We start from the raw sequence: 57471 nt of genomic DNA, 5'->3' as shown, positions 1-57471 counted from the left end.
AAATACATAACACAGAAAATATTCACCACAATGATAAACATCATCCAGTTTGACTACACAAAACCGTCCACTTTTGTTACATTTTTTTTCAAACATACCCTGCGTTGATACTTAAAATGGACTGTCTGCTCCGCTTTGCACGACCTGCAGACGAAAAGTATCTGTAACGATATCACTGGAGAAAAAATGGCTAAGCGTAAATTGCTGCTTCTGGGTGTATTACTGTCTCTGGCGGGATCCGCATTCGCTGCCCCGCAAACGGCCGCTGCGCCATCGGGCATCAAGGCCTATGAAGAACAAGAGTTCATCGCTGACTTTACGAAATTCAAGATTGGCGACACGGCGCCGGCGCAGTACCAAACGCCGGAGTACACCATCAAACAGTATCAGCTGCGTAACCTGCCGGCTCCGGATGCCGGAACCCACTGGACCTACATGGGTGAGAACTACGTACTGATCGGCGATGCTGATGGCAAGATCTACAAAGCCTACAATGGAGATATTTTCTATCACCGCTAACTCAATTCTGATTCGCCCCTGGCAGGAAAGCGACCGCCCTTTCCTGCGCACGCTCTACCTCCACGCCCGGCGTGAAGCCTGGCCATGGCTGGACAGCGCGGACTGGCAGCTTGAAGACTTTGACGCGGCAACCTGCGACGAAGTGATTTGGGTTGCTGTTCAGAACGGTCATCGCCTGGGTTTTGCCTCCGTCTGGACGAACGATAATTTCCTGCACAACCTGTTTGTCGATCCGCAGTATCAGAGCCTGGGCGTCGGGCATGAGTTGCTTGAACACGTACAGAAGACGTTTACCAGTACGGGTTCACTTAAGTGCCTGGTGAAGAATGCGCGGGCTATTGCGTTTTACCAGCGACACGGCTGGCACATAGAGGCGACGGGTAATTCTCCGGACGGAGAGTATTATTTGATGCACTATCGGTTGAGTTAAAGTCGGGTGGCGGCTTCGCCTTACCCGACCTACGTGATGGTGCCATTTGTAGGCCGGGTAAGCGAAGCGCCACCCGGCAATTAGGAGCTGAGGAATTACACCGCGCGGAACGCGATTTCCCCCGGGATGATTTCGCCCTGCCAGTAGAGCTGCGCCGCAACGCGTCCCGCCAGCTGGCGATACATTTCCGCAAATTCGCTGTCCGGACGGCTGACAACCGTGGGCTTTCCGCTGTCCAGATCTTCACGCAGGGTAATGTGCAGCGGCATCTGCCCCAGCAGCTGGGTGTGATACTTCGCGGCCAGTTTTTCTGCACCACCCGTACCGAAGATAGGTTCGTGGTGACCGCAGTTGCTGCAGATGTGCACGCTCATGTTCTCGACGATACCGAGCACCGGCACTTCCACCTTCTCGAACATCACGATGCCTTTTTTGGCGTCGATCAGCGCGATATCCTGCGGCGTAGTCACGACGACCGCCCCCGTGACCGGAATGTTCTGCGCCAGCGTCAGCTGAATGTCACCGGTGCCCGGCGGCATGTCCAGCACCAGATAATCCAGATCAGGCCACATCGTCTCCTGCAGCATCTGCAGCAGCGCCTTGCTGGCCATCGGGCCGCGCCAGACCATGGCGTTATCGTCAGTCACCAGGTAACCGATGGAGTTGGTCGCCAGACCGTGCGCCATAATTGGCGCCATGTGGGTCCCGTCCGGCGAGGTGGGGCGCTGGTTTTCCGCGCCCAGCATGTTCGGAATAGACGGACCGTAGATATCCGCATCCAGAATGCCGACCTTTGCCCCTTCCGCTGCCAGCGCGAGCGCCAGGTTAACGGCGGTAGAAGATTTCCCTACCCCGCCCTTGCCCGAGCTGACGGCAATGATATTTTTCACGCCGTTCACGCCAGGCTGGTTTTTCACGCGCTTCAGCGTGGCGATGCTGTGGCTCAGCTTCCAGTCGATCGCCTTCGCACCGGTAATACGCAGCAGCTCAGAGCTGGTCTGCTCTTTCAGCGCGTCAAAGGCGCTGGTCCAGACGAACGGCATCTGCAGCTCAATATGCAGGGTATCGTCCAGCCAGGCAACGTGGTGTAACGCTTTCAGCGTAGTGAGATTGTGCTTCAGGGTTGGATGCTGAAAGTTAGCCAGCGTCCCGGCGACCATTGCTCGTAAGGCTTCCGGTGATTTGGCCTGGGATTGAGAACTCATCCCGACTCCTTTGTTCTTGTGAATAAGACCTTAGATGAACAAGTTTACCTGAAAGGCCGTGGTTTGTGCTTACTTAATAATGCCCCTTTTGGTAATATCGAAAACCCTTTTCACAGTTAAAAGAAGTAATGCCTACTATGACTCAAGTCGCGAAGAAAATTCTGGTAACGTGCGCACTGCCGTACGCCAACGGCTCAATCCACCTCGGCCACATGCTGGAGCATATCCAGGCTGATGTCTGGGTCCGTTACCAGCGAATGCGCGGCCACGAGGTTAACTTCATCTGTGCGGACGATGCTCACGGCACGCCGATCATGCTGAAAGCGCAGCAGCTGGGGATCTCCCCGGAGCAGATGATTGCCGAAATGAGTCAGGAGCATCAGACTGATTTTGCTGGCTTTGACATCAGCTATGACAACTATCACTCCACGCACAGCGACGAAAACCGCGAGCTGTCGGAGCTGATCTACACCCGTCTGAAAGAGAACGGTTTTATCAAAAACCGCACCATCTCTCAGCTGTACGATCCGGAAAAAGGCATGTTCCTGCCGGACCGTTTCGTCAAAGGCACCTGCCCGAAATGTAAATCCCCGGACCAGTACGGCGATAACTGCGAAGTGTGCGGCGCGACCTACAGCCCGACCGAGCTTATCGAGCCGAAATCCGTGGTTTCCGGCGCAACGCCCGTCATGCGTGACTCCGAGCACTTCTTCTTCGACCTGCCGTCCTTCAGCGAAATGCTGCAGGCGTGGACCCGCAGCGGCGCGCTGCAGGAACAGGTGGCGAATAAAATGCAGGAGTGGTTCGAATCCGGCCTGCAGCAGTGGGATATCTCCCGCGATGCGCCGTACTTCGGCTTTGAAATCCCGAACGCGCCGGGCAAATACTTCTACGTCTGGCTAGACGCGCCAATCGGCTACATGGGCTCCTTCAAGAACCTGTGCGACAAGCGCGGCGACACCGTCAGCTTCGACGAATACTGGAAGAAAGATTCCACGGCCGAGCTGTATCACTTCATCGGTAAAGACATCGTTTACTTCCACAGCCTGTTCTGGCCGGCGATGCTGGAAGGCAGCAACTTCCGCAAGCCAACCAACCTGTTCGTTCACGGCTACGTGACGGTGAACGGCGCGAAGATGTCCAAGTCTCGCGGAACGTTCATTAAGGCCAGCACCTGGCTGAACCACTTCGACGCGGACAGCCTGCGCTACTACTACACCGCGAAGCTCTCTTCCCGCATCGACGATATCGACCTGAACCTGGAAGATTTCGTGCAGCGCGTGAACGCGGACATCGTCAACAAGGTGGTGAACCTGGCCTCCCGTAACGCGGGCTTTATCGCCAAGCGTTTTGACGGCGTGATGGCGGCTGAACTGGCTGACCCTGCCCTGTACAAAACCTTTACCGACGCGGCAGCCACCATTGGCGAAGCCTGGGAAACCCGTGAGTTCGGTAAAGCCGTGCGCGAAATCATGGCGCTGGCCGACCTGGCAAACCGCTATGTGGACGAACAGGCACCGTGGGTTGTCGCCAAACAGGAAGGTCGCGATGCCGATCTGCAGGCCATCTGCTCCATGGGCATCAACCTGTTCCGCGTGCTGATGACGTACCTGAAGCCGGTTCTGCCGCAGCTGGCATCCCGCGCTGAAGCGTTCCTGAACACCGAACTGACCTGGGATGCCATGGCGCAGCCGCTGCTCGGCCACAAGGTGAACACCTTCAAAGCGCTGTACAACCGCATCGAGATGAAGCAGGTTGAAGCCCTGGTTGAAGCGTCTAAAGAAGAGGTTAAAGCGGCTGCGGCACCGGTGACCGGCCCGCTGGCAGACGATCCGATTCAGGAGACCATTACCTTTGACGATTTCGCCAAAGTCGACCTGCGCGTGGCGCTGATCGAAAACGCGGAATTCGTGGAAGGTTCTGACAAGCTGCTGCGCCTGACGCTGGATCTGGGCGGCGAGAAGCGTAACGTCTTCTCCGGCATCCGTTCAGCCTACCCGGACCCGCAGGTGCTGATCGGTCGTCAGACCGTAATGGTGGCGAACCTGGCGCCGCGCAAAATGCGCTTCGGCATCTCTGAAGGGATGGTGATGGCCGCAGGCCCTGGCGGGAAAGATATCTTCCTGTTAAGCCCTGATGAAGGCGCGAAGCCTGGCCAGCAGGTGAAATAACAAAAAAGCCGGAGATAATCTCCGGCTTTTTTTTGCCCGGCGGCGCTACGCTTGCACGGGCTTACGGGTTTTGTAGGCCGGGTAAGGCGAAGCTGCCACCCGGCTAAATCACGCTTTCGGGTGATGCACCCGGTGGGTCAGCCCGCGCAGGAAATTACGTAGGAACTGGTCGCCGCACTCGCGGTAGTTTTTGTGGTCCGGCGCGCGCATCATGGCGGTCACTTCCGGCACGGATACGCGGTATTTTTGCTCGGTCATGATCGCCACAATATCGTCCGTTTTCAGCGAGAACGCGATGCGCAGTTTTTTCAGTACCGTGTTGTTGTTCACGCGACGCTCCAGCGCCAGCTCCGGCGCGGCCGGATCTTTGCCACGCTTATCGTAAATCAGGCCATTCAGGAAACCCGACAGAATGATGTCAGGGCAGCGAACGAAGCCCTCTTCGTCTTCTTTGGTCATCCAGGTATCGAAACCGGCAGACGTGGATTCCATGTCCGACAGCGCAAGAATGCGCACCATGTCGTTGTTGTTTGCTTTCAGGGTGTAGCGCAGGCTACGAAGAATGTCGTTACTTAGCATAGAGCCTTCGAATGTCGATGATGCAATGGCGCGCAGTGTACCAGTTTTACAGGCCAATCGCCTCTTTCAAACTCTTGAGATAGCGACGGCTGACGGGTACCGTTTGCCCGGCACGCAGCACCAGCTCGGCCTGGCCGTTATCTTCCAGGCGGATCTCCTTCAGGTGCGCCATGTTCACCAGATACTGGCGGTGGCAGCGGATCAGCGGCGTGCGGCTCTCCAGCGTGCGCAGGGTCAGCTCGGTAAACCCTTCGTTCCCTTCCGCGCTGGTGACAAACACCCCGCTCAGGCGGCTGCTGACAAACGCCACATCATCCATCTGCAGAAGATAAATCCGGCTGTGCCCGGTGCAGGGGATAAACTTCAGCGGCTGCTGGTTTTCCGGCAGCAGCGTGACGTCCTGTACGGTTCGCTCCTGGCGTAAACGGGTGAGCGTTTTTTCCAGACGCTTCTCTTCAATCGGCTTGAGCAAATAGTCAAACGCGTGCTCCTCAAAGGCCTTAACGGCATATTCGTCGAACGCCGTCAGAAACACGATATAGGGGCGATGCGCCGGGTCGAGCATGCCGACCATCTCCAGCCCGCTGATGCGGGGCATCTGAATATCGAGGAACAGCACGTCCGGGCGCAGCTTGTGCACCGCGCCGATGGCCTCAATGGCGTTCGCGCACTCCCCCACAATCTCAATATCGGGCTGCTCCTGCAGCAGAACGCGCAGATTTTCTCGTGCCAGCGGCTCGTCATCCACAATCAGCACTCTTAACATGCGTTTTCCTCCAGCGGCAGTCGTACGGTAATACGGGTAAATCGGTCTGGCTCACAGGCGACGGTAATGCCGCAGTCGTCGCCAAAATGGGCGCGCAGGCGTTTATCCACCAGGCTCATCCCTAAACCGCCCGAGGCGGAAGGCTGGTAAAGCCCGGCATTATCTTCAATATCCAGCACCAGATGGTGGTTGAAACGGCTGGCGGCAATGGTGATCTCCCCCGTTCCCAGAAGCTGAGACGTGCCGTGTTTAATGGCGTTTTCGACAATAGGCTGCAGGGTAAAGGCCGGGAGATGCTGATACGCCAGCTCGTCCGGAACGGAGAGCGACACCTGCAGGCGCGACTGGAAACGCGCCTGCTCGATCTGGAGATACGCATTCACGTGCTCAATCTCATCGGCGAGGGTCACGATCTCAGACGGCCGTTTCAGGTTCTTACGGAAAAAGGTCGACAGAAACTGCACCAGCTGCGCGGCCTGATCGCTGTCGCGGCGGATCACCGCTTTGAGCGTGTTGAGGGCATTAAACAGGAAATGCGGGTTGACCTGGGCATGCAGCAGCTTAATTTCAGACTGCGTCAGCAGGGCTTTCTGCCGTTCATACTGCCCGGCGAGGATTTGCGCGGACAGCAGCTGGGCTATCCCCTCCCCCAGCGTGCGGTTGATGGAGCTGAACAGACGGTTTTTGGCCTCATACAGCTTGATGGTCCCCATCACCCGCTGATTTTCCCCGCGCAGCGGAATCACCAGCGTGGAGCCCAACTTGCACTGCGGATGCAGCGAACAGCGGTAAGGCACTTCGTTACCGTCGGCATACACCACCTCACCGGTTTCAATGGCGCGCAGCGTATAGTCTGAGGAGATCGGTTTACCCGGCAGATGGTGATCGTCCCCGGTGCCGGTAAAGGCCAGCAGCCGCTCGCGGTCGGTTATGGCCACCGCGCCGATATCCAGCTCCTTGTAGAGCACCTGCGCGACCTTCATGCTGTTCTCTTCGTTAAACCCCTGGCGCAGGATCCCTTCGGTCGAGGCGGCAACCTTCAGCGCCGTGGCGGAAAACGCCGAGGTGTACTTCTCAAACATGGCGCGCTTGTCGAGCAGAATGCGCATAAACAGCGCCGCACCCACGGTGTTGGTGACCATCATCGGAGCGGCAATGCTGCTGACCAGGTGCAGCGCATCTTCAAACGGACGGGCAATGAGCAGAATGATCGCCATCTGCGCCACTTCGGCCACAAAGGTAATGGCACCGGCGGTAAGCGGGCTAAAGACTTTATCCGGGCGGCCGCGTTTAATCATGTAGCTGTGCACCAGCCCGCCGAGCAGCCCTTCCACGATCGTTGAGATCATACAGCTCAGCGCCGTCATCCCGCCCATGGAATAGCGATGCAGCCCCCCGGTTAAGCCGACAAGCCCACCGACGACGGGACCGCCCAGCAGCCCGCCCATCACCGCGCCGATAGCGCGCGTGTTGGCAATAGAGTCTTCGATATGGAGGCCAAAATAGGTCCCCATAATGCAGAAAATAGAGAAGGTAACGTAGCAGAGCAGCTTATGCGGCAGACGTACGGTAACCTGCATCAGCGGGATAAACAGGCGCGTTTTGCTCATCAGCCAGGCAATGACAAGAAACACGCACATCTGCTGAAGCAACAGCAGCACCAGATTAAACTCGTACATACTCAAAACCGCACACGCTAAAAACGCGTAACATACACTGATGCGGGTTTACTTTCTTTGAAGCATCCCAAAAAAGCGCAAAATCGTGTCCGTTATCACACCTTTTTCTGAATATCGCGCATGCTTCGCATTGTTTGTTCAAAAATCAATCAATCCTTCCTGGTTCGCCAAAGTGGGTCTACAGTTAAGCTGGGAACGCGTAAGCCAGGGGGCGAATATGGCGCTTTACACGATAGGTGAAGTGGCACTCCTTTGTGATATCAATCCCGTTACCCTACGGGCGTGGCAGCGACGGTATGGATTGCTTAAACCGCAGAGGACCGACGGTGGGCATCGCCTTTTCAATGAGGCCGATATCGACCGCATCCGCGAAATTAAAAGCTGGATCGACAACGGAGTGCAGGTCGGCAAAGTGAAGTCCCTGCTGAGCCATGATGACCCGGACACGCAACACCTCTGGCGCGAACAACAGGAAACCCTGCTGCGGCTTCTGCAGGCGGGGAATCTTCAGCGCCTGCGCGCATGGATAAAAGAGCAGGGCCGCGACTATCCGGCACAGACGCTGATCTCCCATCTTTTCATTCCGCTCCGTCGACGTCTGCAATGCCAGCAGTCCACCCTGCAGGCGCTGCTCAGCATGCTCGACGGGGTGCTGATCAACTATATTGCCGTCTGCCTTGCCTCAGCGAAGAACAAAGCCGGAAAAGATGCGCTGGTGGTCGGCTGGAACGTGCACGATACCACCCGCCTGTGGCTGGAAGCGTGGATTGCGACCCAGAAGGGCTGGCGCGTGGATGTCCTGGCGCACTCGCTGGCGCAGCTTAAGCCCGAGTTTTTCGACGGTCAGACCCTGCTGGTCTGGTGTGGAGAAGTGCCGTCCGCCACGCAGCAACAGCTGCTGACGGAATGGCGAGAGAATGGTTACCCGGTTTATTCCCTTGGCCCGGATGAGCCATAACGGCATTTAATGGTTCATTAACAGCTGCGCTTCACCGTATAATTGTTCCGTTAACAACAGGAGCACATGATGAAGGCAACCAAACTGGCCATTATTACCCTTTTTGTCCTGATGGCCGTGAGCGGTATCGGCGGCGTGATGCTGGCAGGATACTCGTTTATTGTTCGCGGCGGTGTCGGCTGAGGTACAGCGCCAGCCGCTCAAAAAGGCGATCGACGACGATTGCCGCCAGCGCGACCAGCACCGCCCCCTGCACGATATAAGCCGTATTAAACCCGCTCAGGCCGATAATAATCGGCGTTCCCAGCGTATTGGCACCGACCGTTGACGCAATGGTCGCCGTCCCGATGTTAATAATCACCGACGTGCGGATCCCGGCAATGATAACCGGCGCCGCAAGCGGCAGTTCAACCTTGCGCAGCCGCTGGCCGCGACTCATCCCCATCCCTTCTGCCACGCTCAGCACCGACGCCGGTACCGCCGCGAGGCCCGCCAGCGTGCCCTGCAGCACCGGCAATACGCCGTATAAAATCAGCGCAATAATGGCGGGTTGCTGACCAAAACCCATCACCGGCACCGCTATCGCCAGCACCGCCACCGGGGGAAACGTCTGGCCAATCGCCGCTATCGTCTCCACCAGCGGACGAAATTCTTTGCCCGCAGGTCGCGTGACCGCGATGCCTGCCCCAACCCCCAACACAACCGCGATGGCGCTTGAGAGCGCCACCAGCCAGAGATGCGCCAGAGCGAGATTAATAAAGCTCTCCTGCTGATAAACCGGCCGCGGCAGCCCCGGGAAAAGAGCGTTAAACAGCGCCGCGCTGTGGGGCATCAGAAACAGTAAGGCGACAAAGAGCGCTACCAGCCAGAGGAGCGGATCACGCAGTGCCTTCACGCGTCACCTCCCCGGCCAGCAGATCGCGAAAATGTAAGGTTCCGCACGGCGTACCGCGGGAGTCCGAGACGGGCAATACCTCGCACTGGCGCGCGACAAACGCCGAGAGGGCATCCCGCAGGCTCATCTGCGCCTGTAGAGGTTCGCCGCTCACCGGTACCTCCTCCCGACGCATATAGTCGCTGACCGTCCGCAGGGAGAGCAGCCTCACGCCCAGCTCGCTGCGGCCAAAAAACTCGCGCACAAAGTCGTTCTTAGGCCATGTTAATAGCTCAAGCGGCGAGCCCTGCTGCACCACTTCGCCATGATCCATCAGCACCAGATGGTCGGCCAGGCGCAGAGCTTCATCAATATCGTGCGTCACGAGAACGATCGTGCGTCCGAGAATGCGGTGAATGCGGGTCATCTCCGCCTGCAGCGCCCCGCGCGTGACCGGATCCAGCGCGCCGAAGGGTTCATCCATCAGCAGTACCTGCGGGTTAGCCGCCAGCGCGCGCGCCACGCCCACGCGCTGCTGCTGGCCTCCGGAAAGCTGGTGCGGATAGCGATCGCGCAGCGCGGGCTCCAGCCCCAGGAGCGACATGAGTTCATCCACCCGGTCGGCGATTTTCACCCGCGACCATTTCTCCAGCTGCAGCACGGTGGCGATGTTCTGCGCCACCGTCCAGTGCGGAAACAGGCCGATAGACTGAATGGCATAGCCCATCCGGCGGCGCAGCTCCAGCACCGGCAGACTGCGGATCTCTTCCCCGGCAAAGCGGATCAGCCCGCTGTCGTGCTCAACCAGGCGGTTGATCATCTTCAGGGTGGTGGATTTTCCCGAGCCCGAGGTGCCAATCAGCACGGAAAACGCTCCCTCGGCAAAGTTCAGATTCAGGTGGCTCGCCGCCGGGCGACCGGCAAAGGTTTTACTGACATCATGAAATTCAATCATTGGCTCTTCTCCTGAGCAGCGCGAGCCATAAGGCAAACAGCGCGTCGACGACAACCGCCAGCGCAATCGTGGGCACCACGCCCAGTAACACCAGATCGAGGGCACTGCTGAGCAGCCCCTGAAACACCAGCGCGCCAAAGCCGCCCGCACCAATCAGCGCCGCTATCACCGCCATGCCGACGGTTTGTACCGCCACCACCCGCAGGCTGCGCAGCAGCAGGGGCAGCGCCAGCGGCAGCTGAATTTTCCAGAAACACTGCCGCGCGCTCATCCCCATCGCATGGGCGCTTTCAAGCACATCCGGCGCGACCTGACCCAGCCCCGCGACCACGCCGCGCACCAGCGGCAGCAGCGCATACAGCACCAGCGCGATAAGCGCGGGCGTTAACCCCGTTCCGGCTATGCCGAGCGTACCCAGCACCGGAAATGACTTCACCAGCCCCGCCAGCGGGGCAATCAGCAGGCCAAACAGCGCGACGGAAGGTATGGTCTGGATCACGTTGAGCACGGCAAACACCCCACCCTGGCGTGAAGGATGGCGATAGCACCACATGCCGAGCGGTATCCCGACCAGCAGAGCCGGGATCAGCGTGCCAAAAAGGATCGTCAGGTGTTGCGCCAGGGCATCATCAAACACCTCCTGACGGTTGGCGTACTCTTTCAGCAGCGAGAGATTGTTCAGCTCACCGCTGAACAGCAGGAACAAGGGAATGCACCATATCTGCGCGTTGAGCACCCAGCGCCAGACGGCGCTGGAGATGAGTCGACGAATGGCGTCGCTGCTGGCCAGCAGACACAGCGCCAGCCACAGCCAGAGGCCGCTGCCCACCGTGGTTCTCGCCAGCGGACTTTCCGCTGACGCCATATGCGTCGCCGCCTGCCCGGCCCCCCAGAACAGGATGATAAACAGCCCTTCAGCGAGGAGCAGCGTCAGCCACTGCGCCGTGCGGCCTTGCCAGAGCGATAGCGTAACCCACGCGCCCAGCGCCGCCGCCAGCCACCACGGCGTGAAGGACCAGATGTCCCAGAGAGAGCGCCCCTCCCCTGACATCAGGCGGTTAGGGGCGACATTCACAAACGGCAGCGCGACTGCCGCGATGGCCACGCAGGCCAACAGCAGCAGTACGCGGTTATGACATTTTATTGGCACAGCCCTTTCCCGTTACTTCACAAGCCCTTGTTGTTTCAGGAAGTCGGCGGCCACTTTTTTGGCATCCAGCCCCTCGACGGCAATGCTGGCATTCAGCTGTTGCAGCGTTTTTTCATCCAGTTTTTCGAAGACGGGCTTGAGCCATTCTGCAATATCCGGATAGGCTTTCAGCACCGCCTCACGCACGACCGGGGTCGGGGCGTAAATCGGCTGTACGCCTTTAGGATCGGTCAGGGTTTGCAGGCCGAGCGCCGCCACCGGGCCGTCGGTGCCGTAGGCCATTGCCGCGTTAACGCCGGAAGTTTGCTGCGCCGCCGCCTTAATGGTTACCGCCGTATCCCCGCCCGCCAGCGAGAGCAGCTGCGCCTGGTCAAGCTTGAAGTCGTAGGCTTTTTCGAACGCCGGGAGCGCGTCAGGACGCTCGATAAACTCCGCGGACGCTGCCAGCTTAAAGTCGCCCTTCTCTTTCAGATAGCGGCTGAGATCCGCAAGCGTAGTCAGCTTACCTTTCTCCGCCACGTCCTTGCGCACGGCGATAGTCCAGGTGTTGTTGGCCGGGGCCGGCGTCAGCCAGACCAGCTTGTTCTGTTCTGCATCCAGTTTTTTGACTTTCTCATACCCGGCTTTGGCGTTTTTCCATGCCGGATCGTTTTCATCTTTGAAGAAGAATGCCCCGTTGCCGGTGTATTCCGGATAGATATCCAGCTCGCCGGAGGTGATCGCCCCGCGCACGACGGGCGTGGTGCCCAGCTGAACTTTATTGACGGTTTTCACGCCGTGGCTTTCCAGCACCTGCAAAATAATATTGCCGAGCAGCGCGCCTTCGGTATCGATCTTTGAGCCCACTTTTACCGGCTCCGCCGCCTGTAACGGCAGGCTTAGCGCCGCCAGCAGCACCGCAGATCCCAACATCCCCTTTGCAATCGTCATTCCGCTATCCTCATTTTTTTATCGCCTTTTTCAGAGGCTTGAGAGAAAAGCGTAGCTTAAAACAGCGGATTTACCCGGCAAAATGCCTTTTTAGCATAACGTAAGACGCATCCCCCGGAAGCCGGGGGATGCAAAGAAGGGAAGGTTACAGCAGCTCGAACTCGCCTTTATTCACGCGGGCAGAATCCACCCCGATAAAGACGTTAAACTTGCCCGGTTCCGCATCGTATTTCATCTGCTGGTTCCAGAACTTCAGCGCCTCCACGTCAATCGGGAAGCTGATGGTTTGGGTTTCGCCAGGCTTCAGATTGACCTTCTCGAAGCCGCGCAGCTGCTTAACAGGACGGCTCATCGAGGCGGTGACATCCTGCACGTACATCTGGATCACCGTTGCCCCTTCGCGCTTGCCGGTGTTGGTCACTTCGACGCTGGCGGTAACTTTGCCGTCACGCTTCAGGGTCGGCGCCGACATTTTCACGTCAGAAACCTTGAAGCTGGTGTAGCTCAGACCGTAACCAAACGGATACAGCGGGCCGTTAGCTTCGTCGAAGTAACGGGACGTGTACTTGTTCGGCTTGTCGGCGTTATACGGGCGACCGGTGTTCAGGTGGCTGTAGTAGACCGGGATCTGCCCGACGGAGCGCGGGAAGGACATCGGCAGCTTGCCCGACGGGTTGTAATCACCAAACAGCACGTCGGCGATGGCGTTACCGCCTTCGGTACCGGCGAACCAGGTTTCCAGAATGGCGTCAGCCTGCTGGTCCTCTTTCACCAGCGCCAGCGGACGACCGTTCATCAGCACCAGCACCAGCGGCTTGCCGGTGGCTTTCAGGGCGGCGATCAGATCGCGCTGGCTCTGCGGAATGGTGATGTCGGTACGGCTGGAGGCCTCGTGCGCCATACCCTGCGCTTCGCCCACGACCGCGACAACCACGTCAGACTGTTTCGCGGTATTCACCGCCTCGTCGATCATCTCCTTCGGCGTGCGCGGATCGACCTTCACCGCTTCCTCGTACTGGTTGAGGAAGGTGACGATGTCTTTATCGTTAGTGACGTTCGCCCCTTTGGCGTACACCACTTTCGCGTTATCACCCACGGCACTCTTAATCCCGGTCAGCACGGTCACGGACTGGTCGGCCACGCCTGCGGCAGACCAGCTGCCCATCACGTCGCGCTTGCTGTCGGCCAGCGGGCCCACCACGGCAATGGTGCCGGATTTTTTCAGCGGCAGCGTGTCGAGGCGGTTTTTCAGCAGCACCAGGCTTTCGCGCGCCACGTCACGCGCTTCTTTGCGGTGCAGACGGCTTTCAGCGTTGGTATCTGCCGGGTCAGAATCCTTCGGCCCCAGATGGCTGTACGGATCGTTAAACAGCCCCATGTCGTATTTCACGTTCAGCACGTGGCGCGCGGCATCGTCCAGCTCCGCCATCGTGACCTTGCCGCTCTTCACCAGCCCCGGCAGGTATTTGCTGTAGTACTCGTCGCTCATGCTCATGTTGATGCCCGACTTGAGCGCCACGCGCACCGCGTCTTCCGGATCGGAGGCGGTACCGTGCTTAATCAGCTCTTTAATCGCGCCGTGGTCGGAAACGGTGATGCCCTTAAAGCCCCACTGGTCGCGCAGCACGTCTTTCAGCAGCCATGAATCGGACGTCGCAGGCGTACCGTTCAGCGAGTTCAGCGCCACCATCACCGCGCCGCTGCCCGCATCCAGCCCTGCCTTGTACGGCGGCATGTAGTCGTTGAACAGGCGCTGCGGGCTCATGTCGACGGTGTTGTACTCTTTCCCGCCTTCAACCGCGCCATAGGCCGCGAAGTGTTTGACGCTGGTCATCACCGAGTAGCGATCCGCCGGGCTTTTGCCCTGCATCGCTTCCACCATGGTTTTCCCCATCGTGGAGGTTAAATACGTATCTTCACCAAAGCCTTCCGAGCCGCGGCCCCAGCGCGGATCGCGCGAGACGTCCACCATTGGCGCCCAGGTCATGTTCAGGCCGTCGTCCGCCGCTTCATAAGCCGACACGCGCCCGACGGTTTTCACCGCGTCGAGGTTAAAGGAAGAGGCTAAACCGAGGCTAATCGGGAAAACGGTACGCTGACCGTGCACCACGTCATAGGCAAAGAACAGCGGAATTTTCAGGCGGCTGAGATCCATCACCTGATCCTGCATCTTGCGGATATCCTGGCGGGTGACGGTATTAAAGATGGCTCCAACCTGCCCGTCTTTGATCATCTCGCGGATGGCCTCTTTCGGGTTATCCGGACCGACGCTGATAAGACGCAGCTGGCCGATTTTCTCATCAACCGTCATTTTCTTGAGCAATTCCGTGACAAACGCGTCCCGTGCTTCAGGCGTGAGCGGGTGATTACCAAACAAATCCTCTGCCAGCGCAGGTTGCAGCGCCAGGCTGACGGCGACACCTACAGAACATAGCCATTTCATGTCGTTTTACTCTCTCATCAATAACCGCCGGACGATCTCGGCCATACCGTGCGAAAAGCGCAGTGTGCCACAAACCCTCGAAACGTTGCAGGGTTATTCTCTGATTTTTCTCGTGAATACTCGACCGCTTAACAGTTAATCGCGCTATGCTTTACAGCGAGAAATTTGCCCCACCACAAGGAGTGGAAGATGACTTCTGTTCGAACAAACGATAACACGACTTTTATTAACGAACTGTCGCGCCTGGTTGGCTCCTCTCACCTGCTTACCGACCCGGCCAAAACCGCCCGCTACCGCAAAGGTTTCCGCTCCGGTCAGGGCGAGGCGCTGGCGGTGGTCTTCCCCGGCACGCTGCTGGAGCTGTGGCGCGTGCTGAGCGCATGCGTCGCCGCCGACAAGATTATTTTAATGCAGGCCGCCAATACCGGCCTGACCGAAGGCTCCACGCCGAACGGCAACGATTACGATCGCGACATCGTGATTATCAGCACCCTGCGCCTCGACAAACTGCACCTGCTGGATAAAGGCGAGCAGGTGCTCGCGTTCCCCGGCACGACGCTCTACTCCCTGGAAAAAGCGCTTAAGCCGCTGGGCCGTGAGCCGCACTCGGTGATTGGCTCCTCCTGCATTGGCGCCTCGGTGGTCGGTGGGATCTGCAACAACTCCGGCGGTTCGCTGGTGCAGCGCGGCCCGGCCTACACCGAGATGTCGCTGTTTGCCCGTATTGACGAAAACGGCAAGCTGACGCTGGTGAACCATCTGGGTATCGATCTCGGCGTAACGCCGGAACAGATCCTCAGCAAGCTCGACGACGATCGCGTGAAGGACGAAGACGTGCAGCACGACGGTCGTCATGCGCACGATCACGACTACGTGACCCGCGTGCGGGATATCGACGCCGATACGCCGGCGCGCTACAACGCCGACCCCGACCGCCTGTTTGAATCCTCCGGCTGCGCCGGGAAGCTGGCCGTTTTTGCCGTGCGTCTGGATACTTTCCCGGCGGAGAAAAAGCAGCAGGTGTTTTACATTGGCACCAATCAGCCCGAGGTTCTGACCGAAATTCGTCGTCATATTCTGGGCGAATTCACCCATCTGCCGGTGGCGGGCGAGTACATGCACCGGGACATTTACGACATCGCCGAGCGTTACGGCAAAGATACGTTCCTGATGATCGACAAGCTCGGCACCGACAAAATGCCGTTCTTCTTCACCATGAAGGGACGCACCGACGCGATGCTGGAGAAAGTGTCGCTGTTCAAACCCCACTTCACCGACCGCTTTATGCAGAAGCTGGGCAACGTTTTCCCGGCGCACTTACCGGAGCGAATGAAAACCTGGCGCGATAAGTATGAGCACCACCTGCTGCTGAAAATGGCCGGAGACGGAATTACCGAAGCGCAGTCCTGGCTGACCGAATTCTTCAAAACCGCCGAAGGGGATTTCTTTGCCTGTACGCCTGAAGAGGGCAGCAAAGCGTTCCTGCACCGTTTTGCCGCCGCGGGCGCCGCCATCCGTTATCAGGCGGTGCATTCGGAAGAGGTGGAAGACATTCTGGCGCTGGATATCGCCCTGCGACGTAACGACACCGAGTGGTTTGAGCACCTCCCGCCGGAAATCGACAGTAAGCTGGTGCATAAGCTCTATTACGGCCACTTTATGTGTTATGTCTTCCATCAGGATTACATCGTCAAAAAAGGGGTCGATGCGCACGAACTGAAGGAGCAGATGCTCGCCCTGCTGCGTGAACGCGGCGCACAATATCCTGCGGAACATAACGTCGGGCATCTTTATAAAGCCCCTGACGCACTTAAGCAGTTTTATCGCGAGAATGACCCTACAAACAGCATGAATCCCGGCATTGGTAAAACAACGCGGAAGAAATACTGGAAAGAGAGCGCGGACGCGGAGCAGCGCGTAACGCAAGCGTCTGATTAATTCCTATAGCCAAATTTGAGAGATTGTTTAGCGCGCCTTAATCGTAATAGAGTAACCGTCTGACGCCGGAGGAACGTTTCTCCGGCTTTCTATAACGAGGAGCAGGCACATCATGTCGGCTGTTGATGTTTTATCCGAGACCGAACTGGAAGTGCGCGATGCCCTTCCCGATGATGTGCATGCCATCGCCGCCATCTATGCATGGCATGTGCTGCACGGGCGCGCGTCATTTGAAGAAGTCCCCCCTACCATCGACGAAATGCGTCAGCGTATGAAAAGCGTGGCTGAGAGCGGTTTACCGTGGCTTATCGCGCTGTATCGCGGCATCGTGGTGGGCTACTGCTACGCCACGCCTTACCGCCCGCGACACGCCTACCGCTATACCCTGGAAGAGTCGATTTACGTGGATGCCAGCATAACCGGGCGCGGTTTTGGCTCGGCATTAATGGATGCGCTGATCGCCCGCTGCGAGCAAGGCCCGTGGCGGCAGATGATTGCCGTTGTGGGCGATGGCAACAATAATGCCGGCTCGCTGCGGCTGCATAAAAAGCACGGCTTCGAGATTGTCGGTCAGTTGCGCAGCGTGGGGTATAAGAAAGGCGACTGGCGGGATACGGTGATTATGCAGCGCTCGCTCAACGATGGGGACTGGACGCTGCCGGAATAAACGCAAAACGGTAACCTGGGTTACCGTTTTTAGCTTTTTATCCCTCTCCCTGTGGGAGAGGGTCGGGGTGAGGACATCAGCGCGCACAAACGACTCAGTCGTTCTGCGCCGTCGCCATCTGTTCCGCTTTCTGCTTTTTATACGTCAATGCTGCGGCCGGAACGGGCTGCACTTTCCCGGTTTCAATCCAGGTACGCAGGCGGCTCGCGTCCGCGAAGTGGGTATATTTGCCGAAGGCATCCATCACCACCAGCGCCACCGGCTTACCGTTAAACACGGTGCGCATCACCAGACAGTGTCCTGCCGCGTTGGTAAAGCCGGTTTTGGTTAACTGAATATTCCAGTTATCGCGGTATACCAGATGGTTAGTGTTGCGGAACGGCAGCGTATAGGCCGGGTTCGCAAAGGTCGCCATCTCTTCACGGGTGGTGCTGAGCTGACCAATCAGCGGATACTGTTTGCTGGCAATCAGCAGTTTCGTCAGATCGCGGGCCGTGGAGACGTTGTTGATCGACAGTCCCGTCGGTTCAACATAATGCGTATTGGTCATCCCCAGCGCTTTGGCTTTCGCGTTCATCGCGCGGATAAAGGCGTCATAGCCGCCCGGATAGTGGTGCGCCAGGCTCGCCGCCGCACGGTTTTCAGACGACATCAGCGCCAGCAGCAGCATATTTTTACGGCTGATTTCACTGTTCAGCCGCACGCGGGAGTAGATCCCCTTCATCTCCGGCGTGTGGCTGATGTCCACTTTCAATTTTTCGTCCAGCGGCAGATGTGCATCAAGCACCACCATCGCGGTCATTAATTTGGTTATTGAGGCAATCGGGCGCACCAGGTCCGGATGGCTGGCGTAGATCACCTTATTGGTGTTGAGATCGACAATCATCGCGCTGCCGGACGCAATTTGCGGCTGAGCAGCAGCGGCGGTCACCGCGGGCGTTTTAGCGACGGCCGGCACGGCAGCGGACGCGCCCAGCAGCAGCGCCAGACTAAGTAAAGAGACTCGGAATTTCAGCATGGTGAGACTTCTGATAATTATTCACGCACGTCATGACGTACACCGCCTGTATCAACGGATAAACACAGGCTGGCTTCGGCATCATAGCGGTCACCGGGCGTTGTCGCCAGCGGATAATCGTGAACAGATGCTGCATTGCTGGCATTTACGCCAGCAATGCAGTGAACTCAGAAGAGACGGTATCCGTAACCCCAAAGAATAACCGTCAGCGCCAGTAGCGCCTCCAGCACCAGCACCCCGATGGCGAGTGTTGAACTGGAAAAACTCAGGCCTTCTTCTTTATTGATATTCAGGAAGGTTGGAACCCCCAGATACAGCAGATATCCGGTGTAAAAGAGGGCAATGGTACCGATCAGCGCGCACAGCCAGACCAGTGGATAGAGCGCAACAATACCGCTTAAGAACAGCGGGGTCGCGACATATCCGGCAAAGACCATACAGTGCGCCAGCGATGGACGTTGCGGGTAGTTACGCGCCATCCAGTGAATGACGCGCCCCATTACCGCCACACCCGCCAGCATCAGGCCATAAAAAACGATGGCCAGATAGAGTCCGGTAAACCAGGAAAGCTGAACCACGGTGCCGTCACCGAAGTTCCAGCCGATTTGTGTTGTTCCGATAAAAGCGCATATTACCGGCACCGCAGCCATCAGCAGCACGTGGTGCGTGTAATGATGCGAGACCGTTTCGTTCTCACTTTTAATGACATGCATCTCACGATCGGGATGGGAGAAAAGTCCCCAGACATGGTTCATAGCGCCCCCTTGTTGTCGGCCCGTCAGCGATACCTTAAGTATAATGCAGGCTTTAGATTATTTTATGTACAGTGGGAAATTTCCGTTGATTTCCCCGCTGTTGATTCATGGGGTATATGATTAAACGAGGTAAGCAGAGGGAGATAACATTTACGTAATGGATATTAACGCACTCATTGAACAATATGGATATGCCGCGCTGGTCGTCGGTAGCGTGGCAGAAGGTGAAACCATCACGCTGTTAGGCGGCGTCGCCGCGCATCAGGGATTGCTGAAATTCCCGCTGGTCGCCGCAGCGGTCGCGCTCGGCGGAATGATTGGCGATCAGCTGCTCTACTTTCTCGGGCTGCGCTTCGGGCCAACGCTGCTTAAGCGTTTCGCAAAGCATCAGAAGAAAATCCGCCGCGCTCAACGGCTCATTCAACGTCATCCCTATCTGTTCGTCATCGGCACACGCTTTATGTACGGCTTTCGCATTATCGGGCCGATACTGATTGGCGCCAGCCATCTGCCGCCAAAAATTTTCCTGCCGCTCAATGTTCTTGGTGCGATAGCCTGGGCGCTGATCTTTACGACGCTCGGCTACGTCGGGGGCGAAGTGATTGGCCCGTGGCTGCATAATCTCGACCAGCACCTGAAGCACTGGGCGTGGCTGATTCTGGTGGTTGCGGCGGTGATTGGGGTCAGGCTGTGGCTGAAGCACCGGGATAAGACGCGGGATGAGGAGTGAGTGCGGTCTCCTCCCCTCACCCCGGCCCTCTCCCAAAGGGAGAGGGTGTTTTTAGTTCCCTCACCCTTTGGGAGAGGGTTAGGGTGAGGGAAAACTACCCCTCCGGCTTAAACTGCGGGTTCGCCAGCATAAAGCCCCCGTCGACAATAAACGATTGCCCCGTCGTGTAGCTGGCGTCGCTGTCGCACAGCCATGCCACCAGGCTGGCAATCTCTCTGGTGTGGCCCGGTCTTGCCAGCGGGATTTCCGGCATTGAGCCCTCCTTCACTTCGCTGTCGTCCATGTCGTTCATCGGTGTGGCAATGGCGCCCGGCGCGACGGCGTTCACCAGAATGTTGTGCTTAACCAGTTCCATCGCCATGGATTTGGTTAACCCGCCGAGTGCGTGTTTTGCCGCCGTGTAGGCGCTGGCCTCCGGCAGCGGCGTGTGCTCGTGCACCGAGGTGATATTCACAATCCGCCCCCCTTCCCCCTGCTTCACCATCTGCCGGGCGGCAATCTGCGAACAGAGAAACGCGCCGTCTACGTCGACGGTGAAAATGTTCCGCCAGTCGTCAAACGGCATCTCAAGGAACGGCGCTTTGGTCATCGCTCCGGCATTGTTAACCAGCACGTCCAGCCGACCAAAACGCGCAATCAGCGTTTCAATAGCCTTTGCGCCTTCCGGCAGCGCGCTTAAATCAAGATGGATAGCCTCTGCGCGCTGCCCCTGCGCTTCAACTTCGCGGCAGGTTTCCAGCGCCCCTTTTTCATCCGAGTGCCAGGTGACGCCAATATCAAACCCGCGCTCTGCGAGCATCAGCGCCGTGGTTTTACCAATCCCGGAATCCGATGCGGTCACTATCGCTACTCTGGTCATACTCACCTCCTGAAAAACTGCAAAGAGGTAAGTATAGATAATGACCTTTTTTAGCCATGATGATAGCCGCCGCCCAGCGCCGAGGTGAGCTGCAGCGTGGCGTCGACATACTGGCCTTTCAGCAACAATCCGGCGAGGTCTTCCCTGAGGGCCGGGATCCTGGCTTCACTGACCCGCGAGCCCGCAACAATCCCCGCGCTGAAACGCGCCTGCGCCAGCGCCACAACCCGCGCCGCATCTTTTTCGACCTGCTGCTGATGGCGGTTCTTCGCCGTCAGCGTTTCGACTTCGCTGGCCGTGCGCGCCACCTGATTGACCGCTTCGACCACCGCTTTGTTGTAGTTCGCGACCGAGAGATTGTTCTGCGCCTGGGCGATATCCAGGCTGGCGTTCAGCCTGCCGCTGTCGAAGATCGGCAGCGTAAGTCCGGCGGTCACGCCCATCTGCTGCGCTGAAGCGCGAAACAGATCGCTCAGATGGAGGGCATCCTGCTGTAAGAACGCCATCAGGTTCACGTCAGGATAGAAAGCCGCTCTGGCGGCCTCCACCTCGCTCATGGAGGCTTCGATATACCAGTGCGCCTCCTGAAGATCCGGACGGCGTGCCAGCAGTTCATAACCGAGCGTCGGCGGTAGCGCGGCGTCAACCGTCGGCAGCGCATGCCGCGTAAGCGTTACGGAGGAAGAATTCGTCAGCGCGACCAGACGCGCCTCAACGGCTTTCATCTTCCCGTTGACTTCTGCCAGCTGTTCTTCGGTTTTGTTGGCGTCGATATCGGTTTCCACCCCTTCAACGGACGAGGTGATCCCGTGCTGATACAGCTCGCGGTCGGCACCGATAATATTGTCCTGCTCATGTTTGATCTGCGCGAGAACCTCACCCGCGGCGGCCTGAGTTTGCCACTCCCAGTAGAGCCGCGCCACGCTGCTGGCCAGCAGCTGGCGGGTCTGCTCCAGCTCCGCTTTTTGCGCATTCACTTTGCCAATCCGGGCCTCGACCCGGGCGCGATTTTTTCCCCACAGATCGAGATCCCAGCCTGCGGTCAGCCCAAAGGTGCCGTTGGTGTACCACGGCCCGGTGGTGCCTGCAGCCGGGTCGGTAAGGGCGAAAGGCCCCATCAGCCCTTCGGCGGACATTTTCTGGCGTTCCGCATCGGCGGAAAAATCAATCTGCGGACCGTCAGCGGCCATTGCGGCTTTGGCCTGGGCTTCGGCAAGCGTAATGCGCTGACGGGCAATCTGCATATCCGGCGCATCGCTCAACGCTTTCGCAATCAGCCCGTTAAGCTGGGGATCGTTATACGCTTTCCACCACTCATTTTTCGGCCAGTCCTGATGATTCAGAACCGTATTCACCGACGCCGCAGCGGTTTGCGTTTTAACGGGAGACACCGTGGCATGTTCAGGCGCACAGGCTGCCAGAATAAAAGCGAAGGGTGCGCTCAGAGATAAAATAAGAGAACGTTTCATGACGCCATACACTCAAAAAATAAAGGCGCACGTTACGCTCGATATCGTTCATTTTTTTAGTAACGCGTGGCAATCCGCAAATTGTCATACATTTTAATACCCGGAAATTTATTCCCAAAGAGAATGATTAAATCCAATGCATTCACGCCAAATATAAATACGCTGCTACACTTATTCAGGACATACATGAGCGGGAGAAAGGAATGAAAATATTACTGTGGGTTATTTTAATTATATTTCTGATAGGGCTCTTAGTGGTTACCGGCGTATTCAAGATGATTTTCTGATCTATTTGCCCGGCTCAGAGCCGGGCAACGTCATTAATATCAGACTTTCAGCGAAGCCCCTTTCGTGGCAATCACCTCTTTATACCAGTAGAAACTTTTCTTACGGCTGCGCGCCAGCGTGCCGTTACCGCTGTCATCGCGATCGACGTAAATAAAGCCGTAGCGCTTGGAGAGTTCAGCTTTAGACGCGCTCACCAGGTCGATTGGCCCCCAGCTGGTATACCCCATCACCTCAACGCCGTCGTCAATGGCTTCACGCACCTGCACCAGGTGGTCGTTAAGGTAGCTGATGCGATAGTCATCCTGCACCACGCCGTCCGCATCCGGTTTATCCTTCGCCCCCAGGCCATTTTCCACGATAAACAACGGCTTCTGATAGCGATCCCAGAGCACGTTCAACAGGGTACGCAGGCCGATGGGGTCAATCTGCCAGCCCCATTCGGAACTTGCCAGATGCGGGTTTGGCACCATGCTCAGGATGTTGCCGCGCGCCTGCTGGTTGAGGGCCTCATCCGCGGTGACGCAGCCCGTCATGTAGTAGCTGAACGAGATAAAATCGACGGTCGATTTCAGCGCCTCGCGGTCGTCATCCGTTACCTCAAGCTGAATCCCGCTGTCGCGGAAGAAGCGCTGCATATAGCCCGGGTAGGCGCCACGGCACTGCACGTCGCCAAAGAATTGCCACGCGCGGTTTTCCTGCAGCGTCTCCAGAACATCTTCCGGCTTGCAGGTCAGCGGGTACATCAGGCCGCCCAGCAGCATGTTGCCGATTCTGGCATCCGGGATAATCTCGTGGCAGGCCTTCACGGCCAGCGCGCTGGCCACCAGCTGGTGGTGGATCGCCTGGTACACCTCCCCTTTGCTGCTGGTTTCCGGCAGGCCCACGCCGGTCATCGGTGCGTGCAGAGACATATTGATCTCGTTGAAGGTCAGCCAGAGCTTCACCTTCTCCTTGTAGCGCGCAAACACGGTACGGGCGTAGCGCTCGAAGAACCCAATGGTCTGGCGGCTCCCCCACCCGCCGTACTGCTTCACCAGCCCCCACGGCATTTCGTAATGCGAGAGCGTCACCAGCGGGGTAATGTTGTGCGCGGCAAGCTCGTCAAACAGCCGGTCGTAAAACGCCAGCCCCGCCTCGTTAGGCTGCTGCTCGTCGCCGTTCGGGAAGATACGCGTCCAGGCAATGGAGACGCGCAGGCAGCTAAAGCCCATCTCAGCGAACAGTTTGATGTCTTCCGGGTAGCGGTGATAGAAGTCGATGGCGACGTCCTTGATGCCGCTGTCACCCGCCACGCGCTCAACCACCGGGCCGAAGACACCCTGCGGCTGAACGTCCGAGGTGGATAGCCCTTTCCCCTCCTCCAGATACGCGCCTTCTACCTGATTCGCGGCAACCGCGCCGCCCCATAAAAAATCGTCCGGGAAAGTTTTCATCACGTTCTCCTGTTATTGATGGCTTACGCTGAGTAACGGCGCACCGGCGCTGACGGACGTTGCCGCCACGGTCACCACGTCACGATACTCATCGCTGTTACTGATAATGATCGGGGTCGCCAGGTCGTATCCGGCATCGATAATCGCCTGTCGGTCAAACTCCAGCAGCAGATCGCCGGGCTGCACCCTGTCGCCCACTTTCACGTGGGCGGTAAACGGCCTGCCGTCGAGCTTCACGGTATCGATACCCACGTGGATTAACACTTCAATCCCGCTGCTGCTGAGCAGGCCGATGGCGTGTTTGGTCTGAAACAGCGAGGCCACCACGCCGGCAAACGGGGCCACCACTTTGTTATCGGAGGGAATAATCGCGGCGCCGCTGCCCAGCAGGCCGCTGGCAAACGTGGTATCCGGCACCTGGTCGAGCGCCAGAACGGTCCCGGTCATCGGGGATAAGACATCGTTTTCCCCTGCCATAACCGCAGCTTCCGCCGCTGCGCGTCCCGGCATACCTGCCACCAGCGTCAGGCCACAGCTCAGCACCAGCGCTACCGCGGTGCCGATCACGCCGCCCCACAGCGTGGCGTTTACCCCACCCGGCGGAATCATCTGGGCGATGGTAAAGATATTGGCGAAGCCGAAGGAGTAAACGTGGGTATCGCTGAAGCCGACAATCGCGCCGCCGATAGCTCCCGCCACGCAGCCAAAGATAAACGGGCGGCGCAGCGGCAGGTTTACCCCATAAACGGCCGGCTCGGTAATACCAAATATCCCGGCCGTTACCGATGAACCCGCCAGCATCTTCTGACGGGCATCGCGGGTACGCAGGAAGATCCCCAGCGCCGCCCCCACCTGACCAAATACCGCGGGCAATAGCATTGGCAGCATGGAGTCATGCCCCAGCACCGCCAGGTTGTTGATCATCAGCGGCACCAGCCCCCAGTGCAGGCCAAAAATAACGCAGACCTGCCACAGCGCGCCCATCGCCGCGCCCGCCAGCCACGGTGCCAGAACGTAAATGCTCTGATAGCCGTTCGCCAGCATCTGGCTCAGCCAGGTCGCCAGCGGCCCGATAACGAGGAAGGTCAGCGGCACGGTTAATCCTAAGCAGATCAGCGGCGCGAAGAAGTTTTTCATCGAGGAAGGCAGCAGCCTGGTGCTCTGCTTTTCCAGCCAGCAGCTGACCCACGCGGCGAGAATAATCGGGATCACCGACGAGCTGTAGTTAAACCAGGTGACAGGAATGCCCAAAAAAGCGTCCGATACCGCGCCCGGCTGCTGGCTGGCGTTAAACGCTGCAATCATCATCGGATGGGTGAGCGCCCCGCCGATGACCATGGTAATAAACGGGTTGCCGCCGAATTTTTTCCCGGCGGTGTAGCCCAGCACCAGCGGGAAGAAGAAGAACAGCGCGTCGCTGGCGGCGAACCAGATTTTATAGGTGCCGCTCTCAGTGCTGAGCCAGCCGCACACCACCGCCAGCGCCAGCAGCCCTTTCAGAATACCGGACGCGGCCAGAATGCCGATAAACGGAGTGAAAATCCCGGAGACGATGTCAATCAGGCGGCCCAGCAGGTTGCCCTTTTCCCCCCTCTCTTCCACGGCGGGCGCGTCATCGGTAAGGCCTGCCTCATTGCGCACCGCCTGCCAGACGTCGTGGACGTGGTTGCCAATCACTACCTGAAACTGGCCGCCGCTTTCGACCACCATGATCACGCCCGGGTTTTTCTTCAGCCCTTCCGCATCCGCCCGTTGATTCTCTTTTAGTTTGAAGCGAAGCCGGGTCGCGCAGTGTACAAGACTGACGATGTTCTCTTTTCCGCCAACGTGGCCGAGAATATCCTTCGCTAAAGCCTGGTATTCCATCTCGATTTCCTTACATCCGATGCCTGCAGGCACCTGTTGACTGAGTATAAAAAATAAAAAAACCCGAGAACGACCTTCTGACGAAGGCCGCGCTCAGGTTTTGCCTGCGTGATGCAGTAACAATCCTGTTTTGAGGCTTAACGCCCCTCTTTTCTCACCCGCTCAATATGAATGGCGAGGAACATAATTTCTTCGGTCGTCAGCTCACGCTGATAGTTTTTGTTCAGGTGCTGGGCGATTTTCTCGGCGCATTTCCACGCTTTCGCGTAGTTGTCTTTTACCGCCGTATGCAGCGAGACATCGTCATCTTCCACCACGGTGCGGGTGAGCATCCGCTGGGCAAAAAACTTCAGATGCGTGACAAAACGCTGATAGCTGAGCGACTCTTCATCATACTCAAGCTGCAGCTGATACTTCACCAGCTGCAGGATCTCCTGCATCACCCGCGTCACGTGCATCACTTCCGGCATTTCGCTGTTCAGCTGCGCGGTGACCAGATGCAGCGCGATAAACCCGGCCTCATCCTCTTCCAGCTCGACGTTCAGGCGTCTGGCAATAATGGCCCGCGCCTCCTGCCCTAATTCGAACTCCTTCGGATACAGCCGTTTAATATCCCACAGCAGCACGTTTTTGATGGCCAGCCCATTCTTCTGCCGCTCAATCGCAAAGTAGCAGTGGTCGGTGAGGGTGATATACAAACTCTCCTGCAGCTTGCCCAGCCGCTGCGCCGCCAGCCCGATGATGCGGTCGCAGGTGGTCATTACCTCCAGCGGAATTTGACTCAGCAGCTCTCCGAGTCGACGCACCAGTTCATCGCTTTGTAACGCAAATACCTTTTCAATCAACGCGGTATCCAGCGCTTCACCGACGCGCTTCTGAAAGGCCAGCCCACGGCCCATCACCACCTGTTCGCGCCCGCGCTCATCCTGAACAACCACCACGTTATTATTGAGTATCTTGGCGATTTTCATCTGAACCCCAGAAACAAAAAAACCTGACCTCCGGCAGATGCCAGAAAATCAGGTTTTGCCTGCCTAAGCAGTAACAATCCAGTTCTGGCACTCTATCAGTTTCATTCATAGCCTCAATGCATCACGCGTCAGAAACGTGACGCGGATCGAACTTGCTACGGTGATATCAGAAGCTCACCACCGTTTTCAGCTCGGTAACCCAGGCATCCTGGGTGCGACTGACCCCGCCGGGATGGTGCCAGTACTGAATGCCCGGCTGCAGCTCCAGCCACGACACCGGACGGAAGCGATAATAAAACTCACCGTTCAGGGAGTGGCCTGGCTCCGGGTGATACGCCGGATCGTTATAGTCCGACACGCCGCTCAGGCTGTTCATATAGCGCTGGTTGCGGGCGTACTGGCTGCTCATATCAATCCAGGTTAGCCCGAAGCCAATCCAGTCTTCCGGCCGCGCGTCAAACAGCCCGCGGTAGCGCAGCGAGGCGGCGTAAACCTGGTGCATGTAGTTGGTACTCTGATCCGCAAGGCTCATGCTGAAAGAGGTGCTCAACCCGCGATTCGGGTCATCCTGATGCTGCGTAAGCTGCTGGTTCAGCCCGGCGTACATGAACCATGTCCGGCTGTGGGTATCAAAGCCGTTCGGGTCCGTCGCGCCCGCCCCGCCGGATTTGCCGCGATAGAGATCGGTTTGCGGCGCGTTGGTAAACACCACGCCCAGGTTGTACGCGCCCGGCAGGCCGTTAATCAGCGGACGCGCTTCGATTTCAACCGGCAGTAAGACCCCTTTGCTGCCCTTCGTCGACCAGCTCCACGCGTGGCTGCGGCTGGAGGCCTCGGGATTTTGCTCCATCACGCCACCTTTTAAGGTCAGCGTCGGCGTTAATTTATACGCAAGCGTGGTGCCCCAGGTGTGAACGTTCCAGTTGTTCCACGTCAGCGAGTTGGCTGACTTCCCGCCGCACTGCGACAGGAGCTGGAAATCACAGGGGATGATTTGATCGAAGGTCTGCACCTTGTTCATCATCCCGATGCGCCAGGTCAGACGCCGGTCGTCAAAGCTGCGGGCAAAGGTCAGCCAGCCCAGACGGGTAATCGACTGCCCGCCCCAGCTCTCCTGGGTCAGATCGTTAAAGTTAACGCGCGGGTCCTGCACGCGTTTAGTGGTGAGGTCGTCATTGTGGTTGCGGTTGACGATGTTCCCCTCGATACGCGCGTCCGGGATACCGGTCCAGCGCTCAAGATCCTGGTTGAAGGTCAGCGCAAACTGGTCGATATAGGCCACGTGGGAGTCGTGGTTATAGCCACCGCCTCCGTTCCAGCCAATTTCATTCAGATATCCGAGATTCCAGGTAAAACCGTTATGGTTGAGGATTTTACGTATGCCGAGCATTTCGCCCAGAACAGGCTCCGGAGGAGCTTCAAAACCTAATACCGTTCCGTTCCAGTCCTGCGCCACCGACAGCGGGGATATCGCTAATAAGGCGAGCGCATAGAATTTATTTTTATATGCCATAATAACAACCTGTGATTGAGTATTTTGTGCGTAACCGGCCGCAGGAAATTTTTCTATTTCCTGTCGATATTTCATTTTTTTAAATCAGTAAAAAGCGCTAAGCCAAATTTCTCTCCTGCGTAAACGAGAGGCAAAAAAAAACCTAAGCGCTCCACAGCGAAAATGCTGTGAAACGCTTAGGTTTTGCCTGTTAACCAGTAACAATCCTGCGTTGAAAACAGTGGCACCTTAACACCGTCGCGCCACGTTGAAAACCTGAACTGTTTTCTGATTTAAAAAAGTGTGAGCAATTTAACGCTTATTATTTTGACTGAATCACCCGGGCAATATCAGACGAAGTCTGTAATGTCCGAATCTCCTGAAATAATCCCAGCGCTTCATCGTACTCTTTGCGTAAATAACTCAGCCACTGTTTAATTCGCGCGACGTGATACAAACCGGTGTCGCCCTGCTTTTCCAGTCGGCTGTATTTTTGCAGCAGCGTGACGACGTCTGCCCACGGCATTCGCGGCTCGTTATATTTTACCACCCGGCTGAGGTTGGGCACATCCAGGGCACCGCGACCGATCATCACCGCATCGCAGCCGGTGGCGTTCAGACAGGCCTGCGCGCTCTCGTAATCCCAGATTTCACCGTTGGCGATGACCGGAATGGTGAGGCGCTTGCGGATCTCACCGATCGCCTGCCAGTTAATGCGCTCGGCCTTGTAGCCATCTTCTTTGGTGCGGCCATGCACCACCAGCTCGGTGGCCCCGGCCTGCTGCACCGCATCGGCGATTTCAAACTGCCGCGCGTCGCTGTCCCAGCCCAGGCGCACCTTCACCGTCACCGGCAAATGCGAAGGCACTGCCTCACGCATGGCTTTCGCGCCGCGGTAAATCAGCTCAGGATCTTTCAGCAACGTCGCTCCGCCGCCGCTGCCGTTGACCAGCTTCGACGGGCAGCCGCAGTTGAGATCCACCCCGTAAGAGCCCAGCTCAACCGCGCGGGCGGCGTTTTCCGCCAGCCATTCGGGGTACTGGCCGAGCAGCTGAATACGCACCAGCGTGCCGGAAGAGGTCCGGCTCTGGTTGTGCAGCTCGGGGCACAGGCGGAAGAAAGATTTTACCGGCAACAGCATATCGACCACGCGCAGAAACTCCGTCACGCAGAGATCGTAATCGTTCACCTCGGTCAGAAGCTCGCGCACGAGGGAGTCGAGCACGCCTTCCATTGGGGCCAGTAAAACACGCATAACAGTACCTGTGAAAAAAGACGCGCTATAGTAGCCGCTCTCTATATCGCTGGGAAGCGCTTCTGTTCAGGGAGAAAGTCAGCCGGCGTTGCCCCCACAATGGCGCGAAACGCCGCCGCAAATGCCGCCTGCCCGGAAAACCCCAGCATCCAGGCCACCTGTTTAACCGGGTATCCGTTGGCGAGCAGGTCCAGCGAGGCACAAATCCTTGCGCGCTGTCGCCAGGCCCGGAAGCTAAACCCGGTATCTTTGATAAAGGCGCGTGAGAATGTGCGTTCAGACATCGCGGCCTGTTCCGCCAGCCTGTCCATCGAAACGTCCCAGAGATTGCTGGCAATGATGTCACAGGCAACGCGATGTAAGCGCTCATCCACGGGCATCGGTAATTCGGCCGAAATCTGCTGCGCCTCGCTGAGGATTTCGAGCAGCAAAACGGCCATGCTTCGCTGGCTGGCTGGCCGGTATTGCGCACTGAACAGCCCGGCGATCAGCTCTTTGAACAACGCCGTCGCCATAATCACGTGAACCTCTTCTTTCCGTTTAAAAGATCCGCATTGCGATATCAGCGCGGGGCTAAACCAAACCGCGCGGAGCTCCGTTGCAGATAACACGCTGTAGGTGTGTTCCTGAAAGGGAGGGATCCACAGCGCGCGCTGTGGCGGTATGACCCAACGCTTATTGCCGGTTTCGACCAGCATCACCCCTTTGATGGCAAACAAGAGCTGCCCCTGTGGATGCCGGTGAGGGGGATCCACTTCGCCGCGCGTATAGCTAATTGCCCCTCGGGACCATCCGATGGCATCGTCGTGAATTGGCGTTTTATCGATAACGGTTGGCATTTTACATTCCTCCCTTCCTCTTATGATGCTGCTTGTACACGTAACCGGAGAGAGACGCAATGCACATTCATTTTATCATTCATGAACATTTCGAAGCGCCAGGCGCATATGAAATCTGGGGGAAAAATCGCGGCTGTAGTATGAGCTACTCCAGAGTTTATCAGGGCGATCCGTTACCCGAGGATCTGCAGAGCACAGACTTGCTTATCATCATGGGAGGCCCGCAGTCACCTGCCACCACGCTTCAGGAGTGCCCCTGGTTTGACGCGCAGGCGGAAATACGGCTCATCGGCCGCGCAATAGAGGCAGGTAAAACGGTGATTGGCGTTTGTCTGGGCTCGCAGCTTATCGGTGAAGCGCTGGGCGCAGCGTTTTGCCATAGCCCGGAAAAAGAGATCGGCAAATTTCCCGTCAGGCTCACAGATGCAGGCAAGGTGAACCCGCTGTTTGAGGATTTTGGCCACGAGCTAAACGTCGGTCACTGGCATAACGACATGCCAGGGTTGACGCCGCAGGCTAAAGTGCTGGCTTACAGCGAGGGCTGCCCCCGTCAGATCGTGCAATATGGAGAACGGGTTTACGGTTTTCAGTGTCATATGGAACTGACGCCGGAGGTGGTTGAGCTGCTGATTGAACATTCGCAGAACGATCTCCGCCGCGCGGCTGAATTTCGTTTTGTCGAAACGGCGGAAAAATTACGCTCGCATGATTATCAAGAAATTAATCAGGTGCTGTTTTCTTTTCTGGATAAACTCGTCGCCCAACGCGAGGCCTGACTCAGAGGCATTTCTCTGGCTCGTCACTTCGCCACCGCACGCCCTTTCCTCTAAACTGTAGCCTGCCCCTGTGCGGTGATACCAGACGTTCCATTCTGGAATGTCTGGTATGCTCAAATTTCATGATGTGATCCGTGGCACATTTTTTGGTTTAATTGTATGATGAATGCGTTTCAGCAAGGACTATCACCATGAGCAAATCATTGAACATTATCTGGCAATATCTGCGCGCATTCGTCCTGATTTACGCCTGCCTGTACGCCGGGATTTTCATCGCGTCGCTGCTGCCGATTGTTATTCCCGGCAGCATTATCGGTATGCTGATCCTCTTCGTTTTGCTGGCGCTGCAAATCCTGCCTGCAAAATGGGTCAATCCGGGCTGCTTCGTCCTCATTCGCTATATGGCGCTGCTTTTCGTGCCCATCGGTGTCGGGGTCATGCAGTATTTTGATTTGCTCAAGGCCCAGTTCGGCCCGATTGTGGTCTCCTGCGCGGTCAGTACGCTGGTGGTTTTCCTTGTGGTGAGCTGGAGTTCGCATCTGGTGCATGGCGAACGTAACGTGGTCGGGGAGAAAACAAAAAAATGATGGCCAATATCTGGTGGTCGCTGCCGTTAACCCTGGCGGTGTTCTTCGCCGCGCGCAAGCTTGCCGCACGTTTCAAAATGCCGTTGCTGAACCCGCTGCTGGTGGCGATGGTGGTAATTATTCCGTTCCTGCTTCTCACCGGCATTCCCTACGAACGCTACTTTGCCGGCAGCAAAATTTTAAACGACCTGCTGCAGCCTGCCGTTGTGGCGCTTGCCTTTCCTTTATATGAGCAGCTCCACCAGATCCGCGCCCGCTGGAAATCCATCATTACCATCTGTTTTGTGGGCAGCCTGGTGGCGATGATCACCGGCACGTCGGTAGCGCTGTTGATGGGGGCCTCCCCGCAGATCGCCGCCTCTATCCTGCCTAAATCGGTAACCACGCCTATCGCGATGGCAGTGGGTGGCAGCCTTGGCGGGATCCCGGCCATCAGCGCGATGTGCGTCATTTTCGTCGGTATTCTCGGGGCGGTGTTTGGTCACACCCTGCTGAACGGAATGCGTATTCACACTAAAGCTGCACGGGGACTGTCGATGGGGACCGCCTCCCACGCCCTGGGCACCGCCCGCTGCGCGGAGCTGGATTATCAGGAAGGGGCGTTTAGCTCGCTGGCGCTGGTGATCTGCGGGATTATCACCTCCCTGCTGGCCCCGTTCATTTTCCCGCTGATTCTGGCGGTGATGGGCTAAAATTTGCGATGCGTCGCGCAAATTTCATTTTGATTTCATAAGTTGCATACATAATGAGAAGTGGATCACATATAAAGCCCTGACGGCTCCGTAAACTACCGATCCATTAACCTTTATGAGGCAAACGCCATGCACCCACGTTTTCAAGCTGCTTTCGCCCAGCTTGCAGAGAATTTGCAGTCAGCCCTGGCTCCCGTTCTGGCAGATGCACACTTCCCCGCCCTGCTGACCGCGGAGCAGGTCACGATGCTGAAACAGGCAACGGGACTGGACGAAGACGCGCTGGCTTTCGCACTGCTTCCTCTGGCTGCCGCCTGCGCGCGGGCCGATCTCTCCCACTTTAACGTCGGGGCCATTGCGCGCGGCGTCAGCGGAACCTGGTACTTCGGTGGCAATATGGAGTTCCTGGGCGCGACCATGCAGCAAACGGTTCACGCCGAGCAGAGCGCCATCAGCCACGCCTGGCTGCGCGGTGAAAAAGCCCTGAGCGCCATTACCGTTAACTATACCCCCTGCGGCCACTGCCGTCAGTTTATGAACGAGCTGAACAGCGGGCTGCAGCTGCGCATCAACCTGCCGGGCCGCGCGCCGCATACGCTGGGAGATTATCTGCCTGACGCGTTTGGCCCGAAAGATCTGGAGATCAAAACGCTGCTGATGGACGAGCAGGACCACGGTTACGCCCTGTCCGGCGATGACCTGAGCCAGGCGGCCATTCGCGCGGCGAACAAGAGCCACACGCCGTACAGCAAGTCCCCGAGCGGCGTGGCGCTGCAGTGCCGCGATGGCCGGATCTTTAGCGGCAGCTATGCAGAAAACGCCGCGTTTAACCCAACTCTGCCTCCGCTGCAGGGCGCGCTTAACCTGCTGAGCCTGAACGGCTATGACTATCCGGACATTCAGCGCGCTATTCTGGCAGAAATTGCCGATGCGCCGCTGATTCAGTGGGATGCGACCGCCGCGACGCTTAAAGCGCTGGGCTGCACGACGATTGACCGCGTACTGCTTGCGTAATCCTTCCGGCGGGCAGAAATGCCCGCCAGTTTGCTGAAAAACCCCTCAGTTGAGTCGCTGTTTCTTGCGCTAACCAGGCGGGTAAAGTAGCCTGAGTTAAATTTCATCCACGAACGAGCCATCTCCATGTTAAAGCGCGTTTTTTACAGCCTGTCTGTCCTGGTCGGCATACTGCTGTTGATCGTGCTGGGTCTCGACCGCTGGATGAGCTGGAAAACCGCCCCCTACATCTTTGATGACCTGCAGGACCTGCCCTATCGTCAGGTTGGCGTGGTGCTCGGCACCGCCAAGTATTACCGCACCGGCGTGATCAACCAGTATTACCGTTACCGCATTCAGGGCGCGCTGAACGCCTACAACAGCGGCAAGGTGAACTACCTGCTGTTAAGCGGGGATAACGCCCTGCAAAGCTACAATGAACCGGTGACGATGCGGAAGGACCTGATTGCCGCGGGCGTGGACCCTGCCGATATCGTGCTCGACTACGCCGGATTCCGCACCCTGGACTCCATCGTGCGCACGCGTAAAGTCTTCGACACCAACGACTTCATCATCATCACCCAGCGCTTCCACTGCGAGCGCGCGCTGTTTATCGCGCTGCATATGGGCATTCAGGCGCAGTGTTACGCGGTGCCGTCGCCAAAAGATATGCTGAGCGTGCGCGTGCGCGAGTTCGGCGCGCGTTTTGGCGCCCTGGCCGATCTGTATATCTTCAAACGCGAACCGCGCTTTTTAGGCCCGCTGGTTCCGATTCCGGCGATGCACGAAGTGCCGGAAGACGCGCAGGGTTACCCGGCCGTCACGCCCGAGCAGCTGCTGGATATGCAGAAAAAGGAAAAATAACAGGACCGCCTTTATACTTTCTTTACGCCGGGCCTGACGCTTTTTATCCCCCCTTTACGTCGGCTCTTTTAAGCTGAGTTCACTGCCGCTACGGCTTCATTGAAGAATGACTATGAACTCAATAATGAATGCGTTTTTCCTCAAAAGTCTCCGCCCGTATTTTAACTTTCCCGGTTTATCACTTCCTGGCGCACTCAATTCCGGTCTCTGGCTTGATGAAAAAATTGACGCCCTGCAGCACAACATTTCAGTGGAAGTGGCAGATTATCTGGAACGCTACCCCCAGACGAAACACATTGACGTTTACCTGAACGATATCAACGGCACGATGCGCGGCAAGCGTCTGTCGGTGGAGAACATGCTGAGCCTGGAAAAAGGCTGTTATTTTCCCCTTTCGGTCTACTCGATGGATCAGAAAGGAAAAATCGCCGCCCCACTTCATGATGAACCGGACCGACTCTGCGTGCCGGTCGCCGGCTCCCTGCGCCCCTGCCCGCAGGATCCGCAGCACAATGCGCAGATCCTGCTGACGATGAAAGACAGTGACGATACCCCCTGCCCGCTTGAGCCGCGCGTGATACTGCAGAACGTGCTGGCCCGCTTCCACCAGCACGGTCTCTTCCCGGTGATTGCCCCGGAAATCGAGTTCTATCTGACGGGACATGACAATCGGGATCCGCAAAATCAGGGCTGTTTTCATATGGATACTACGACGGCCCATGCGGCACTGTTTGACGAGCTGGAACAGCTGGCGCACCTTCAGCGCATCCCGCTGTCCGGGATCGTGGCGGAAGCCGAGTCCGGTCAGTACGAATTAAACCTGAAGCACAGCCATCGCGTCGTTGAGGTCTGCGATAACGTGCTGGCGCTTCGTCGCCTGACCCGTTACGTTGCCGAAAAGCACGGCCTGCAGGCCAACTTTATGGCGAAGCCTTTCAGCCAGCTGTCCGGCAGCGGTTTGCACTTCCATTTCAGCCTGAACAATCGTCACGGCGAAAACGTTTTTGCTTCCCCGGTGAACGCGCTTAACAGCATGATGCGTTTGTGCATCGCGGGGCAGCTGGCGCTGATGCCCGCCTCTGTCGCCATTCTTGCGCCGGGCGTTAACGCGTTTCGTCGCCTGCGTAAAAACCTGACGGAGCCCGTATTTAACTCCTGGGGCTATAACACCCGCTCCGCCGCCCTGCGTATTCCCTGCTCGGATGACCACAACCGTCGTATCGAGTACCGGCTGGCCGGGGCCGATGCCAATCCCTATCTGGTGGCAGCCACTATCCTGACCGGCATGCTGTACGGGCTGGAAAACATCGACGACGAGGATTTGCCCGAACCGCAGCATGATGAACCCGCGCTGCCGCTGTTTCAGCAGGAGGCGATTGAGACCTTTGCCCGCTGTCAGTACCTCACCGACAGCCTGGGCGACGCTTTTTCCGAACAGTGGGTCGCCTGCAAGCTCTCTGAACTCGACTGGTTTGAGCGCATCGTGACCCGAGAGGAGTCACAGCTGGCATAAGGCATAAAAAAGCCCGCTCGATGAGCGGGCCGGATAACGCGAGGAGCAATTACTTCTTACGCGCGTACTTCAGTGAATCCAGCGCAACCGCGAAGATAATGATGGCGCCTTTGATGATGTACTGCCAGTACGGGTTCACGCCGATATAGGTCAAGCCGTAGTTGATGACGGTGAAGATGATCACACCGGTCACCACGCCCAGTACCGTACCCACACCGCCGCTGAAGGAGACGCCGCCCACCACGCAGGCTGCGATCGCATCCAGCTCGTACATGAAGCCAAGGTTGTTGGTTGCAGAGCCGATACGGCCCGCTTCCAGCATCCCGCCGAAGGCGTAGAACACGCCGGACAGGGCATAAATGATGAGAAGGTTCAGGGCAACGTTCACGCCGGACACTTTCGCCGCTTCCGGGTTACCGCCGATAGCGAAGATGTTTTTACCAAAGCGCGTTTTGTTCCACAGGATCCAGACGAAGGCCACCGCAATCAGCGCATAGAAGGTGATATACGACAGGCGGAAGCTGCCCAGCGCGATGAACCCTTGCGTAAAGGTCGAGAAGCCGCTGTCAAAACCCGAGATGGGGGAAGCACCGACAAAGTCGTAGTACAGGGAGTTGATACCGTAAACGATGATCATCGTACCCAGCGTGGTGATAAACGGCGTCACGTTCAGGTAGGCGATAATAATACCGTTGATCAGACCAATCACCGCACCGATGGCGCAGACAATCAGGATCACCACGAAAATCGGCATGGTGGCCATTTCCGGGAAGACCTTGTTGGCGTTTTCCATCGACTGCAGCAAGGTTGCCGCGATAACCGCCGCCAGCCCCACCTGACGACCGGCAGAAAGGTCCGTCCCCTGGGTCACGATCAGGCCCGCCACGCCCAGCGCAATGATAATACGCACGGAGGACTGGGTCAGAATGTTACTCAGGTTCAGCAGGCTTAAGAACGTAGGGTCCTGGAAAATGATGATAGCCAGCAGTACTAAAAGAACAACGTAAATACCGCCTTCTTTCAGGTAAGTGAGAAAACTTTTTTTATTTAACGCACTCATGAGGAGCCCCTGATCTTAAAGGTGCAAAGACGCAAGACGCAAAATTTCGTTTTGCGTTGTCGTTTTGGTGTCAACAATACCGGCAACGAGACCATTGCTCATAACCAGAATACGATCCGTGATCCCTAACAATTCCGGCATTTCGGAAGAAATAATAATGATCCCTTTATTCTTTTTCGCCAGCTCGGCAATCAGCTGATAAATTTCAAACTTCGCGCCGACGTCAATACCGCGGGTCGGTTCATCCAGCATCAGAATTTCTGGCTGGGTTAATAACCAACGTCCAATAATGACTTTCTGCTGGTTACCGCCTGACAGCGAACCAATTTGGGTGCGGTGTCCCGGCGTTTTCACGCGCATGGAGTCAATAACCCATTGGGTATCGCTCTTCATGCGGGAGTTATCCAGCAGCCCGACTTTGTTTTTGTAATTGCGAATGTTAGAAATTAACGAGTTAAAGTTAATATCCAGATAGGCATAAATACCGGTTGAACGACGCTCTTCCGTCACCAGCGCAAAACCATTATTAATGGCTTCGTTGGCGTTGTGGTTGTTAATTTTCTTACCGTGCAGCGTAATAGTGCCTTCGGCTTTCTCACGGATACCGAACAGAGTTTCCACGATATCGGTACGTTTTGCCCCGACCAGACCGGCAATCCCCAGGATTTCGCCCTTGTGCAGGTCGAAGGAGACATCGCGAATAGACGGCTGACGTAACGAGGTCAGATTGCGCACTTCCAGGATCACTTCGCCCGGCTTGTTTTCTTTGTCCGGGAAGCGCTGGTTAAGGGAGCGGCCCACCATCATGGCGATAATCTTGTCCATGTCCAGCCCTTCCAGCGGCTGCGTGGCAATCCACTGACCGTCGCGCAGGATGGTAATCTCATCGCACAGCTGGAAGATCTCTTCCATTTTGTGGGAGATATACACAATGCCGCAGCCGCGATCTTTTAGCTTACGAATAATGGTAAAAAGGTGATTAACCTCTTTTTCCGTTAATGACGATGTCGGTTCGTCCATGATGACGATTTTCGCATCATAGGAGAACGCTTTGGCGATTTCGATCATCTGCATCTGGGAGACGGATAATGTTCCCACGCGGGCGCGCGGGTCGATATCAATATCCAGCTCATCAAAAATCGCTTTGGTGTCGCGATACATTTTGTCCTGATCGACAAAGACACCCTTGGTTGGATAACGCCCCAACCACATGTTATCCATGACTGAACGCTGCAGCACCAGGTTTAATTCCTGGTGAACCATCGAGATACCGTTTTCCAGTGCTTCTTTCGCTGAATGGAAATCGATCTCTTTCCCCTGAAAAAGAATGCTGCCAGAATCTTTTTGATAGATCCCAAAAAGACATTTTAATAATGTTGATTTACCCGCACCGTTCTCCCCCATCAGGGCATGAATAGAGTGAGGACGAACTTTTAAATTAACATTATCGAGTGCCTTAACGCCGGGAAATGACTTGTTGATACCGCTCATTTCCAACAGGTATTCACCGGATGACTGAGTATTTGTGCTGACCATAATTATACCTTGTTGGCCTCGCATATCGCGTTATAAAAGGGCGCAACGAATTGCGCCCAGTGGAGACAGTACCGCTAACTTATTTACCGATAAACTCAGCCAGGTTGGACTGGTCTACGCCCACGTAAGGTACGCGAACGATTTTGTTTTCAATTTTCCAGCTGGTGCCATCAGCCGCGCCTTTGCCATCGGCCAGGTTTTTCGCCAGATCGAAGGTCGCTTTCGCCTGGTTGTTGGCATCATTCAGAACGGTACCGGCCATCGCACCGGATTTAACCAGCGCCAGCGCTTCTGGCAGTGCATCTACGCCGAATACCGGGATGGAGGATTTGTTGTGTGCTTTCAGCGCTTCTACCGCACCCATTGCCATCGCATCGTTGTTGGCGATAACCACTTCGATTTTGTTCGCGTTAGGGCCGGACAGCCACGCGTCCATCTTATCTTTCGCCTGAGCGGTATCCCACATCGCGGTATCTAACGCCAGCTGCTGGGTTTTCAGACCCTTGTCGTTCAGCTCTTTGATAACGTAAGTGGTACGGGCTTCAGCATCCGGGTGGCCGGGTTCGCCTTTCAGCAGCACGAACTGAATCTGACCGTCTTTGTTCAGGTCCCAGTTCGGGTTCGCCGCCCAGTGTTTCGCGATCAGATCGCCCTGAATAATACCGGACTCTTTGGAGTCGGTACCGACGTAATACGCTTTGTCGTAGCTATCCAGCGCTTTACGGGAAGGTTCTTTGTTGAAGAAGACGATTGGCACGTTCTGGCCGCGCGCTTTTTCAATAACCGTGCCTGCTGCAGCCGGGTCAACCAGGTTGATGGCCAGGGCTTTCACGCCTTTCGCCAGCAGAACGTCGATCTGGTCGTTCTGTTTGGACTGGTCGTTCTGGGAGTCGTTCATCAGCAGCTGAACGTCTGGCGCTGCTTTCGCATCTTTCTCAATCGCTTTACGTACAACAGACATGAAGTTGTCGTCGTATTTATAGATGGTCACACCAATACGGGTATCCGCAGCGTGCGCTGCTGCACCAAAAAGCATGCTTGCCATTACGGCAGACAGGGTCAACACCTTCTTATTCATGGTATCTCCGGTTTTTTTATGCAGGGTAGTTCTTGTGAATAACGATCGGCGGGCAGGTGTTAATAAAACGTTACTGACAGCCGAAGTTCACTTATAAAATTTCTATCTTCCGTGTTCGGTAACGCTCCAGAAATGCGTTTTATTCGTTGTTTGTGGCACATTGGCTATAGTGAAAGTGAATAATCACCGTTACATAGCGTTTCAGCCCCTAAAACGCTGACATCATAGTCAGCGCCTTGTTAAGATACTGTGAATTTACTCACAGATTGAAAACGGTTACATCACCTCACGTTATCAGTTAGTGATCGGAACCACAATTTGCCGGGCCGCGACGGAGTGCCGACGCACTAAAGTCGGCATGAAACAGTGCGTTGCGCCCGGATCCAGCAGCCCTGCAGCCCCCTGTAACGCCAGCTCAGTCGCCAGTTTCGCCATAGAGGCAATGGGGTAACGCACCGTTGTCAGCTGCGGGTCGGTGTAACGGGCAATCGGAATATCATCAAAACCAATGAGTGACAAATGCTGTGGCACCGCAATGCCGTTATCTTTCAGCGCCGTCAGGGCGCCTGCCGCCATGCTGTCGTTATAGGCAAACACCGCAGTAAGCTGCAGGTTGCGGCCCAGCAGCTCCACCATCGCCGCCTCACCGCCCTGCATGTCAGGCGTACCGGTGCCTGTCCAGCTTTCTGACGGCGTAATGCCGTGCTCTTTCAGGGCGTTTTGCCACCCCTCGCGCCGCAGGTCGTCATCTTCAATATGATGGCTGGAGGCCAGATAACCGATCCGCTGATGCCCGTTGTTGATGAGCATTTTCGTCGCCATCATGGCGCCGCTGACGTTATCCAGCCCGACGCAGCGATGGGCATAGCCGGGGACGATGCGGTTGATCAGCACCATGCCCGGGATCTGATCCATAAAGCCGGTTAGCTCTTCATCACTCAAAGCTTTTGAGTGGACAATCAAGGCGTTACAGCGCTGGCGGATCAGCACTTCAATGGCATGGCGCTCCTTTTCCGCCTCATGATAGCTATTGCCGATCAGGACATATTTCTGATGCTGCTGGGCGACCACGTCGACCGCTTTGACCAGCGCGCCGAAAAAGGCATCCGATACATCCATTACCACCACGCCGATGGTGTCGCTGACCTGCGTCGCAAGCGCCTGGGCATTGGCATTTGGCCGGTACCCGAGCTGGGTCACGGCTTTCATTACGGTTTCACGGGTTTCAGGGCTGACCAGCGCGCTATTGTTCAGCACGCGTGAGACGGTAGCCACAGAAACGCCCGCCTGACGGGCGACGTCACGAATGGTGATCATATTCACCATCCTTCAAAGGATTGCAGCAACTCACAGACACCCCCTGTGTTTAGCAAGGTGGCTATTTTGGCAGCGAGAGAAAGGGGACTACGTGAAGAAGCTCACACTCATGAAAACGCTTACATCCGTTTTGTTAATGATTGTGATCCAGATCGTTATCTGGATGTGTTCCTCAATGATACCCCTGAAGCATGTGCGGTTAACTGACGCCACACCCACTCCAGCGGTCCCTGGCGGAAATAGCGTAGCCAGAGAACAGAAAACGCCAGGTTAATCACCCAGACCGGAATAACAAACGCCAGCAGCATGAGGCGGTCGAATTTCATAAACAGGCCAAGATGATAGAAAAGCGTGGTGCAGAGAAGCGTTTGCAGGAGGTAATTGCTCAACGCCATGCGGCCTACGCAGGCGATAGCGCTGACGATCCACAGGCGGGAAAGCGTTGGCCAGAAGCCATAGATCAACGCCGCGTATCCGATGGTCTGGAACGGCGCGCTCAGTTCGCGCGGCACCTGGAGCAGGAACGCGCACCAGCGGTAATCCCAGTGGATGTGCCACTGCGTGATTATCGCCGGGAGGTTAATCAGCACGCCGATCAGCACCAGCCCGACACCTGTTCGCCGATAGTGACGCAGGCTGAACTCCCCTTTCAGCCAGCCGGTGCGCATCAGTGACGCCCCCATCAGCATCATGCCCGCCAGCTGCCAGCCGTATTGCGCGCCCAGCGCAAGGAGGTTATCCCCCAGCATATCCGCGCGGTTGCTTATCGCTTCCGTACCGCCTTTCAGCTTCCAGTACTGTTCGTACTGCAGGTTAGCGGCATCCGGGATCCAGGAACGGTTCGTCGCCTCGCCGGAGATCATCCCCAGCAGCAGCAGGACCCCAAGCCCCATGACATAGAGCATCACGCCGGTGTTAAACAGGCTTTTTACGCTGTGCGCATCGCGAATCAGACGCCAGCAGATCAGCCCGACTAGTCCATACGCGAGAAGAATATCGCCGTCCCAAAAGAACAGCCCGTGGATAAAGCCGAGGAGAACCAGCAGCGTCAGGCGCGACTGGATCCAGCGCGTACCGCGTTTGAGGAGGAGTTGCAGACCTGCACCAAACAGCAGGGCAAACAGCGTGAGGAATTTAACCTGCGCGAAGAGATCGAGGACAGCCCAGGTCCAGGCATCACTGCGCGTGATATCGCCATACCAGGCAGGATTGAGATAAGCCGCCTTCGGCAGACCGAAGGCGCTGATATTAAGCAGCAGGATACCGAGAATGGCGACGCCGCGAACAAAATCGAGCGTGACGTTTCGCTCCATGGTTCCTGCCCTGTAAGACTTAGTTGTGGTGACGTACGGCGCGCAGGAACTCCTGGCGGGTATTCTGGCTCGATTTAAACAGGCCGCCCAGCGACGTGGTGGTCGTTGCACTGGTCGCATCACGCACGCCGCGCGCCTTCACGCAGTAGTGAACCGCGTCGATAGAGACGGCCACATTATTGGTGCCCAGCAGCGTTTGCAGCGCGGTCAGGATCTGCTGCGTCAGACGCTCCTGCACCTGCGGACGCTGAGCAAAGAACTGCACGATGCGGTTGATTTTCGACAGGCCAATCACCGTATCTTTTGGGATATACGCCACGGTCGCTTTACCGTCGATGGTCACGAAGTGGTGTTCGCAGGTGCTGGTCAGCGTGATATCGCGTACCGTCACCATCTCGTCCACTTTCATCTTGTTTTCAATGACGGTGATTTTCGGGAAGTTGGCGTAATCCAGCCCGGAAAAAATTTCGTCGACGTACATTTTCGCGATGCGGTGCGGCGTCTCCATCAGACTGTCGTCACTCAGATCGAGATTCAGCAGCTCCATGATCTCGGTCATATGACCGGCAATCAGACGCTTGCGGGTTTCATTGTCCAAATCCTGTACGGGCGGACGCAGTGGCGTTTCAAGACCGCGCGCAACCAGGGCTTCGTGGACCAGGGCAGCTTCTTTACTGAGTGATGACATTTTGTTCTCCTGCAGGTGTGGCGTCTTTTGCCCTCGTTGTGGCAAAAGTATGCGCTCATTGTGCGTGAGGCGGCGCACATAATCCAGTATTCACGACGATAATTATTGCAATTGCTGTTGCCTTTCAGCGTGACGATTCCAGACCAGCGCTCCGCCGACGAACAGCGCAACGCCCGCCAGCCCCAGCGCGGGCTCCAGCCGGTGGGTAAGCCAGGTTGATAACGCCGAGGTCATCGGGCCAATCAATTGACCAATCGCATACCCGGTGGTGAGCAGGCCTGCCATATAGCGCGTATGGTTTGGCGCCAGTTCGCGACCGTATAAAAGAGAGAGCTGCACGGCACACAAAAAACCGCCGCCCACCAGCAGCCCGCCCGTCAGCAAACCGCCAATCCCCGGCAGCAGCCAGGCCGCCAGCACGCCAGCTCCCTGTAACCACAGCACGATAGCCAGCCTGCGGTTCGCCGTTGAGGTGTGGCGTAAAAGAATACTGAGCGCAATGCCCACCACGGCGGCGATACCAAAAATCGGCCAGACAAACTGGGCGAACAGGCTGCCGGGAAAACGCACCGCCGCCATTTGCGACAGAAAGGTCGCCGGGAGGATATAGCCAAACCCGGCCAGGCTGTAGCTCCAGACCAGGCGCTTTAAATCCGCCGTCAGCACCAGCGGCTCCGGCGCGGTGCCGGGGCGATGGAGCTGCCCGGATCGCGGCAGGTAGCGCGCCACCAGCGCAATCAGCACCAGAGCCAGCACGCCGTAGATTTGCCATGCCGCCCCGGCCGAAAGGGATTTCGCCTGGATATAGACGGCGAGCAGCCCGCTCAGGGCAATGCCCGCCCCCGGCCCGGCAAACACGGCGGCGCTCAGGCCCGGTTTACCCAGCTGCCCCAGCCGCTCGTTGGTCCAGGCGGCAATGAGTACCATCGACCAGCCGCTCATGCAGCCAATCACGAAGCGCAGCAGGCCGTGCACGACGGCGTTATCCGCCGCCGCGGAGAGCAGCGTCAGCGCAACCGCGCCGGTAATGCCAAGCCAGAGGCGCGTTTCCACAAAGCGGTGCGCGCGCATTGCATCCCATGCGCCCACCAGATAGCCCAGATAATTCATCGCCGCCACCAGACCCGCGCTGGTCAGCGTAAGCTGCCCGGCAGCAATCATGAGCGGCACCTGAGGCGTAAAGGCAAAGCGCCCTATTCCCATCGCCACCACCAGAACGACAAACCCACTGAGCGCAATACGCAGCGCCATGACCGCTCCAATTGTTAAAGAAAAGTAAATTTATGATGCAGCATCTCGCCGTCTGGCGAAAGTGAAAGTTACTCACAGGTCAATGAAAAGGCTGTATTATGGTTTTTATGAATACGCATTCTCATTAAGGAGCCCTGCATGGAACTGCTCGAAGAGCACCGTTGTTTTGAAGGTCGACAGCAGCGCTGGCGGCATGACTCCACCGTCCTGAACTGTGCGATGACGTTCAGCATTTTCCTGCCGCCGACGGAAAATCCGCCGGTTCTGTTCTGGCTTTCGGGCCTGACCTGCAACGACGAAAACTTCACCACCAAAGCGGGCGCGCAGCGACTTGCCGCCGAGTTGGGTATTGCGCTGGTGATGCCTGATACCAGCCCGCGTGGTGATGATGTAGCCGACGATGCAGGATACGACCTGGGTAAAGGCGCCGGGTTTTATCTCAATGCGACCGAGCAGCCCTGGGCAGGCCACTACCGCATGTATGACTACATTCGCGACGAACTGCCCGCGCTGATTCAGTCCGGGTTTGCGGTAAGCGACCGCTGCGCCATTAGCGGACATTCTATGGGCGGTCACGGGGCGCTGATCATGGCGTTAAAAAATCCGGGAAAATACGTCAGCGTGTCGGCATTTGCGCCAATTGTGAACCCAACGCAGGTGCCGTGGGGGCAGAAAGCCTTCACGAACTATCTGGGTGAAGATGAAGAAAAATGGCAGGAATGGGACAGCTGTGCGCTGATGCTGGCCAGCAGCTCGGCAAATGCGATCCCGATGCTTATCGATCAGGGCGATGCGGATCAGTTCCTCGCCGGGCAGCTACAGCCTGCGGTGCTCGCAGAAGCGGCACGCCAGAAGGACTGGCCGCTGACGCTGCGCATTCAGCCGGGGTATGACCACAGCTATTACTTCATCGCGTCCTTTATTGAGGATCATCTCCGCTTCCATGCGGAGCATTTGTTTGGGTAAGTGCGAGTGTGTGCGCTCTGATGCCCTCACCCTGGCCCTCTCCCACAGGGAGAGGGAACAAATACTAAAAACGGCAACTTACGTTGCTGTTTTGCTTTTACCCTGGCTGCATCAGAACTTGTAATCCACGCCAACAAAGTAGCGACGGCCATCTTCCGTATAGCTGTAATCGTCGCGGCTCAGATCTTTATCCAGCAGGTTCTGCACGCCCGCGCGCAGCTTCACGCTTTTCGTCGCCTGCCACGCGGCGCCGGTATTCCAGATGACATAGCCACCCGGCGTTGCTGCACTGCTGGTCAGCGCGCGTTTCTCACCGGTGTAGTTGCCCTGAACGTAGAACGACCAGTCCTGCGTCGCCTTCCAGTCAACGGTACCGTTGGCGGTGTGGAACGGCAGATCGGACAGCGGCTTGTTGCCGCCGTTGCTGATGTCACGGCCGTCGTTGTAGGTGTAGTTCAGGGTCAGTTTCCAGTCGTCCGCCAGCGGGAGTTTCAGCTCGGTCTCCACCCCGCGGATACGCGCCTTGTTAACGTTGTAGTAGCGGAAAATTGGTTCACCGTCCGCATTCAGGCCAACGTAGTTAGGGTAGCCCTGCGCCTGTTTCGCATTGGCCGTACGGCTGATGCTGATGCGATCATCCACGTTATTCTGGAAGGTGGTAACGCTGGCCTGCACGCCCTCTAACCAGCCCTCTTCCCCGCTGTAGTACAGACCGAATTCAAAGCTTTCGCTGGTTTCCGGTTTCAGATCCGGGTTACCGACAATCTCACAGGCACCGCGACACGAGCCGGTGACCCAGTCCGGGCTCAGCTGGAGCAGTGACGGCGCTTTAAACGCGGTAGCCCAGCCCCCTTTCACCGTTACGGTATCGGTCGCGTTGTAAACCAGATAGGCTCGCGGGCTCCAGTGGTCACCGTAGGTATCATGGTCATCCATACGGATGCCGGTGGTCAGCGCCAGAGGTTCAAAGAGACGCCACTCATCTTCAAGGAACAGGGCATACTGGCTTGTCGAGGTACTGCTGCTGGAACCGCCCGTCAGGTTGACCGGATCTTTCAGCTTATCGTGACGCCATTCCCCACCGAAGGTCAGCAGCTGGTTGATTTCACCCAGAGGCAGCACGTATTTCCCGTCCACCGCGTTGCTCTCGGAGGTGATCGGATTGCTGTTGCCCGGGTTTTTGTTATCCACCTTTTCGCCGTAAACCTTCAGCTCGCTGTTGCCGACGCCCCAACGGCCGTTGTGGCTGAGAGAGTAGTTCTGACGCTCAAGGCGGTTTTTGTCGAGGGAATCCGAGTCGCGATCCTGACGGTCGAAGCCGTAGCCCGCCGTAAAGTCGTGGTTTTCAGACGGTGTCCAGGCGAACTCCACATTCGCATCGCGGCTGGTGAAGCCCTCAATGCGCGGCGTTTCACCGCTCGCCGTGGTAGAGGACTTCTGCTGACCGTCTTTCTCACGCTTCGCGAGGCTACCGTAGGCTTTCAGCCCCAGCAGGCCGTCCACCAGCAGACCGCTGGTATAGAACTGACCGTTGTAGGTGTCTCCACGGTCGCGGTGCTCCTGAATTGTGGAATCGGCGCTCAGGGTGCCCGTCCACTTCTGGCCGATTTTTTTGGTGATAATGTTCACCACGCCGCCCAGCGCATCGGAACCGTAAAGAGAAGACATCGGTCCGCGCACCACTTCGATTCGTTCGATGGCGTCAACCGGCACCCAGTTGAGGTCGAAATCATTATGGCGGAATACCGCGTTACGCGAGTTAACGCGCTTGCCGTCGATCAGGATCAGCGTATAGCTGCTGTCCAGTCCACGAATACTTACCCCTTTACGGTTGTCCCCTTCGCTCGTGAGCTGAACGCCCGGCACCTCCCGTAACACATCTTTCAGATTCTGAACGGGTTTGCGCTGCAAATCTTCCTGGGTAATCACGCTGATGCTTGCCGGGGCGTCTTTCAGGTTTTGCTCGGTCGCGGAGGCCGTTACAACCATTGTGTCGCCGGATTCCGCTGCGATAACAGGCAGGGCCAGGGACATTGCGGACGCACAAAGTCCTCCCCTGACGAAGGGATTCAACCTAAACATTCCATATCTCCATGAGGTAAATACAACTAAATCAAATCATCATTGCTCACAGCGTCTTCCTTGCCGCCCACATCTGCGGTGGGTCGGTGACACGCTTATTTTTGATAACGATAAAGCAAACGATAATTATTATCAATTAAATTGTTAAGAAATATATCTTTGTTTCAGAATGCGGGAATAAAAAAACCCGCTCGATTGAGCGGGTTAAAAGAGAGGAAGTGCGGTTATTGTTTAAATCGTTCCGGGAATTCCATTTCACTGTAGCGAACGAATTTTGTTCCTTTCGTCAGCTTGTAGCCAAACCAGATGACGAGGAACAGCGGAATACCAATGTAGGTCGCCGTGACGGCGCCCCAGTCAATGGTGTCCGCCAGGAACGCTTCATAGTTCTGTCCCAGCGTAATGATCAGGCACAGAATGAAGGCGAAAATAGGACCCAGTGGGAAGAAGCCGGAGCGATACGGCAGCGAGTTAATATCGTGACCCTGCTTGACGAAACCGCGGCGGAAACGGTAGTGGCTAATAGCAATCCCCAGCCAGGCAATAAAGCCCGTCATCCCGGAGGTGTTGAGCAGCCACAGGTACACCGTCTGGTTGCCAAACATGGAGGTCAGGAAGCACAGACCGGCAATCACCGTTGTGGCGTACAGCGCGTTACGCGGTACGCCGCCACGGGACAGCTTCGCAAAGATACGCGGCGCCTTACCGTCGCATGCCAGCGTGTAGAGCATACGGGTGGACGCGTACATCCCGGAGTTACCGGCTGAAAGCACTGCGGTCAGGATAACGGCGTTCATCACTGCCGCAGCTGAAAGCAGACCGGCGTGCTGGAAGACCAGCGTGAACGGGCTGACGCTAATGTCTTTTACGTCATTACGCAGCAGGCTTGGATCGGTGTACGGGATGATCAGGCTGATAATCAGGATCGCGAACACATAGAACAGCAGGATACGCCAGAAGACCTGACGGACCGCACGCGGAATATTTTTCTCCGGGTTCTCTGACTCACCGGCGGCGATACCAATCAGCTCGGTCCCCTGGAAGGAGAAGCCGACAATCATCGCCACGCCAATCATCGCCGAAAGGCCACCGGCAAACGGCGCATCGCCTATCGCCCAGTTACTCCAGCCCGCAGGTTCAGCGCCTTTGAAAATACCAACGATCATCGCCACACCGACGACGATAAAGATGATGACGGTTGCCACTTTGATCAAAGAGAACCAGTATTCCGCTTCGCCGAAACCGCGCACGGAGATGTAGTTCAGCAGGAAGATGACGGCGAGGAACAGGGCGCTCCAGATCCAGCCCGGCGTATCCGGGAACCACCAGTTCATCACCAGCTGTGCGGCGACAAGGTCAACGGCGATGGTGACCGCCCAGTTGTACCAGTAGTTCCAGCCCAGCGCGAAGCCGAAGCCTTCTTCAACGTATTTTTGACCGTAGGTCGAGAACGAACCGGATACCGGCATGTACGCGGCCAGTTCGCCGAGACTGGTCATCAGGAAGTACACCATCAGACCAATCAGGATATAAGAGAAAAGTGCCCCACCCGGGCCGGCTGCCGAAATCGTTGCGCCAGAGGCAACGAAAAGACCTGTACCGATTGAGCCGCCAATGGCGATCATCGTCAGGTGACGCGCCTTGAGTTCACGACGTAGCGTGGGCGCTTCTGTGGTTTTAATTTCTGAAACCATATGAAAATGCTGTCCATTTAATAAATGAGGCGCGATTGTAGCAGACGATCCGCGTTCCTTCCGGCAGAAATACTCAGTTATAAGAGAGCTTCATGACTCGGCCAGGATTATAAGTAAAGCATAAAAATGTGGGGTGACAGGCGCGCGTAGTCCCGGTAAGCGAAGCGCCACCGGGAAACGTTAAATGGCGCAGTAGCGCAGAAAACGCTGCAGAGAGCTGGAAAGGTGTTTCTGACGATGATGGATGCACCATAGCGTGCGCACCAGTTTCGGCAACGGAACCGGGATTTCAACCAGCGACCCCGTCTCAAGCTGTTCGGCAATGACGCGCCGGGAAAGACAGCTGATCCCCAGGCCATGACGCACCGCGTGCTTGATAGCCTCAGAGTTCCCAAGCTCCATCCCTAACTGGAAATGCGGCAGATGGGAAAGCAGCAAATAATCGACAATTTCACGCGTGCCGGAACCCTGCTCGCGCAGGATCCACTGCGCCTGCGCCAGGCGCTCAAGCGTCACCTCGCCCTGCAATAACGACGAGGCCGGGGACGCAAACACCACCAGCTCATCTTCCAGCCAGGGCTCGGCAATGATATCGACGTTATGGCAGGGCCCTTCGATGAGGCCGATATCCACGCGGAAATCAATCACCGCGTTGATAACGTCCTGGCTATTGCCCACGCTCATCTCCAGCGGCAGGGTCGGGAAATCCCGGCGGTAGCGGGCAATCACTTCCGGCAGGATGTAGTTCCCAATGGTGCTGCTGGCGTAGACGCGGATCGCGCCGTTGTCTTCGCGGAACAGCTGTTCGATTTCGATAGCCTGCTCCAGCAGCGCCAGCGCGCGTGGATAAAGAAGACGGCCGTGCTCGTTGACCACCAGTCTCTTCCCTACCCTGTCGAACAGCTGCACGCCCAGCTGCCCTTCAAGATCGGTCAACGCCGCGCTGACCGCAGACTGCGAGAGCGCCAGCATTTGTGACGCCTGGGTCGTCGAGCCGCTTTTCAGCACCTCGGCAAACACTTCCAGCTGACGCAATGTAATGTGCATGGTTGCTTACCACTTATATAGATTGATTATAAGTATATAATCAATTTTATTTTTAAGCCAGAGCACCGTAACCTTTAGCCAGACAAAGGAGAAGGTTATGTCAGAAATCACCTTACAACATCATCGTACAGTGTGGCACTTCGTGCCGGGCCTCGCGCTTAGCGCAGCAGTGACCGCCGTAGCGCTATGGGGCGGCAGCATCCCGGCTATCGCGGGCGCAGGTTTCAGCGCGTTGACGCTGGCCATTTTGCTGGGCATGGTCGTGGGAAATACGGTTTACCCACATATCTGGAAATCCTGCGACGGCGGCGTGATCTTTGCCAAACAGCACCTGCTGCGTCTCGGGATCATCCTTTACGGCTTCCGTCTAACCTTTTCGCAGATTGCGGACGTGGGCGTGAGCGGAATCGCTATCGACGTCCTGACCCTGACCAGCACCTTTTTACTGGCCTGCTTTATCGGCCAGAAAGTCTTTGGCCTGGATAAGCAAACCAGCTGGCTGATCGGTGCCGGGAGCAGTATCTGCGGGGCCGCGGCGGTGCTGGCAACAGAGCCCGTCGTTAAAGCCGAAGCCAGCAAGGTAACCGTGGCGGTGGCGACGGTGGTGATCTTCGGTACGCTGGCGATCTTCCTCTACCCGGCGATGTATCCGCTGGTTGCCCACTGGTTTAGCCCGGAAACCTACGGCATCTATATCGGCTCGACCATGCACGAAGTGGCGCAGGTAGTTGCGGCAGGACATGCCATTAACCCGGAAGCCGAAAACGCGGCGGTAATTGCCAAAATGCTGCGCGTAATGATGCTGGCGCCGTTCCTGATTTTCCTCGCGGCTCGGGTTAAGCAGCTGGCTCCGGCAGGCGGCAGCGAGAAAAGCAAAATCACCATTCCGTGGTTTGCGATCCTGTTCATCGTGGTCGCTATCTTTAACTCCTTCCACCTGCTGCCGAAAGCGGTGGTGGATATGCTGGTGACGCTGGATACCGTGCTGCTGGCGATGGCCATGGCGGCGCTGGGGGTCACCACACACGTCAGCGCGCTGAAAAAAGCCGGTGCGAAACCGCTGCTGATGGCGCTGGTGCTCTTCATCTGGCTGATTGTCGGGGGCGGAGCGATTAACCTCGCGGTCCATAGCCTGATGGCATAAACCATTTCGTCCTTCTCCTGCTAACCCGCTATCATAAGCGTTTCGGGTTAGCAGGAGTTTTTTTATGAAATATGTTGGAGCGCACGTCAGCGCTGCAGGTGGCCTTGCGAATGCCGCCATTCGCGCCGCCGAAATCGAGGCGACCGCTTTCGCCCTGTTCACCAAAAACCAGCGCCAGTGGCGCGCCGCGCCGCTCACCGCTGACGTGATTGATGATTTCAAAGCCGCCTGTGAGAAGTACCACTACGGGCCAGGCCAGATCCTTCCCCACGACAGCTACCTGATCAACCTCGGTCACCCGGTTGAAGAAGCGCTGGAAAAATCCCGCGAGGCGTTCCTTGATGAAGTTCAGCGCTGCGAACAGCTGGGGCTGACGCTGCTGAACTTCCATCCGGGAAGCCATCTGATGCAAATCGATGAAGATGCCTGCCTGGCGCGCATTGCCGAATCCATTAACATCACGCTGGACAAGACCAAAGGCGTCACCGCGGTGATTGAGAATACCGCCGGTCAGGGCAGCAACCTCGGCTTTAGGTTTGAACATCTGGCGGCGATCATCGACGGCGTGGAGGATAAATCCCGCGTTGGCGTGTGCATTGATACCTGCCACGCGTTTGCCGCCGGCTATGACCTGCGTACCACCGAGGCAACGAAAAACACGTTCGATGAGTTCGAGCGCATTGTTGGCTTTAAGTACCTGCGCGGAATGCACTTAAACGATGCGAAAAGCGCCTTTGGCAGCCGCGTTGACCGCCACCACAGCCTGGGCGAAGGCAACATTGGCCACGATGCGTTCCGCTTCATTATGCAGGACGCCCGCTTCGACGGTATTCCGATGGTGCTGGAAACCATTAATCCGGACATCTGGGCAGAAGAGATTGCCTGGCTGAAGGCACAGCAAACCGCTGAACAGGCGGCATAAAAAAAGCCGGGTGCATAATGCAACCCGGCTTTTTTGTGGTTTATCGCTTACGCTGCTTTCGCCACAACTTCCGCTTCAGGACGTTTCAGCACCGCGTATGACAGACCCGCCACCAGCGTACCGGCAACGATGGCCAGCAGGTAGCCCAGCACCGGCGTGATGGCGCCAGGGATAAGCAGCACGAACAGACCGCCGTGTGGTGCCATCAGTTTTGCACCAATCGCCATGGAGATCGCCCCGGTCACTGCACCACCCGCGATACAGCACGGCAGTACACGCATTGGGTCACGGGCCGCGAACGGAATCGCCCCTTCGGTGATGAAGCACAAGCCCAGAACCAGCGCCGCTTTGCCGCCTTCCTGCTGCGCTTTATCGAACTTACGACGGGCAATAATCGTCGCCAGGCCGAGCGCCAGAGGAGGCACCATACCTGCCGCCATGATCGCTGCCATCGGTGCGTAGGTCTGAGTACTCAGCAGGCCAACACCAAAGGCATACGCCGCTTTGTTCACCGGACCACCCATATCGGTACACATCATGCCGCCGAGAATTGCGCCCAGCAGAACCGCGTTCGCGGTGCCCATGGTTTGCAGCCAGTGGGTCAGACCCGCCAGGATGCCCGCAACCGGCTTACCAATCAGGTAAATCATCGCCAGACCGACCACCAGGCTGGAAATCAGCGGGATGATCAGAATCGGCTTCAGCGCTTCCATACTCTGCGGCAGCTTGAGCTTCGAGCTGATGAGCTTCGCGACGTAACCGGCCAGGAAGCCCGCGATGATACCGCCGATAAAGCCAGAACCGGTGCTCACGGCCAGCATACCGCCGATAAGACCCGGCGTCAGGCCAGGACGGTCAGCGATGGAGAAGGCAATAAAGCCGGCCAGAACGGGAACCATCAGTGCGAACGCGGATCCACCGCCAATCTGCATTAACGCAGCGGCCAGCGTGCCTTGCTCTTTAAACGCGGTAATACCAAATGCGAACGAGAGGGCGATACACAGACCACCCGCAACCACCATCGGCAGCATGTAAGACACACCGGTCAACAGATGGCGATAGGCGCCTGCAGACTCTTTCTTACCTTCCGTCGCGGTTTGACGCGCGCCGGTTGCCTGATACGGCTTCGCTTCCACCAGCGCTTTATCAAACTCCTGCGCGGTCTTTTTCAGCGCCAGGCCGGTAGACGTGCGGTACATTGGCTTACCGGCAAATTTCGCCAGGTCCACTTCGATATCCGCCGCCACGATCACCAGATCGGCCTCAGCCACTTCTTCAGGGGTGATCGCGTTGCCGGCACCGACGGAGCCGCGCGTTTCAACTTTAACCCACCAGCCGCGTTTTTTCGCTTCGGTTTCGATGGCCTCAGCTGCCATAAAGGTGTGAGCCACGCCCGTCGGGCAGGCCGTCACCGCAACAACGCGTTTCGGGCCCGCAGCCGCAGCCGGTGCCGTCGCGACAGGCGCGCTGTAGACAGACGCGTGTCCTTTCGCTTCGCTCAGGAACAGTTCCGGATGTGCCACCGCGCGATTAATATCGCCCAGCCACACTTTTTTGCCGTTCAGCGCACTGTCAGCCGGGATGTTGTCGCCCAGGACAATGGCCAGTTCGGCATCGCCCGGGTTATCAATGATCTCGAGATGTGCTTTGTTCGCCGCCGCTCCCAGCAAGGTCTTCGCCATATAGGCGCGAGCCTGTCCGAGACCGGAGTCAATGATCAGCAGCGTTTTCATTATTCCTCTCCTGCTGTTAGTTAAAAGGTTTTAAGTCAACGCGCGCCATCATCGCGGCTAACTGGGTACGATCGGTAATACCGACATTGCTCTGGCTTACGGCCAGGGCAGCAACGGCAGTGGCAAGACGTAAAGTATGTTCACTGGATTCACGCATCAGCAGACCATAAATCAGGCCGCCAACCATCGAATCCCCTGCGCCAACGGTGCTGACAACGTCAACCGACGGCGGTTTGGCAATCCATTCGCCAGAAGCGTTAACCCACAACGCTCCTTCTGCACCAAGCGAGATAACCACGTGAGCGATACCCTGCTCGCGCAGCGCATGGGCAGCGTCAATCACATCTTTTAATTCCGGCAGCTTACGACCCGCCCAGATCTCCAGCTCGCGGCGATTCGGCTTCACCAGCCACGGCGAGGCTTTCAGACCGGCAACCAGCGCGTCGCGGCTGCTGTCAAAAATAATGCACGGGCACTGGCTGCGCAGGCGCGTCATCCAGTCGGTAAACGCTTCCGGGCTCACGCCGGACGGCAGGCTGCCGCTGACGCAGACCATGTCAAACTGACCAAGCCAGGTCAGAGAGTCGTTAACAAAACGCTCCCAGTCAGACGGCGTCACTTCGAAGCCAGAGAAGTTAAGATCGGTCACTTCACCGTCTTTCTCCGTCAGCTTGACGTTGATGCGGGTGCGGCCCTGAACAACCTGAAAACGGTTGGCAATGCCCAGCTCGCTGAACAGCTGCTGGAAACCATCCTGGTTATCTTTACCGAGGAATCCACCCACGGTGACGTCGATACCGAGATCCTTGAGCACTTTCGCGACGTTAATCCCTTTGCCCGCAGCATGCAGGCCGGTGGTACGCACGAGGTTGACTTCGCCGCGCTCAATTTCCGGGCAAAATCCTACCAGGTCATAAGCCGGGTTCAGCGTAATAGTCGCAACACGTCTGCTCATTATGCGCCCTCCCCCAGACCTGCCGCGATGGCGTCGCCAATCGCTTTCAGCGCCTGTTCAGCATCAGCACCCTGCGCGGTGAAACGCAGACGGTGGCCTTTCTTCACGCCCAGCGCGACAACTTTCATCAGACTACGGCCGTTGGCCGGTTTGCCCGTGCCATCAAGATTCGCCACGGTGATCTCACTCTCGAATTGTTTAATGGTATTCACCAGCATCGTGCCCGGACGGGCATGCAGGCCGTGCTCGTTGCGTACCACGAACTCCGCGGTCTGCACGTCTTCAGTCGGCGCATCATCACTGGTCAGCAGTGCCAGCACGGTGGAGGCATCAGCGTTCAGCAGTTTTTCAGCTTGGTTGTTCAGCAGCAGATCGCCCAGACGCTTCAGCACGGAAACCGGCTGATCGTCGTTCATCGCCACGGTCACCAGCATGGCCGCGCGCTCGCCTTCCACGTCAAACGCATTGGCCGCACGGCTCACGGCGATAGCGCTGCGCAGGTTGCCTTCAGCACTGTCGTTCAGCCAGATACCCTGACCAAGATTCAACGGCTTATCGTTAATCACGCGCGTCACAAACGTGGCATCCGCCGCGCCGGCTTCTTTCAGACGACCCGCGTTAAGCGCCTGCAGCGTTACCAGATCGGAGGCAACCACGTCCAGCGTCAGCGTTTCGTTATCCAGCTTCAGCGCTTCACTCTGTTTTTCGCCCATCAGCAAGGCGCGCAGCTCTTCAGCTGTGGTCGCGGACTTCAGCTGTTCAGCCACGTCGTCATCGCTCAGGACATGCGTCAGCTGACGCAGCAGGCCTAAGTGTTCGTCACTGCTGGCCGCGATACCGATAGCCACATACGCCACCTGACCGTCGCCCCAGAGCACGCCCTGCGGGAACTGATAAACCTTAACGCCGGTTTTCAGCACCTGATCGCGGGTGTCGGTTGTGCCGTGCGGAATGGCAATGCCATTGCCGAGGAAGGTTGAGGTCTGCTGCTCGCGGGCCAGCATGCCGTTTACATAGCCGTCCGCGACGTTACCCGCCTGCACAAGCGCAGCGGCAACCTGGCGAATAGCCTCTTCTTTATCCCCGGCCTGAGCGCCCGGGTGGATATCCTGAACAGATAACTGGAACATGGTTCTCCACTCCTGCTGAACTTGAATCGTTTCAGCTTTAATGAGAAAAAATGCGCTAGCCTGCTCCGTTTGTTAAAACAAGATAGCGCTGAAACGTTTCAAAAAGTCTTGCGCTTTCTGCAAAGTCTTGCAAGTAAACTCGTATTTCCGATATCAGAATTTAGAGATACAGCACATTTCTTCTTCGTTCAGCTGAATATTGCTGAAGTTCAGCAAGACAGTTTCAGCTAAGGTCAGCCGGGTGGGTCGTAAGTTGAAATGCCATTTTGATTTTTCGTGGCATCATTGACCGCACCCACTGTTTATTTTTTAGCTGACGGCGTAAACTCCGCCCCTCTCTGCTACTCGCTAATTATAAAACATGCATAACACCCCTGCGGCCGTCTCGCCGAAGCCCTTTGATTTGACCTCAGCGGCATTCCTGGTTGTTGCCTTCTTCACGGGCATTGCCGGTGCGTTACAGACGCCAACATTGAGCCTATTTCTGACAAATGAGGTTCACGTCCGTCCGGCAATGGTCGGCTTCTTTTTTACCGGAAGCGCCATCATCGGCATCCTGGTCAGCCAGTTTCTGGCGGGACGATCCGACAGAAAAGGCGATCGCAAAAGCCTGATCGTTTTCTGCTGTCTGCTCGGGGTCATGGCCTGCGTTCTGTTTGCATGGAACCGCAACTATTTCATTCTGCTCTTCGTCGGGGTATTCCTGAGCAGCTTTGGCTCAACGGCGAACCCTCAGCTGTTCGCCCTTGCCCGTGAACACGCCGACCATACCGGACGTGAAGCGGTGATGTTCAGCTCTGTCCTGCGTGCTCAGGTGTCGCTGGCATGGGTGATTGGCCCGCCGCTGGCCTACGCGCTGGCGATGGGTTTTGGCTTTACGGTGATGTACCTGAGCGCGGCCGTCGCGTTTGTGGTGTGCGGCGCGCTGGTGTGGTTCTTCCTGCCGTCCATGCGCAAAGAGACCAAAGTGGCAACGGGCGTGCTGGAAGCGCCGCGCCGCAACCGCCGCGATGCCCTGCTCCTGTTTGCTATCTGCACGCTGATGTGGGGCACCAACAGCCTGTATATCATCAATATGCCGCTGTTTATTATTGATGAACTGCACCTGTCGGAGAAGCTGGCGGGCATCATGATGGGCACAGCGGCCGGGCTTGAGATCCCGACGATGCTCATTGCGGGCTATTACGCAAAGCGCTTCGGAAAGCGTTTTTTAATGCGCATCGCCGCCGTTGCCGGTCTGCTGTTTTATATCGGTATGCTGACGGTACATACGCCGGGGCTGTTGCTGGCTTTACAGCTGCTGAACGCCATTTATATAGGCATTCTCGCCGGGATAGGGATGCTCTATTTCCAGGATCTGATGCCGGGTCAGGCAGGCTCTGCCACCACCCTTTATACTAATACCACCCGCGTGGGCTGGATTATCGCGGGCTCAATGGCCGGTGTCGTTGCCGAAATCTGGAACTATCACACGGTGTTCTGGATTGCGCTGGTGATGTGCTCGCTGACGATCGGCTGTCTGGCGAGGATTAAAGACGTTTAGGGCGCGGTGAGCGCTTCCAGCTCAAGAAGGTACGTCATCGCCTGCCCTCGCGTGCTGCAACACATTTCTGCCGTGGGCTGAAGCCCGGAGCAGACTTTCGGGCGCATCGGCGAGCCAAAGATCATGCACAGATTCGTTTCCGAGAGCTGAACGCAGCGGGTATTGGCAGGCTTGCCTAATGAACCATTATTCATAGTTTATCAAAAACATTGTTCCATTAATATCTGGCTAATTTATCTATTATATACCACTCTAAGTTGATCGTATTGTATGTTACCCCACCTTTATTCAGATGTAACTTATTAATATATCGAAGTAAAGAAAGTAAACTTAATCAAACGTCTACAC

General features: G+C 56.9%; 50 protein-coding genes and 1 pseudogene. 18 read left to right on the top strand and 33 right to left on the bottom strand.

Annotation, left to right across the window (positions count from 1 at the left end; all coding sequences use genetic code 11):
• Positions 1–186 precede the first annotated feature (186 nt).
• Together UR289_RS17920 and UR289_RS17915 are read left to right on the top strand one after the other, a co-directional pair.
• Positions 187–519 carry an RcnB family protein gene (locus UR289_RS17920; protein WP_023336316.1) on the top strand — a complete coding sequence of 111 codons (333 nt, stop codon included), beginning with the start codon at positions 187–189 and terminating at the stop codon, positions 517–519.
• Complete coding sequence (locus UR289_RS17915) at positions 494–949, top strand: GNAT family N-acetyltransferase (protein ID WP_320711136.1); 456 nt, start codon at positions 494–496, stop codon at positions 947–949. Before UR289_RS17920 ends, UR289_RS17915 begins: the two co-directional genes overlap by 26 nt.
• 95 nt (positions 950–1044) lie before the next feature.
• Here the strand turns inward: UR289_RS17915 and apbC are convergent, their stop codons facing one another.
• Positions 1045–2154 (bottom strand): iron-sulfur cluster carrier protein ApbC, encoded by a 1110-nt coding sequence (apbC, locus tag UR289_RS17910; RefSeq protein WP_033146008.1) that lies wholly within the window; start codon positions 2152–2154, stop codon positions 1045–1047.
• A gap of 137 nt (positions 2155–2291) precedes the next feature.
• Between apbC and metG the strand changes: the two genes are divergently transcribed.
• Positions 2292–4325, top strand: coding sequence for a methionine--tRNA ligase (gene metG, locus UR289_RS17905; protein WP_064672824.1), 2034 nt, complete (start codon positions 2292–2294; stop codon positions 4323–4325).
• A gap of 108 nt (positions 4326–4433) precedes the next feature.
• Here the strand turns inward: metG and UR289_RS17900 are convergent, their stop codons facing one another.
• The 3 genes from UR289_RS17900 to UR289_RS17890 are packed head-to-tail and all read right to left on the bottom strand — an operon-like array spanning position 4434 to position 7349.
• Positions 4434–4904, bottom strand: coding sequence for a DUF1456 family protein (locus UR289_RS17900; RefSeq protein WP_023312442.1), 471 nt, complete (start codon positions 4902–4904; stop codon positions 4434–4436).
• Positions 4905–4950: 46 nt separating this feature from the next.
• The gene (gene btsR / locus UR289_RS17895) at positions 4951–5670 is read right to left on the bottom strand and encodes a two-component system response regulator BtsR (RefSeq protein WP_023312443.1); all 720 of its coding nucleotides are present in this window, start codon (positions 5668–5670) and stop codon (positions 4951–4953) included.
• Positions 5664–7349: a sensor histidine kinase gene (locus tag UR289_RS17890; protein ID WP_320711133.1), complete on the bottom strand. Its 1686-nt coding sequence runs from the start codon at positions 7347–7349 to the stop codon at positions 5664–5666. The genes btsR and UR289_RS17890 overlap by 7 nt, the downstream gene beginning before the upstream one ends.
• A gap of 217 nt (positions 7350–7566) precedes the next feature.
• Between UR289_RS17890 and mlrA the strand changes: the two genes are divergently transcribed.
• Both mlrA and UR289_RS17880 read left to right on the top strand, forming a co-directional pair.
• Positions 7567–8307 carry an HTH-type transcriptional regulator MlrA gene (mlrA, locus tag UR289_RS17885; RefSeq protein WP_033146010.1) on the top strand — a complete coding sequence of 247 codons (741 nt, stop codon included), beginning with the start codon at positions 7567–7569 and terminating at the stop codon, positions 8305–8307.
• A 69-nt stretch (positions 8308–8376) separates the two neighbouring features.
• Positions 8377–8490: a protein YohO gene (locus UR289_RS17880; RefSeq protein ID WP_008500895.1), complete on the top strand. Its 114-nt coding sequence runs from the start codon at positions 8377–8379 to the stop codon at positions 8488–8490.
• On the opposite strand, the gene UR289_RS17875 is transcribed toward UR289_RS17880, so the two are convergent.
• The 5 genes from UR289_RS17875 to bglX all read right to left on the bottom strand — a co-directional run bounded on the left by UR289_RS17875 (position 8465) and on the right by bglX (position 14659).
• Positions 8465–9202: an ABC transporter permease gene (locus tag UR289_RS17875; protein WP_033146011.1), complete on the bottom strand. Its 738-nt coding sequence runs from the start codon at positions 9200–9202 to the stop codon at positions 8465–8467. The two genes, UR289_RS17880 and UR289_RS17875, sit on opposite strands and share 26 nt — an antisense overlap.
• Positions 9186–10136: an ABC transporter ATP-binding protein gene (locus tag UR289_RS17870; protein WP_033146012.1), complete on the bottom strand. Its 951-nt coding sequence runs from the start codon at positions 10134–10136 to the stop codon at positions 9186–9188. Before UR289_RS17870 ends, UR289_RS17875 begins: the two co-directional genes overlap by 17 nt.
• Positions 10129–11286 (bottom strand): ABC transporter permease, encoded by a 1158-nt coding sequence (locus UR289_RS17865; RefSeq protein ID WP_320711130.1) that lies wholly within the window; start codon positions 11284–11286, stop codon positions 10129–10131. The genes UR289_RS17870 and UR289_RS17865 overlap by 8 nt, the downstream gene beginning before the upstream one ends.
• A 12-nt stretch (positions 11287–11298) precedes the next feature.
• Positions 11299–12216, bottom strand: coding sequence for an ABC transporter substrate-binding protein (locus UR289_RS17860; RefSeq protein WP_021241490.1), 918 nt, complete (start codon positions 12214–12216; stop codon positions 11299–11301).
• A gap of 145 nt (positions 12217–12361) precedes the next feature.
• Positions 12362–14659, bottom strand: coding sequence for a beta-glucosidase BglX (gene bglX, locus UR289_RS17855; protein ID WP_033146014.1), 2298 nt, complete (start codon positions 14657–14659; stop codon positions 12362–12364).
• Between the two features lie 189 nt (positions 14660–14848).
• Here bglX and dld point away from each other — a divergent pair, with 189 nt between their 5' ends.
• Both dld and UR289_RS17845 read left to right on the top strand, forming a co-directional pair.
• Complete coding sequence (dld, locus tag UR289_RS17850) at positions 14849–16597, top strand: D-lactate dehydrogenase (RefSeq protein WP_320711128.1); 1749 nt, start codon at positions 14849–14851, stop codon at positions 16595–16597.
• 112 nt (positions 16598–16709) lie between these two features.
• A complete protein-coding gene (locus tag UR289_RS17845; RefSeq protein WP_033146016.1) occupies positions 16710–17264 on the top strand; it encodes a GNAT family N-acetyltransferase in 555 nt (184 codons plus the stop codon).
• Between the two features lie 94 nt (positions 17265–17358).
• Here the strand turns inward: UR289_RS17845 and pbpG are convergent, their stop codons facing one another.
• Both pbpG and UR289_RS17835 read right to left on the bottom strand, forming a co-directional pair.
• Positions 17359–18282: a D-alanyl-D-alanine endopeptidase gene (gene pbpG / locus UR289_RS17840; protein ID WP_023312453.1), complete on the bottom strand. Its 924-nt coding sequence runs from the start codon at positions 18280–18282 to the stop codon at positions 17359–17361.
• 167 nt (positions 18283–18449) lie between these two features.
• Positions 18450–19037, bottom strand: a complete 588-nt coding sequence (locus UR289_RS17835; RefSeq protein ID WP_023312454.1) for a Yip1 family protein — start codon at positions 19035–19037, stop codon at positions 18450–18452.
• 157 nt (positions 19038–19194) lie between these two features.
• On the opposite strand from UR289_RS17835, the gene UR289_RS17830 reads away from it, so the two are divergent.
• Positions 19195–19767, top strand: coding sequence for a DedA family protein (locus tag UR289_RS17830; RefSeq protein WP_320711126.1), 573 nt, complete (start codon positions 19195–19197; stop codon positions 19765–19767).
• Positions 19768–19861: 94 nt separating this feature from the next.
• Here UR289_RS17830 and UR289_RS17825 read toward each other — a convergent pair whose 3' ends face one another.
• From UR289_RS17825 to UR289_RS17790, 8 genes and pseudogenes are all read right to left on the bottom strand, one after another.
• Positions 19862–20626, bottom strand: a complete 765-nt coding sequence (locus UR289_RS17825; protein ID WP_075203907.1) for an SDR family oxidoreductase — start codon at positions 20624–20626, stop codon at positions 19862–19864.
• 50 nt (positions 20627–20676) lie between these two features.
• A complete protein-coding gene (gene mdtQ / locus UR289_RS17820) occupies positions 20677–22095 on the bottom strand; it encodes a multidrug resistance outer membrane protein MdtQ (RefSeq protein ID WP_320711123.1) in 1419 nt (472 codons plus the stop codon).
• Between the two features lie 326 nt (positions 22096–22421).
• Positions 22422–23816 (bottom strand): glycoside hydrolase family 1 protein, encoded by a 1395-nt coding sequence (locus UR289_RS17815; RefSeq protein ID WP_214538537.1) that lies wholly within the window; start codon positions 23814–23816, stop codon positions 22422–22424.
• Positions 23817–23828: 12 nt separating this feature from the next.
• A pseudogene (gene bglF / locus UR289_RS17810) lies at positions 23829–25795 on the bottom strand (PTS beta-glucoside transporter subunit IIABC).
• 24 nt (positions 25796–25819) lie between these two features.
• A complete protein-coding gene (licT, locus tag UR289_RS17805; RefSeq protein WP_320711122.1) occupies positions 25820–26653 on the bottom strand; it encodes a BglG family transcription antiterminator LicT in 834 nt (277 codons plus the stop codon).
• Positions 26654–26819: 166 nt separating this feature from the next.
• A complete protein-coding gene (locus tag UR289_RS17800; RefSeq protein WP_320711120.1) occupies positions 26820–28166 on the bottom strand; it encodes a carbohydrate porin in 1347 nt (448 codons plus the stop codon).
• 301 nt (positions 28167–28467) lie between these two features.
• Positions 28468–29400, bottom strand: a complete 933-nt coding sequence (gene dusC, locus UR289_RS17795) for a tRNA dihydrouridine(16) synthase DusC (protein ID WP_320711118.1) — start codon at positions 29398–29400, stop codon at positions 28468–28470.
• Positions 29401–29441: 41 nt separating this feature from the next.
• Positions 29442–30239 carry a helix-turn-helix transcriptional regulator gene (locus UR289_RS17790; protein ID WP_320711116.1) on the bottom strand — a complete coding sequence of 266 codons (798 nt, stop codon included), beginning with the start codon at positions 30237–30239 and terminating at the stop codon, positions 29442–29444.
• Positions 30240–30298: 59 nt separating this feature from the next.
• Between UR289_RS17790 and UR289_RS17785 the strand changes: the two genes are divergently transcribed.
• The 6 genes from UR289_RS17785 to UR289_RS17760 all read left to right on the top strand — a co-directional run bounded on the left by UR289_RS17785 (position 30299) and on the right by UR289_RS17760 (position 35664).
• Positions 30299–31015, top strand: a complete 717-nt coding sequence (locus UR289_RS17785; RefSeq protein WP_320711114.1) for a type 1 glutamine amidotransferase — start codon at positions 30299–30301, stop codon at positions 31013–31015.
• Between the two features lie 191 nt (positions 31016–31206).
• Positions 31207–31602: a CidA/LrgA family protein gene (locus tag UR289_RS17780; protein ID WP_023312463.1), complete on the top strand. Its 396-nt coding sequence runs from the start codon at positions 31207–31209 to the stop codon at positions 31600–31602.
• A complete protein-coding gene (locus UR289_RS17775; RefSeq protein WP_029740398.1) occupies positions 31599–32294 on the top strand; it encodes a CidB/LrgB family autolysis modulator in 696 nt (231 codons plus the stop codon). The genes UR289_RS17780 and UR289_RS17775 overlap by 4 nt, the downstream gene beginning before the upstream one ends.
• Before the next feature lie 129 nt (positions 32295–32423).
• Complete coding sequence (cdd, locus tag UR289_RS17770) at positions 32424–33308, top strand: cytidine deaminase (protein ID WP_029740399.1); 885 nt, start codon at positions 32424–32426, stop codon at positions 33306–33308.
• 126 nt (positions 33309–33434) lie between these two features.
• Positions 33435–34151: an outer membrane permeability protein SanA gene (gene sanA / locus UR289_RS17765; RefSeq protein WP_008500918.1), complete on the top strand. Its 717-nt coding sequence runs from the start codon at positions 33435–33437 to the stop codon at positions 34149–34151.
• Positions 34152–34275: 124 nt separating this feature from the next.
• The gene (locus tag UR289_RS17760) at positions 34276–35664 is read left to right on the top strand and encodes a glutamine synthetase family protein (RefSeq protein ID WP_096150819.1); all 1389 of its coding nucleotides are present in this window, start codon (positions 34276–34278) and stop codon (positions 35662–35664) included.
• Between the two features lie 49 nt (positions 35665–35713).
• Here UR289_RS17760 and mglC read toward each other — a convergent pair whose 3' ends face one another.
• From mglC to UR289_RS17725, 7 genes are all read right to left on the bottom strand, one after another.
• On the bottom strand, positions 35714–36724 hold the full coding sequence (mglC, locus tag UR289_RS17755) for a galactose/methyl galactoside ABC transporter permease MglC (RefSeq protein WP_008500921.1): 1011 nt from the start codon (positions 36722–36724) through the stop codon (positions 35714–35716).
• 15 nt (positions 36725–36739) lie between these two features.
• Positions 36740–38260, bottom strand: a complete 1521-nt coding sequence (gene mglA / locus UR289_RS17750; protein ID WP_023312467.1) for a galactose/methyl galactoside ABC transporter ATP-binding protein MglA — start codon at positions 38258–38260, stop codon at positions 36740–36742.
• Positions 38261–38339: 79 nt separating this feature from the next.
• Positions 38340–39338, bottom strand: coding sequence for a galactose/glucose ABC transporter substrate-binding protein MglB (gene mglB, locus UR289_RS17745; protein WP_023312468.1), 999 nt, complete (start codon positions 39336–39338; stop codon positions 38340–38342).
• Between the two features lie 294 nt (positions 39339–39632).
• On the bottom strand, positions 39633–40655 hold the full coding sequence (galS, locus tag UR289_RS17740) for an HTH-type transcriptional regulator GalS (protein WP_029740403.1): 1023 nt from the start codon (positions 40653–40655) through the stop codon (positions 39633–39635).
• A gap of 155 nt (positions 40656–40810) precedes the next feature.
• Positions 40811–41968: a DUF418 domain-containing protein YeiB gene (yeiB, locus tag UR289_RS17735; protein ID WP_246946447.1), complete on the bottom strand. Its 1158-nt coding sequence runs from the start codon at positions 41966–41968 to the stop codon at positions 40811–40813.
• Between the two features lie 19 nt (positions 41969–41987).
• Entirely contained in the window at positions 41988–42656 is a 669-nt protein-coding gene (gene folE, locus UR289_RS17730) for a GTP cyclohydrolase I FolE (protein WP_023312471.1), read from the bottom strand.
• Between the two features lie 102 nt (positions 42657–42758).
• Entirely contained in the window at positions 42759–43907 is a 1149-nt protein-coding gene (locus UR289_RS17725; protein ID WP_039263162.1) for a YbfB/YjiJ family MFS transporter, read from the bottom strand.
• A 138-nt stretch (positions 43908–44045) separates the two neighbouring features.
• Here UR289_RS17725 and fghA point away from each other — a divergent pair, with 138 nt between their 5' ends.
• Positions 44046–44873, top strand: a complete 828-nt coding sequence (gene fghA, locus UR289_RS17720) for an S-formylglutathione hydrolase (RefSeq protein WP_320711111.1) — start codon at positions 44046–44048, stop codon at positions 44871–44873.
• A 111-nt stretch (positions 44874–44984) separates the two neighbouring features.
• Here the strand turns inward: fghA and cirA are convergent, their stop codons facing one another.
• From cirA to yieE, 3 genes are all read right to left on the bottom strand, one after another.
• On the bottom strand, positions 44985–46955 hold the full coding sequence (gene cirA, locus UR289_RS17715) for a catecholate siderophore receptor CirA (RefSeq protein ID WP_320711110.1): 1971 nt from the start codon (positions 46953–46955) through the stop codon (positions 44985–44987).
• Positions 46956–47179: 224 nt separating this feature from the next.
• On the bottom strand, positions 47180–48649 hold the full coding sequence (locus UR289_RS17710; protein ID WP_023336352.1) for an amino acid permease: 1470 nt from the start codon (positions 48647–48649) through the stop codon (positions 47180–47182).
• A 180-nt stretch (positions 48650–48829) separates the two neighbouring features.
• On the bottom strand, positions 48830–49696 hold the full coding sequence (gene yieE / locus UR289_RS17705; RefSeq protein ID WP_023312476.1) for a DNA-binding transcriptional regulator YeiE: 867 nt from the start codon (positions 49694–49696) through the stop codon (positions 48830–48832).
• 97 nt (positions 49697–49793) lie between these two features.
• Between yieE and UR289_RS17700 the strand changes: the two genes are divergently transcribed.
• Both UR289_RS17700 and nfo read left to right on the top strand, forming a co-directional pair.
• Positions 49794–50840 carry a YeiH family protein gene (locus UR289_RS17700; RefSeq protein ID WP_033146035.1) on the top strand — a complete coding sequence of 349 codons (1047 nt, stop codon included), beginning with the start codon at positions 49794–49796 and terminating at the stop codon, positions 50838–50840.
• A gap of 64 nt (positions 50841–50904) precedes the next feature.
• Positions 50905–51762: a deoxyribonuclease IV gene (gene nfo / locus UR289_RS17695; RefSeq protein ID WP_045354228.1), complete on the top strand. Its 858-nt coding sequence runs from the start codon at positions 50905–50907 to the stop codon at positions 51760–51762.
• Positions 51763–51809: 47 nt separating this feature from the next.
• On the opposite strand, the gene fruA is transcribed toward nfo, so the two are convergent.
• Genes fruA through fruB form a run of 3 tightly spaced genes read right to left on the bottom strand, consistent with a single transcriptional unit; the run spans position 51810 to position 55580 of the window.
• The gene (fruA, locus tag UR289_RS17690) at positions 51810–53495 is read right to left on the bottom strand and encodes a PTS fructose transporter subunit IIBC (RefSeq protein WP_064672844.1); all 1686 of its coding nucleotides are present in this window, start codon (positions 53493–53495) and stop codon (positions 51810–51812) included.
• Positions 53496–53511: 16 nt separating this feature from the next.
• A complete protein-coding gene (gene fruK / locus UR289_RS17685) occupies positions 53512–54450 on the bottom strand; it encodes a 1-phosphofructokinase (RefSeq protein WP_014170919.1) in 939 nt (312 codons plus the stop codon).
• Positions 54450–55580 (bottom strand): fused PTS fructose transporter subunit IIA/HPr protein, encoded by a 1131-nt coding sequence (fruB, locus tag UR289_RS17680; RefSeq protein WP_047060548.1) that lies wholly within the window; start codon positions 55578–55580, stop codon positions 54450–54452. Before fruB ends, fruK begins: the two co-directional genes overlap by 1 nt.
• Before the next feature lie 361 nt (positions 55581–55941).
• Here fruB and setB point away from each other — a divergent pair, with 361 nt between their 5' ends.
• Complete coding sequence (gene setB / locus UR289_RS17675; protein ID WP_320711107.1) at positions 55942–57123, top strand: sugar efflux transporter SetB; 1182 nt, start codon at positions 55942–55944, stop codon at positions 57121–57123.
• Here setB and UR289_RS17670 read toward each other — a convergent pair.
• Positions 57120–57317, bottom strand: a complete 198-nt coding sequence (locus UR289_RS17670; RefSeq protein ID WP_320711105.1) for a Fe-S-cluster oxidoreductase — start codon at positions 57315–57317, stop codon at positions 57120–57122. The genes setB and UR289_RS17670 overlap by 4 nt on opposite strands.
• Between the last annotated feature and the right edge of the window lie 154 nt (positions 57318–57471).

Source organism: Enterobacter sp. 302C9 (genome assembly GCF_034106085.1).
Classification (GTDB): Bacteria; Pseudomonadota; Gammaproteobacteria; order Enterobacterales; family Enterobacteriaceae; genus Enterobacter; species Enterobacter asburiae_B.
Note: the sequence above shows the minus strand (reverse complement) of the source record. Positions and strands in the feature narration are given on the sequence as shown.

What these genes read in the sequence shown, in the direction of transcription:
- yieE (WP_023312476.1), bottom strand. Translation starts at nt 49,696, where the DNA reads ATGCACATTACATTGCGTCAGCTGGAAGTGTTTGCCGAGGTGCTGAAA.
- yeiB (WP_246946447.1), bottom strand. Translation starts at nt 41,968, where the DNA reads ATGGAGCGAAACGTCACGCTCGATTTTGTTCGCGGCGTCGCCATTCTC.
- UR289_RS17725 (WP_039263162.1), bottom strand. Translation starts at nt 43,907, where the DNA reads ATGGCGCTGCGTATTGCGCTCAGTGGGTTTGTCGTTCTGGTGGTGGCG.
- mglA (WP_023312467.1), bottom strand. Translation starts at nt 38,260, where the DNA reads ATGGTCAGCACAAATACTCAGTCATCCGGTGAATACCTGTTGGAAATG.
- mglC (WP_008500921.1), bottom strand. Translation starts at nt 36,724, where the DNA reads ATGAGTGCGTTAAATAAAAAAAGTTTTCTCACTTACCTGAAAGAAGGC.
- UR289_RS17860 (WP_021241490.1), bottom strand. Translation starts at nt 12,216, where the DNA reads ATGACGATTGCAAAGGGGATGTTGGGATCTGCGGTGCTGCTGGCGGCG.
- fruK (WP_014170919.1), bottom strand. Translation starts at nt 54,450, where the DNA reads ATGAGCAGACGTGTTGCGACTATTACGCTGAACCCGGCTTATGACCTG.
- UR289_RS17670 (WP_320711105.1), bottom strand. Translation starts at nt 57,317, where the DNA reads ATGAATAATGGTTCATTAGGCAAGCCTGCCAATACCCGCTGCGTTCAG.
- mglB (WP_023312468.1), bottom strand. Translation starts at nt 39,338, where the DNA reads ATGAATAAGAAGGTGTTGACCCTGTCTGCCGTAATGGCAAGCATGCTT.
- dld (WP_320711128.1), top strand. Translation starts at nt 14,849, where the DNA reads ATGACTTCTGTTCGAACAAACGATAACACGACTTTTATTAACGAACTG.
- UR289_RS17870 (WP_033146012.1), bottom strand. Translation starts at nt 10,136, where the DNA reads ATGATTGAATTTCATGATGTCAGTAAAACCTTTGCCGGTCGCCCGGCG.
- metG (WP_064672824.1), top strand. Translation starts at nt 2,292, where the DNA reads ATGACTCAAGTCGCGAAGAAAATTCTGGTAACGTGCGCACTGCCGTAC.
- UR289_RS17845 (WP_033146016.1), top strand. Translation starts at nt 16,710, where the DNA reads ATGTCGGCTGTTGATGTTTTATCCGAGACCGAACTGGAAGTGCGCGAT.
- fghA (WP_320711111.1), top strand. Translation starts at nt 44,046, where the DNA reads ATGGAACTGCTCGAAGAGCACCGTTGTTTTGAAGGTCGACAGCAGCGC.
- nfo (WP_045354228.1), top strand. Translation starts at nt 50,905, where the DNA reads ATGAAATATGTTGGAGCGCACGTCAGCGCTGCAGGTGGCCTTGCGAAT.
- UR289_RS17800 (WP_320711120.1), bottom strand. Translation starts at nt 28,166, where the DNA reads ATGGCATATAAAAATAAATTCTATGCGCTCGCCTTATTAGCGATATCC.
- UR289_RS17790 (WP_320711116.1), bottom strand. Translation starts at nt 30,239, where the DNA reads ATGCCAACCGTTATCGATAAAACGCCAATTCACGACGATGCCATCGGA.
- fruB (WP_047060548.1), bottom strand. Translation starts at nt 55,580, where the DNA reads ATGTTCCAGTTATCTGTTCAGGATATCCACCCGGGCGCTCAGGCCGGG.
- apbC (WP_033146008.1), bottom strand. Translation starts at nt 2,154, where the DNA reads ATGAGTTCTCAATCCCAGGCCAAATCACCGGAAGCCTTACGAGCAATG.
- bglX (WP_033146014.1), bottom strand. Translation starts at nt 14,659, where the DNA reads ATGAAATGGCTATGTTCTGTAGGTGTCGCCGTCAGCCTGGCGCTGCAA.
- cdd (WP_029740399.1), top strand. Translation starts at nt 32,424, where the DNA reads ATGCACCCACGTTTTCAAGCTGCTTTCGCCCAGCTTGCAGAGAATTTG.
- folE (WP_023312471.1), bottom strand. Translation starts at nt 42,656, where the DNA reads ATGTCATCACTCAGTAAAGAAGCTGCCCTGGTCCACGAAGCCCTGGTT.
- mdtQ (WP_320711123.1), bottom strand. Translation starts at nt 22,095, where the DNA reads ATGAAACGTTCTCTTATTTTATCTCTGAGCGCACCCTTCGCTTTTATT.
- fruA (WP_064672844.1), bottom strand. Translation starts at nt 53,495, where the DNA reads ATGAAAACGCTGCTGATCATTGACTCCGGTCTCGGACAGGCTCGCGCC.
- UR289_RS17760 (WP_096150819.1), top strand. Translation starts at nt 34,276, where the DNA reads ATGAATGCGTTTTTCCTCAAAAGTCTCCGCCCGTATTTTAACTTTCCC.
- pbpG (WP_023312453.1), bottom strand. Translation starts at nt 18,282, where the DNA reads ATGCTGAAATTCCGAGTCTCTTTACTTAGTCTGGCGCTGCTGCTGGGC.
- sanA (WP_008500918.1), top strand. Translation starts at nt 33,435, where the DNA reads ATGTTAAAGCGCGTTTTTTACAGCCTGTCTGTCCTGGTCGGCATACTG.
- dusC (WP_320711118.1), bottom strand. Translation starts at nt 29,400, where the DNA reads ATGCGTGTTTTACTGGCCCCAATGGAAGGCGTGCTCGACTCCCTCGTG.
- UR289_RS17815 (WP_214538537.1), bottom strand. Translation starts at nt 23,816, where the DNA reads ATGAAAACTTTCCCGGACGATTTTTTATGGGGCGGCGCGGTTGCCGCG.
- UR289_RS17775 (WP_029740398.1), top strand. Translation starts at nt 31,599, where the DNA reads ATGATGGCCAATATCTGGTGGTCGCTGCCGTTAACCCTGGCGGTGTTC.
- licT (WP_320711122.1), bottom strand. Translation starts at nt 26,653, where the DNA reads ATGAAAATCGCCAAGATACTCAATAATAACGTGGTGGTTGTTCAGGAT.
- UR289_RS17830 (WP_320711126.1), top strand. Translation starts at nt 19,195, where the DNA reads ATGGATATTAACGCACTCATTGAACAATATGGATATGCCGCGCTGGTC.
- UR289_RS17710 (WP_023336352.1), bottom strand. Translation starts at nt 48,649, where the DNA reads ATGGTTTCAGAAATTAAAACCACAGAAGCGCCCACGCTACGTCGTGAA.
- UR289_RS17785 (WP_320711114.1), top strand. Translation starts at nt 30,299, where the DNA reads ATGCACATTCATTTTATCATTCATGAACATTTCGAAGCGCCAGGCGCA.
- mlrA (WP_033146010.1), top strand. Translation starts at nt 7,567, where the DNA reads ATGGCGCTTTACACGATAGGTGAAGTGGCACTCCTTTGTGATATCAAT.
- UR289_RS17780 (WP_023312463.1), top strand. Translation starts at nt 31,207, where the DNA reads ATGAGCAAATCATTGAACATTATCTGGCAATATCTGCGCGCATTCGTC.
- UR289_RS17915 (WP_320711136.1), top strand. Translation starts at nt 494, where the DNA reads ATGGAGATATTTTCTATCACCGCTAACTCAATTCTGATTCGCCCCTGG.
- setB (WP_320711107.1), top strand. Translation starts at nt 55,942, where the DNA reads ATGCATAACACCCCTGCGGCCGTCTCGCCGAAGCCCTTTGATTTGACC.
- UR289_RS17890 (WP_320711133.1), bottom strand. Translation starts at nt 7,349, where the DNA reads ATGTACGAGTTTAATCTGGTGCTGCTGTTGCTTCAGCAGATGTGCGTG.
- UR289_RS17900 (WP_023312442.1), bottom strand. Translation starts at nt 4,904, where the DNA reads ATGCTAAGTAACGACATTCTTCGTAGCCTGCGCTACACCCTGAAAGCA.
- UR289_RS17920 (WP_023336316.1), top strand. Translation starts at nt 187, where the DNA reads ATGGCTAAGCGTAAATTGCTGCTTCTGGGTGTATTACTGTCTCTGGCG.
- btsR (WP_023312443.1), bottom strand. Translation starts at nt 5,670, where the DNA reads ATGTTAAGAGTGCTGATTGTGGATGACGAGCCGCTGGCACGAGAAAAT.
- UR289_RS17700 (WP_033146035.1), top strand. Translation starts at nt 49,794, where the DNA reads ATGTCAGAAATCACCTTACAACATCATCGTACAGTGTGGCACTTCGTG.
- UR289_RS17835 (WP_023312454.1), bottom strand. Translation starts at nt 19,037, where the DNA reads ATGAACCATGTCTGGGGACTTTTCTCCCATCCCGATCGTGAGATGCAT.
- galS (WP_029740403.1), bottom strand. Translation starts at nt 40,655, where the DNA reads ATGATCACCATTCGTGACGTCGCCCGTCAGGCGGGCGTTTCTGTGGCT.
- UR289_RS17825 (WP_075203907.1), bottom strand. Translation starts at nt 20,626, where the DNA reads ATGACCAGAGTAGCGATAGTGACCGCATCGGATTCCGGGATTGGTAAA.
- UR289_RS17880 (WP_008500895.1), top strand. Translation starts at nt 8,377, where the DNA reads ATGAAGGCAACCAAACTGGCCATTATTACCCTTTTTGTCCTGATGGCC.
- cirA (WP_320711110.1), bottom strand. Translation starts at nt 46,955, where the DNA reads ATGTTTAGGTTGAATCCCTTCGTCAGGGGAGGACTTTGTGCGTCCGCA.